Annotated in this window: 55 protein-coding genes, 1 other RNA gene, 1 pseudogene, 1 riboswitch and 3 other annotated features (2 of these 61 running past the window's edge); of the genes and pseudogenes, 3 read left to right on the top strand and 54 right to left on the bottom strand. The window is 32.0% G+C overall.

Annotation, left to right across the window (positions count from 1 at the left end):
* Nucleotides 1–294, bottom strand: partial view of a cysteine metabolism transcriptional regulator CymR gene (gene cymR, locus EL082_RS05670; RefSeq protein WP_002467514.1) — the 5' portion only. It extends 129 nt beyond the left edge of the window; the window shows 294 of its 423 coding nt (coding positions 1–294); its start codon is at nt 292–294; its stop codon lies off the left edge, out of view.
* An 83-nt stretch (nt 295–377) separates the two neighbouring features.
* Between cymR and EL082_RS05665 the strand changes: the two genes are divergently transcribed.
* Entirely contained in the window at nt 378–1649 is a 1272-nt protein-coding gene (locus EL082_RS05665; RefSeq protein WP_002467523.1) for a replication-associated recombination protein A, read from the top strand.
* Between the two features lie 68 nt (nt 1650–1717).
* Here the strand turns inward: EL082_RS05665 and EL082_RS05660 are convergent, their stop codons facing one another.
* The 24 genes and pseudogenes from EL082_RS05660 to EL082_RS05545 all read right to left on the bottom strand — a co-directional run bounded on the left by EL082_RS05660 (nt 1718) and on the right by EL082_RS05545 (nt 25322).
* A complete protein-coding gene (locus tag EL082_RS05660; RefSeq protein WP_015364938.1) occupies nt 1718–2491 on the bottom strand; it encodes a tRNA threonylcarbamoyladenosine dehydratase in 774 nt (257 codons plus the stop codon).
* Nucleotides 2492–2589: 98 nt separating this feature from the next.
* A non-coding RNA gene (ssrS, locus tag EL082_RS05655) (6S RNA) lies at nt 2590–2780 on the bottom strand.
* A gap of 124 nt (nt 2781–2904) precedes the next feature.
* A pseudogene (aspS, locus tag EL082_RS05650) lies at nt 2905–4670 on the bottom strand (aspartate--tRNA ligase).
* Nucleotides 4671–4685: 15 nt separating this feature from the next.
* The gene (gene hisS / locus EL082_RS05645; protein WP_002467521.1) at nt 4686–5948 is read right to left on the bottom strand and encodes a histidine--tRNA ligase; all 1263 of its coding nucleotides are present in this window, start codon (nt 5946–5948) and stop codon (nt 4686–4688) included.
* 381 nt (nt 5949–6329) lie between these two features.
* Nucleotides 6330–7205, bottom strand: coding sequence for an N-acetylmuramoyl-L-alanine amidase family protein (locus EL082_RS05640; protein ID WP_103286289.1), 876 nt, complete (start codon nt 7203–7205; stop codon nt 6330–6332).
* Entirely contained in the window at nt 7202–7654 is a 453-nt protein-coding gene (gene dtd / locus EL082_RS05635) for a D-aminoacyl-tRNA deacylase (RefSeq protein ID WP_002467513.1), read from the bottom strand. Before dtd ends, EL082_RS05640 begins: the two co-directional genes overlap by 4 nt.
* A 22-nt stretch (nt 7655–7676) precedes the next feature.
* Nucleotides 7677–9866 carry a RelA/SpoT family protein gene (locus EL082_RS05630; protein WP_103286288.1) on the bottom strand — a complete coding sequence of 730 codons (2190 nt, stop codon included), beginning with the start codon at nt 9864–9866 and terminating at the stop codon, nt 7677–7679.
* A 427-nt stretch (nt 9867–10293) separates the two neighbouring features.
* Complete coding sequence (locus tag EL082_RS05625) at nt 10294–10812, bottom strand: adenine phosphoribosyltransferase (RefSeq protein WP_002467522.1); 519 nt, start codon at nt 10810–10812, stop codon at nt 10294–10296.
* A 14-nt stretch (nt 10813–10826) separates the two neighbouring features.
* Entirely contained in the window at nt 10827–13109 is a 2283-nt protein-coding gene (gene recJ / locus EL082_RS05620) for a single-stranded-DNA-specific exonuclease RecJ (protein ID WP_015364936.1), read from the bottom strand.
* 121 nt (nt 13110–13230) lie between these two features.
* The gene (secDF, locus tag EL082_RS05615) at nt 13231–15510 is read right to left on the bottom strand and encodes a protein translocase subunit SecDF (protein ID WP_019235939.1); all 2280 of its coding nucleotides are present in this window, start codon (nt 15508–15510) and stop codon (nt 13231–13233) included.
* 338 nt (nt 15511–15848) lie between these two features.
* Nucleotides 15849–16109 carry a preprotein translocase subunit YajC gene (gene yajC, locus EL082_RS05610; RefSeq protein WP_002451803.1) on the bottom strand — a complete coding sequence of 87 codons (261 nt, stop codon included), beginning with the start codon at nt 16107–16109 and terminating at the stop codon, nt 15849–15851.
* Nucleotides 16110–16124: 15 nt separating this feature from the next.
* Nucleotides 16125–17264, bottom strand: a complete 1140-nt coding sequence (gene tgt, locus EL082_RS05605; protein WP_002451802.1) for a tRNA guanosine(34) transglycosylase Tgt — start codon at nt 17262–17264, stop codon at nt 16125–16127.
* Between the two features lie 21 nt (nt 17265–17285).
* A complete protein-coding gene (gene queA, locus EL082_RS05600; protein WP_015364934.1) occupies nt 17286–18311 on the bottom strand; it encodes a tRNA preQ1(34) S-adenosylmethionine ribosyltransferase-isomerase QueA in 1026 nt (341 codons plus the stop codon).
* 1 nt (nt 18312) lies between these two features.
* On the bottom strand, nt 18313–19317 hold the full coding sequence (ruvB, locus tag EL082_RS05595) for a Holliday junction branch migration DNA helicase RuvB (RefSeq protein WP_002467511.1): 1005 nt from the start codon (nt 19315–19317) through the stop codon (nt 18313–18315).
* A 33-nt stretch (nt 19318–19350) separates the two neighbouring features.
* On the bottom strand, nt 19351–19953 hold the full coding sequence (ruvA, locus tag EL082_RS05590; protein ID WP_002467509.1) for a Holliday junction branch migration protein RuvA: 603 nt from the start codon (nt 19951–19953) through the stop codon (nt 19351–19353).
* 16 nt (nt 19954–19969) lie between these two features.
* Complete coding sequence (locus tag EL082_RS05585) at nt 19970–20425, bottom strand: ACT domain-containing protein (protein WP_002467506.1); 456 nt, start codon at nt 20423–20425, stop codon at nt 19970–19972.
* 11 nt (nt 20426–20436) lie between these two features.
* Entirely contained in the window at nt 20437–21729 is a 1293-nt protein-coding gene (obgE, locus tag EL082_RS05580) for a GTPase ObgE (RefSeq protein WP_015364933.1), read from the bottom strand.
* Between the two features lie 201 nt (nt 21730–21930).
* Nucleotides 21931–22215 carry a 50S ribosomal protein L27 gene (gene rpmA, locus EL082_RS05575; protein WP_002451796.1) on the bottom strand — a complete coding sequence of 95 codons (285 nt, stop codon included), beginning with the start codon at nt 22213–22215 and terminating at the stop codon, nt 21931–21933.
* Nucleotides 22216–22226: 11 nt separating this feature from the next.
* A complete protein-coding gene (locus EL082_RS05570; protein WP_002466559.1) occupies nt 22227–22547 on the bottom strand; it encodes a ribosomal-processing cysteine protease Prp in 321 nt (106 codons plus the stop codon).
* Between the two features lie 2 nt (nt 22548–22549).
* Nucleotides 22550–22858 (bottom strand): 50S ribosomal protein L21, encoded by a 309-nt coding sequence (gene rplU / locus EL082_RS05565; RefSeq protein WP_015364931.1) that lies wholly within the window; start codon nt 22856–22858, stop codon nt 22550–22552.
* 12 nt (nt 22859–22870) lie between these two features.
* Nucleotides 22871–22983, bottom strand: a sequence feature (ribosomal protein L21 leader region).
* A gap of 33 nt (nt 22984–23016) precedes the next feature.
* Complete coding sequence (mreD, locus tag EL082_RS05560; RefSeq protein WP_002466557.1) at nt 23017–23538, bottom strand: rod shape-determining protein MreD; 522 nt, start codon at nt 23536–23538, stop codon at nt 23017–23019.
* Entirely contained in the window at nt 23538–24380 is an 843-nt protein-coding gene (gene mreC, locus EL082_RS05555; protein ID WP_103286287.1) for a rod shape-determining protein MreC, read from the bottom strand. The genes mreD and mreC overlap by 1 nt, the downstream gene beginning before the upstream one ends.
* A 235-nt stretch (nt 24381–24615) precedes the next feature.
* A complete protein-coding gene (locus tag EL082_RS05550) occupies nt 24616–24765 on the bottom strand; it encodes a hypothetical protein (protein WP_002467422.1) in 150 nt (49 codons plus the stop codon).
* 77 nt (nt 24766–24842) lie between these two features.
* On the bottom strand, nt 24843–25322 hold the full coding sequence (locus EL082_RS05545; RefSeq protein WP_103286286.1) for a DUF4930 family protein: 480 nt from the start codon (nt 25320–25322) through the stop codon (nt 24843–24845).
* A gap of 161 nt (nt 25323–25483) precedes the next feature.
* Here EL082_RS05545 and EL082_RS05540 point away from each other — a divergent pair, with 161 nt between their 5' ends.
* The gene (locus tag EL082_RS05540) at nt 25484–25663 is read left to right on the top strand and encodes a hypothetical protein (protein ID WP_002467420.1); all 180 of its coding nucleotides are present in this window, start codon (nt 25484–25486) and stop codon (nt 25661–25663) included.
* A 64-nt stretch (nt 25664–25727) separates the two neighbouring features.
* Here the strand turns inward: EL082_RS05540 and EL082_RS05535 are convergent, their stop codons facing one another.
* The 5 genes from EL082_RS05535 to EL082_RS05515 all read right to left on the bottom strand — a co-directional run bounded on the left by EL082_RS05535 (nt 25728) and on the right by EL082_RS05515 (nt 31533).
* The gene (locus EL082_RS05535; RefSeq protein ID WP_002467418.1) at nt 25728–26009 is read right to left on the bottom strand and encodes a hypothetical protein; all 282 of its coding nucleotides are present in this window, start codon (nt 26007–26009) and stop codon (nt 25728–25730) included.
* A gap of 68 nt (nt 26010–26077) precedes the next feature.
* A complete protein-coding gene (gene radC, locus EL082_RS05530) occupies nt 26078–26761 on the bottom strand; it encodes a RadC family protein (protein ID WP_002467425.1) in 684 nt (227 codons plus the stop codon).
* Nucleotides 26758–27468: a prepilin peptidase gene (locus EL082_RS05525; RefSeq protein WP_002467423.1), complete on the bottom strand. Its 711-nt coding sequence runs from the start codon at nt 27466–27468 to the stop codon at nt 26758–26760. Before EL082_RS05525 ends, radC begins: the two co-directional genes overlap by 4 nt.
* 157 nt (nt 27469–27625) lie before the next feature.
* Nucleotides 27626–28891 carry a bifunctional folylpolyglutamate synthase/dihydrofolate synthase gene (locus EL082_RS05520; RefSeq protein ID WP_015364928.1) on the bottom strand — a complete coding sequence of 422 codons (1266 nt, stop codon included), beginning with the start codon at nt 28889–28891 and terminating at the stop codon, nt 27626–27628.
* Nucleotides 28892–28902: 11 nt separating this feature from the next.
* Nucleotides 28903–31533: a valine--tRNA ligase gene (locus EL082_RS05515; RefSeq protein WP_015364927.1), complete on the bottom strand. Its 2631-nt coding sequence runs from the start codon at nt 31531–31533 to the stop codon at nt 28903–28905.
* Nucleotides 31534–31577: 44 nt separating this feature from the next.
* Nucleotides 31578–31828 (bottom strand) — a binding site (T-box leader).
* Between the two features lie 57 nt (nt 31829–31885).
* Here EL082_RS05515 and EL082_RS05510 point away from each other — a divergent pair.
* A complete protein-coding gene (locus EL082_RS05510) occupies nt 31886–32446 on the top strand; it encodes a DNA-3-methyladenine glycosylase I (RefSeq protein WP_002467137.1) in 561 nt (186 codons plus the stop codon).
* Nucleotides 32447–32522: 76 nt separating this feature from the next.
* On the opposite strand, the gene EL082_RS05505 is transcribed toward EL082_RS05510, so the two are convergent.
* The 24 genes from EL082_RS05505 to polA all read right to left on the bottom strand — a co-directional run.
* Entirely contained in the window at nt 32523–33587 is a 1065-nt protein-coding gene (locus EL082_RS05505; RefSeq protein WP_002467135.1) for an AbrB family transcriptional regulator, read from the bottom strand.
* 134 nt (nt 33588–33721) lie between these two features.
* Nucleotides 33722–35008 (bottom strand): glutamate-1-semialdehyde 2,1-aminomutase, encoded by a 1287-nt coding sequence (hemL, locus tag EL082_RS05500; protein ID WP_002467134.1) that lies wholly within the window; start codon nt 35006–35008, stop codon nt 33722–33724.
* A gap of 31 nt (nt 35009–35039) precedes the next feature.
* Complete coding sequence (gene hemB / locus EL082_RS05495; RefSeq protein WP_002467140.1) at nt 35040–36014, bottom strand: porphobilinogen synthase; 975 nt, start codon at nt 36012–36014, stop codon at nt 35040–35042.
* 1 nt (nt 36015) lies between these two features.
* Nucleotides 36016–36684 carry a uroporphyrinogen-III synthase gene (locus tag EL082_RS05490; protein ID WP_015364926.1) on the bottom strand — a complete coding sequence of 223 codons (669 nt, stop codon included), beginning with the start codon at nt 36682–36684 and terminating at the stop codon, nt 36016–36018.
* Nucleotides 36685–36705: 21 nt separating this feature from the next.
* Entirely contained in the window at nt 36706–37632 is a 927-nt protein-coding gene (gene hemC, locus EL082_RS05485) for a hydroxymethylbilane synthase (RefSeq protein ID WP_015364925.1), read from the bottom strand.
* Between the two features lie 66 nt (nt 37633–37698).
* Nucleotides 37699–38511, bottom strand: coding sequence for a cytochrome C assembly family protein (locus EL082_RS05480; RefSeq protein WP_019235944.1), 813 nt, complete (start codon nt 38509–38511; stop codon nt 37699–37701).
* Nucleotides 38512–38532: 21 nt separating this feature from the next.
* Nucleotides 38533–39879 carry a glutamyl-tRNA reductase gene (gene hemA / locus EL082_RS05475; RefSeq protein WP_019235945.1) on the bottom strand — a complete coding sequence of 449 codons (1347 nt, stop codon included), beginning with the start codon at nt 39877–39879 and terminating at the stop codon, nt 38533–38535.
* 190 nt (nt 39880–40069) lie between these two features.
* Nucleotides 40070–40657 (bottom strand): ribosome biogenesis GTP-binding protein YihA/YsxC, encoded by a 588-nt coding sequence (yihA, locus tag EL082_RS05470; RefSeq protein ID WP_002467202.1) that lies wholly within the window; start codon nt 40655–40657, stop codon nt 40070–40072.
* A gap of 152 nt (nt 40658–40809) precedes the next feature.
* Nucleotides 40810–42072: an ATP-dependent Clp protease ATP-binding subunit ClpX gene (gene clpX / locus EL082_RS05465; protein ID WP_002451774.1), complete on the bottom strand. Its 1263-nt coding sequence runs from the start codon at nt 42070–42072 to the stop codon at nt 40810–40812.
* A gap of 231 nt (nt 42073–42303) precedes the next feature.
* Nucleotides 42304–43608, bottom strand: coding sequence for a trigger factor (tig, locus tag EL082_RS05460; RefSeq protein ID WP_015364922.1), 1305 nt, complete (start codon nt 43606–43608; stop codon nt 42304–42306).
* A 172-nt stretch (nt 43609–43780) separates the two neighbouring features.
* Nucleotides 43781–44701 carry a hypothetical protein gene (locus EL082_RS05455; protein WP_049415037.1) on the bottom strand — a complete coding sequence of 307 codons (921 nt, stop codon included), beginning with the start codon at nt 44699–44701 and terminating at the stop codon, nt 43781–43783.
* A gap of 19 nt (nt 44702–44720) precedes the next feature.
* Complete coding sequence (locus EL082_RS05450) at nt 44721–45329, bottom strand: NUDIX domain-containing protein (RefSeq protein ID WP_002467531.1); 609 nt, start codon at nt 45327–45329, stop codon at nt 44721–44723.
* A gap of 178 nt (nt 45330–45507) precedes the next feature.
* A complete protein-coding gene (gene rplT / locus EL082_RS05445; RefSeq protein ID WP_002451770.1) occupies nt 45508–45864 on the bottom strand; it encodes a 50S ribosomal protein L20 in 357 nt (118 codons plus the stop codon).
* 55 nt (nt 45865–45919) lie between these two features.
* The gene (gene rpmI, locus EL082_RS05440) at nt 45920–46120 is read right to left on the bottom strand and encodes a 50S ribosomal protein L35 (protein WP_002451769.1); all 201 of its coding nucleotides are present in this window, start codon (nt 46118–46120) and stop codon (nt 45920–45922) included.
* A gap of 30 nt (nt 46121–46150) precedes the next feature.
* Nucleotides 46151–46678 (bottom strand): translation initiation factor IF-3, encoded by a 528-nt coding sequence (gene infC, locus EL082_RS05435; RefSeq protein WP_002466019.1) that lies wholly within the window; start codon nt 46676–46678, stop codon nt 46151–46153.
* Nucleotides 46679–46705: 27 nt separating this feature from the next.
* Nucleotides 46706–46829: a sequence feature (ribosomal protein L20 leader region), on the bottom strand.
* A 61-nt stretch (nt 46830–46890) separates the two neighbouring features.
* The gene (locus EL082_RS05430; RefSeq protein WP_002466018.1) at nt 46891–48387 is read right to left on the bottom strand and encodes an amino acid permease; all 1497 of its coding nucleotides are present in this window, start codon (nt 48385–48387) and stop codon (nt 46891–46893) included.
* A gap of 197 nt (nt 48388–48584) precedes the next feature.
* Nucleotides 48585–48758, bottom strand: a riboswitch (Lysine riboswitch).
* A gap of 50 nt (nt 48759–48808) precedes the next feature.
* Nucleotides 48809–50746, bottom strand: a complete 1938-nt coding sequence (gene thrS / locus EL082_RS05425; RefSeq protein ID WP_103286285.1) for a threonine--tRNA ligase — start codon at nt 50744–50746, stop codon at nt 48809–48811.
* Nucleotides 50747–51113: 367 nt separating this feature from the next.
* Nucleotides 51114–52034 (bottom strand): primosomal protein DnaI, encoded by a 921-nt coding sequence (gene dnaI / locus EL082_RS05420; protein ID WP_049415042.1) that lies wholly within the window; start codon nt 52032–52034, stop codon nt 51114–51116.
* Nucleotides 52035–53417, bottom strand: coding sequence for a replicative helicase loading/DNA remodeling protein DnaB (locus tag EL082_RS05415; protein ID WP_002466027.1), 1383 nt, complete (start codon nt 53415–53417; stop codon nt 52035–52037).
* On the bottom strand, nt 53418–53888 hold the full coding sequence (nrdR, locus tag EL082_RS05410; RefSeq protein WP_002451763.1) for a transcriptional regulator NrdR: 471 nt from the start codon (nt 53886–53888) through the stop codon (nt 53418–53420). It lies immediately after the preceding gene.
* A gap of 285 nt (nt 53889–54173) precedes the next feature.
* Nucleotides 54174–55199, bottom strand: a complete 1026-nt coding sequence (gene gap, locus EL082_RS05405) for a type I glyceraldehyde-3-phosphate dehydrogenase (protein WP_002466024.1) — start codon at nt 55197–55199, stop codon at nt 54174–54176.
* 259 nt (nt 55200–55458) lie between these two features.
* Nucleotides 55459–56061 carry a dephospho-CoA kinase gene (gene coaE, locus EL082_RS05400; RefSeq protein WP_002466017.1) on the bottom strand — a complete coding sequence of 201 codons (603 nt, stop codon included), beginning with the start codon at nt 56059–56061 and terminating at the stop codon, nt 55459–55461.
* A gap of 15 nt (nt 56062–56076) precedes the next feature.
* A complete protein-coding gene (gene mutM, locus EL082_RS05395; protein ID WP_002466023.1) occupies nt 56077–56949 on the bottom strand; it encodes a bifunctional DNA-formamidopyrimidine glycosylase/DNA-(apurinic or apyrimidinic site) lyase in 873 nt (290 codons plus the stop codon).
* A gap of 14 nt (nt 56950–56963) precedes the next feature.
* Nucleotides 56964–57671, bottom strand: partial view of a DNA polymerase I gene (gene polA / locus EL082_RS05390; RefSeq protein WP_049415047.1) — the final stretch only. 1923 nt of this gene lie beyond the right edge of the window; only the last 708 of its 2631 coding nucleotides appear in the window; its start codon lies beyond the right edge, outside the window; its stop codon occupies nt 56964–56966.

Genomic DNA, 57671 nt, shown 5'->3' with positions numbered 1-57671 from the left:
AGGTGGTTCTGACTCGATACTTTCTACGAAGGTAATGGGTCCTTCTAATAATCTGATAATATCACCAGCTGTAATTTCTTCAGCAGGTAATCTTAATTGGTACCCACCTTTTGCGCCTCGAACGCTTCGAATTAATCCAGCATTTCTTAAGGGTCCAACAAGTTGTTCTAAATATAAATCACTTAAATTATTTTCTTCAGCTATTGTTTTTAATGATACGCAACCCTGGCCTTCTCTTTTAGCAAGAGAAATCATTAAAGTTAAGCCATATCTCCCTTTTGTTGATATTTTCATTGTATAACCTCACTTAATTCGAATTATATATTCCCATTCTATCATTTTTTACGTTAAGATAATATAAGAAAGGTGTGACAAATGTGAATACTGAACCTTTAGCGTCTAGGATGAGACCAATAAATATAGATGAAATCATTTCACAACAACATTTGGTTGGTCCAAAAGGTATTATTAGAAGAATGGTAGAAACTAAAAGACTTTCTTCTATGATATTTTATGGGCCACCTGGTATAGGTAAAACAAGTATTGCTAAAGCCATTGCAGGTAGTACTCAATATAAATTTAGACAACTCAATGCTGTAACGAATACAAAAAAAGATATGCAAATGGTAGTCGATGAAGCAAAAATGTCTGGACAAGTGATTTTGTTATTAGATGAAATTCACCGATTAGATAAAGCGAAACAAGACTTTTTATTGCCCCATTTAGAAAATGGAAAAATTGTCTTAATTGGTGCAACAACTTCTAATCCTTATCATGCAATTAACCCAGCTATTCGGTCAAGAGCTCAAATTTTTGAATTGTTTCCTTTGGATAATGACGATATTAGATTAGCACTTAATCGTGCTTTAGAAGACGAAGATCGAGGTCTTAATGCATATTCACCTAAAGTTGATGATGATGCTATGACTTATTTCTCAACTCAGAGTCAAGGTGATGTTAGAAGTGCTTTAAATGCTTTAGAACTTGCAGTTTTAAGTGCATCTGAAGAAGATGGGCAACGTCACATTACATTGCAAGATGCTAAAGATTGCTTGCAAAAAGGGGCATTCGTTAGTGATAAAGATGGAGATATGCATTATGATGTCATGAGTGCTTTTCAAAAGTCTATTCGAGGCAGTGATGTCAATGCAGCACTGCATTATCTAGCCAGATTGATAGAAGCTGGTGATTTACCAACAATAGTCAGACGATTACTCGTAATTAGTTATGAGGATGTAGGTTTAGCTTCACCAAATGCAGGACAACGTACTTTAGCTGCAATTCAATCTGCTGAAAGATTAGGTTTTCCTGAAGCACGAATTCCATTAAGCCAAGCAGTTATTGAATTATGCTTATCACCTAAATCGAATTCAGGCATTTCAGCTATTGATAAAGCATTAAGTGACATAAGACAAGGCAAAGTAGGACAAATACCGGACTATTTAAAAGATGGCCACTATGCTGGTGCTAAAGAATTAGGCCGTGCTATTGGTTATAAATATCCACACAATTATGACAATGGTCATGTAGTTCAACAATATTTACCTGATATACTTAAAAATCGAATATATTATGAACCTAAAACGACATCTAAAAGTGAACAACAATTTAAAACCATTTATGAGAATCTATTGAATAAGTCTAAATAAATTAAAAGATAGCTTGCCTATATGTAGCAATTACATTATAGACAAGCTATCTTTTTTTTAAAACTTAATTATTGGCCTTTATCTTTAATACGACGAATCGGAATGTCTTTTAGAATATCATTGATGACATAACTTGAACAAATTAATCCAACTACACTTGGTACATATGCATTGGAAGATGGTGGCATTTGTCCTTTTCTATTAATAGCATTTTTGTCGCCTACTGTTTCTTTTACATCTTCTCTAATTACAATTGGACTTTCATCTGAAAATACAACTTTAACCCCTTTTCGAATACCTACACGTTTTAATCTATTACGAATGACCTTAGCCATTGGATCAGTATGCGTTTTTGAGATATCAGCAATTTGGAATCGAGTAGGATCTATTTTATTAGCTGCCCCCATACTGGAAATCATATCGATACCACGTTCTAAGCATTCTTTCATTAAATGTACTTTATAAATAATGGTATCACTCGCATCGATAAAATAATCAATATCATAGTTATTAAATATCTCTTCGTATGTCTCTTCAGTATAAAACATATGTAATGGCGTTACTTTACAGTCTGGATTAATTTGTTTTATTCTTTCTTCCATTAACGTCACTTTACTTTGTCCGATAGTAGAAGTTAAGGCATGGATTTGACGGTTAACATTTGTAATATCAACATCGTCTTTATCTATTAAAATGATATGACCTATATTCGTTCTAGCTAATGCTTCAGCAGCAAAAGATCCAACGCCACCGACACCTAACACAGCTACAGTTTTATTTTTTAATAAATCAAGTCCCTCTTGTCCGATTGCTAACTCATTTCTAGAAAATTGATGTTTCATTTTAATCTCCTTTAACTAAACAATCCAAATCAATATGTATTTTAAGTATTATTTTAATTTAAAAATAAAAATACGCAAGACCTAAGTCTTGCGTACCGATAGAGTCCGTAGATGCCGTAGTTATAAATAGCTTGATCATTCGGCCTGCTATATACAGGTGGGTGCCCTGTTTCATGTTTTGCAAGTCCTCCTATTGAGGCGTGTGCGCTGCATGAAAACCTATTGGGCTCCCTGATCAAAGAGTGTTAGGCCCAAATAAAAAGCAAACATACGAACATCACAGATGACTATCTTATGTCATTATAATACCATAAACTTCGAAAGAAAGGAATTAAACAACTTTGTATATTTTAATTCCTTTTTATTCAGACAACATTTAGACATAATCGCAAGAAATTAAAGTTACGAGTTAATTAATGTCTAATTCTTAACGATAATTCTTCTAATTGTTTTTCAGAAACTTCACCTGGCGCATCAGTTAACAAACAAGTAGCTGATGCAGTTTTAGGGAATGCAATTGTATCTCTTAAGTTTGTACGATTAGTTAATAACATAACTAATCTATCTAATCCTAATGCGATACCGCCATGTGGTGGTGCACCATATTTGAACGCATCTAATAAGAAACCAAATTGTTCTTGTGCTTGTTCTTTAGTAAATCCTAGTACTTCAAACATTTTTTCTTGTAATTCACCATTATGCATTCTGATTGAGCCCCACCTAATTCATAACCATTTAATACGATATCATAGGCATTCGCTTGTGCATTTTCAGGCTCTGAATCTAATTTATCAATATCTTCTTTTTTAGGTGATGTGAATGGATGATGTGCAGCTACATAGCGTTTACTTTCATCATCATATTCTAATAATGGCCAATCTGTTACCCATAAGAAGTTTAATTTAGATTCATCAATTAAGCCTAATTCTTTAGCTAGTTTAATACGTAATGCGCCTAAACTTTGTGCTACGACTTCTGGTTTATCAGCAACAAACATTACTAAATCCCCAGCTGATGCCTCTGTTAATGATTTTAATTGTTCTGCATCTTTATCTTCAAAGAAGCGAGCAATTGGACCAGTTAAACCTTCATCAGTAACCTTAACCCATGCTAAACCTTTAGCTCCATATATATTTACAAATTCAGTTAACGCATCCATGTCTTTACGTGTATATTGATCTGCAGCACCTTTAGCTACGATTGCTTTAATTTCTCCATTATTTTCAACTGTATCTTTGAATACTTTAAAGTCCATTTCATGACCTAATTGAGATACGTTAATCAATTCCATGTCAAAACGTGTATCAGGTTTGTCAGAACCATAACGACTCATTGCTTCAGCATAAGTCATTCGTGGGAATGGACCAGGTACATCGATACCTTTTACATCTTTAACGACTTTGCGTAACATTTCTTCACCCATTGCCATAACATCTTCTTGGTCTACAAAGCTCATTTCAATATCGACTTGAGTAAATTCTGGTTGACGATCAGCACGTAAGTCTTCATCACGGAAACATTTAACGATTTGATAGTATTTATCAAATCCACTAATCATTAGCAATTGTTTAAATAATTGTGGTGATTGTGGCAATGCATAAAATTCACCATCATGAACACGTGAAGGTACTAAATAGTCTCTTGCACCTTCTGGCGTTGATTTAGTTAATACTGGCGTTTCAATATCATAAAATCCATTGTCATCTAAATATTGTCGAATTGAACGTGTTGTTTGATGTCTCATTTTGAATGTTTGTGCTAGTTCTTGGCGACGTAAATCTAAATATCTATATTTTAATCTTATATTTTCATCTACATTTGTATTTTCTTCATTTATTGAAAATGGTGGTGTTTCTGATTTATTGATAATTTCAATATTTGAAACTTGCACTTCTACTTGCCCTGTTTTAATTTTAGGATTAACTGTTTCAGCATCACGTTTAGTTACTACACCTTGAACTTCAACAATATATTCAGATCTTACAGTTTCAGCAATATTTAATGCTTCTTGTGAAAAATCAGGATTAAAAACAATTTGTACAATACCTTCTCTATCTCTTAAATCGATGAAAATTAATCCGCCTAAGTCACGTCTGTTGTGTACCCAACCTTTTAACGTTACTTTTTCATTTAATAAATCTTCTGTGACTAAACCACAGTATGTCGTTCTTTTACTCATTTCAAAACTTCCTCTCTATTTGTGAAAATAATCAACTATTTGATCTAATTGAATTGATTCAGATTCACCAGTTTCCATATTTTTAATATCAATTTGATTGTTTTCTAATTCTTGATCACCAATTACGATTGTATAGTTTGCATTTAGACGATCTGCTTGTTTCATTTGACCTTTAATTTTTCTATTAAGATAATCTTTATCAGCTTTTACGCCATTTTTACGTAATTCGTTAAGTAATTTAACTGCATAACGATCCGCTTTTTCTCCCATAGTAACGATAAATAGGTCAAAGTCATTTTTAATATCTAATTCAATACCTTCTTCTTCTAAAGCTAACAATAATCTTTCGATACTTAATGCAAAACCGATACCTGTTTGGCTAGGTCCATCTAACAGTTCAAGTAGACCATTATAACGACCACCACCACACAAGGTTGTTATTGCACCATCGTAATTTGGATTATCCATCATTAATTCAAATGCAGTATGTGTGTAATAATCTAATCCACGAACAAGATTAGGATCTTCTACATATGGAATTTCTAAATCATCTAAATGTTGTTTTACTTGTTCGTAGTATGCTTTAGAATCTTCGTTTAAGAAGTCCGTAATACGTGGTGCATTTTTGACAGCTTCTTTGTCTCTATCGACTTTACAATCTAAAATTCTCATCGGATTAGTGTGTAGTCTAGACTGACAATCTTGGCAGAAATTATCAATCACTGGTTCAAAGTGTTTAACCAATGCTTTATTGTATTCTTTACGAGAATCACTATCTCCAATACTATTAATCACTAATTTTAAGTGTTTTAGCCCAAATGATTGATAGATATGCATTACCATCGCTAATATTTCAGCATCAATGCTTGGGTTTTCAGAACCAATAGCTTCAACACCAAATTGATTAAATTGACGATATCTACCTTTTTGTTTACGTTCATATCTAAACATTGGCCCATTATAATATAACTTTACTGGTTGATTTGGATTTCCCTGCATTTTATGTTCGATATAAGATCGAACTACACTAGCAGTACCCTCTGGTCTTAATGTCAGACTACGATCGCCTTTATCCTTAAATGTATACATTTCCTTTTGAACTACATCTGTAGAATCACCAACACCTCTAGCAAAAAGTTCAGTACTCTCAAAGATAGGTGTTCGTATTTCTTGATAATTGTAAATTTCCATTAATTGATCTAATTTATTTTCAATGTAACGCCACTTGATTGAATCTTCTGGTAATATATCTTGCGTTCCTCTTGGAATTTTTATCATATTTTATCTCCTTTACTAATACTCAAGGCTTTTCATCTCTTTTTCATTTTAAAAATGTGAATAAAAAAGCCCTTGCATAGCATTAAATACTATACAAGGGACGAAAATCCGTGTTGCCACCCTAATTGATTTGGACATAATTAACGTCACAAATCCACTCAAAACGTTTAACGTACGTTAGCCGGCTTTACTTTTGAATAAAGCACCTCTTCTTGTGTTCAAAGTAATAAACTACTCAGCGTAATCTTTCAGCCTCATGGATTACATTTCTACGTATATTAAAATATACTACCTCTTTCATTTATTCTTTCAAGAATACAATCGGTTTACTATTTATAATTCAATTATAATGATAACGAGTTTTCATTTGATTTGCAAGTTCTATGATGAGAAATATTGTTTTAAGCCATCAACGATAGCTTCCTCCACAACTTGTCTATGTAGTTGGTCTCGTACCATTCCTTCATCTGTTGGATTACTAATATAACCAAGTTCTAATAATACTGCTGGTATATTCGTTTGTCTCAAGACTTGATAATTTTGTTGTCTGGCTTCTTTATTTGTTAGGAGGGATTTCTTTTGGATGCTACTGCTAAGCGTTTGTGCTAATGCTTCTTGATTATCTTGTAACCAATACACAGTTACACCATTCGCATTTGGGGAATCTAGTGAGTCATTATGTATGCTTATAAAAGCGTCTCCTTTGATATTCCTATCATCCAAAGACACATATGTATCATTAGAACGCGTCATTTTAACATGAGCACCTTCTTTTTCAAGTAAAGTCTTTAACTCTTTAGCAGTTTTTAATGTATATACTTTTTCTAAACTCTTTGAGGACGTATTACTTGAAGCACCCTGATCACGTCCACCGTGACCAGGATCAAGTACAATTGCTTTACCTTTTAAAGGAGCGGATTTCTTAGAATTCTCAGCATGGATATTTAAGTTTGTGTGCCAACCAGCAACCCAACCTTTTTCATCTCCAGCTTTATTCTTTACTTCGATCCACTTACCAGATTTATCAATCTTCTCGAAAGTATCTCCCTTTTCAATCTTATAAATAACAGGATAAGCTGCATTAGGTCCAGTTCTCAACTCTGCGTTTTCTGTTATCGTGATTGTACCATTATCTTCATCATTATAATTTAAAAACATAAATAATAATATGAGAAATAGTACGAAACAAATAACTACGATCAATGTAAGTCGATTCATAAGACCATGTTTGGTTAACCATGTATTTACTTTATTCATATCATTTTGCCATCCTGACTCTCATAAATGATTGTTACAGGACCATCATTATGAATGTCTACATTCATATGTGTACCAAATTCACCTGTTTTAACATTCAAACCATATGATCGAAGTGCTTCGTTAAACGATTCATATAATTCATCTGCTGCCTCAGGTGGCATTGAATCAGAAAAACCAGGGCGATTACCTTTTTTTACATCGGCGTACAATGTAAATTGAGAAATTGATAATATTTCTCCTTCAATTTGTTGAATATTATAGTTCAATTTGTCATTTTCGTCTTCAAATAATCTTGCATTCGCGATTTTTTTAGCTACTGCTTGTACATCAGCTTCTGTAGAATTTTTACCGACACCTACTAGTAAACAATAGCCTTTTTGAATAGCATTGTGAATGTTGTTATTTGAAACAGAAGCTTCTGAAACTCTTTGTACAACTACTCTCATTTTTCTTTGCACCTCTTAAGTTCTAGTTCCAAACTCTTGTAACAGTATATACATCACCTAACTGTTTGATTTTTTCAACTACACGGTATACATCGTTTACATTTTTTACCATGACACTAATATTAATGACAACATTTTTATCGATATCGGATCGACCTGATACTTTAATTAGACTTCCTGCTGTTGAATTTACAGCTTGTAGGACTTCATTTAATAGTCCATTACGATCATATGCAGTGACTTCTAAATCGACTTGATAACGTTGTGTTGAGTCTTTAGATTTCACCCATTCAACCGATATTAAGCGTTCTGTCTCATTTTTTATATTAGGACAATCGGTTCTATGTACTTTTATACCATGACCTTTGGTGATATAACCTACAATATCATCACCAGGTATAGGATTACAACATTTTGATAGTTTAATCAGTACATTTTCTAAACCTTCTACGTATACACCACTATCAGTAATAATATCTTCTTTGATTGGAACTGATTTTGTCACTTCCTGTGCTTCATTTAAAGCCTTTTGCTTATCCAAAATTCTTTGACGCTCTGTTAACTTATTAACGATTTGAATAGCCGTAACACCACCGAAACCAACAGCAGCATATAAATCATCTTCATTAGCAAAATGATATTTTTCATTCACTACATCGATATTTTTTTCGGTAAGAATATCGTCAACTCTAAAACCTTGCTCTTTAATTTCAGCTTCAACCATAAATTTACCTTTTTCAATATTTGAAGATCGATCTTGCTTTTTAAAGAAACTTTTAATTTTACTTTTCGCACTAGATGATTTAACGATTTTTAACCAATCTCTACTTGGTCCGTATGAATGTTTACTTGTTCTTATTTCAATGATATCACCGGTTTGTAATATATAGTCAATAGGCACTATTTTCCCGTTGACTTTAGCCCCTATCATTTTATTACCTACTTCACTATGGATAGCATATGCAAAATCAATAGGTACAGCACCATACGGTAACTCTATGACATCACTCGCTGGTGTAAATGCATATACTTTATCACTTTGTAAATCGTATTTGAGTGATTCCATAAATTCTTGTGCATCTGAGGACGTATGATCTGTTTCAGCTAAGTCTTTTAACCAATTTAATTTATTTTGGAAATCTTGTGTTTTTTCGTTTACAGTTTTGCCTTCTTTATAAGCCCAGTGCGCAGCTACACCATGTTCTGCAATTTCATGCATTTCATACGTACGTATTTGAATTTCAAGTGGATCCCCATTTGGACCTACAACTGTTGTATGGAGAGATTGATACATATTTTGTTTCGGCATTGCAATATAGTCTTTAAAACGACCTGGCATCGGTTTCCATAATGTATGTACCAAACCTAATATCGCATAACAATCATTGATTGTATTAACGATGATTCGGATAGCAAGTAAATCAAATATTTGATCAAACTGCTTTTTTTGTTTCATCATTTTTCTATAAATACTATAGATGTGTTTAGGTCGACCATTTATTTCGCCAACAATATTCATTTTATCCATTTCAGTTTCTATCTGGCCAATAGCATTGTCAATATAAGCTTCACGTTCACTTCTCTTTTTCTTCATCAAATTAACAATACGGAAATATTGCACACTATCAATATATCTTAAAGCCGTGTCTTCTAATTCCCATTTTATAGTATTGATACCAAGTCTATGTGCTAAAGGTGCATATATTTCTAACGTTTCTTTAGAAATACGTATTTGTTTCTCTCTTGGCATAGCTTTTAATGTTCTCATATTATGTAATCGGTCAGCTAATTTAACTAAAATAACACGGACATCTTTAGCAATAGCTATAAATAATTTACGATGATTTTCAGCTTGTTGTTCTTCTTTCGAACGATATTTTACTTTTTTAAGTTTAGTAACACCGTCTACGATTCTTGCTACTTCCTCGTTAAACATATTTTTAACATCATCAAATGTATATGCTGTATCTTCTATGACATCATGTAAAAAGCCTGCAACGATTGTGGGTCCGTCTAAACGCATCTCAGTTAGAATTCCAGCTACTTGAATTGGATGCATGATATATGGCAAACCATTCTTCCTAAATTGTCCTTGGTGAGCTTCATATGCAATATGATAACTCTTTAAAACATATTGATATTCACTTTCACTTAAATAGGACTTTGCTTTGTAAAGTACCTCGTCAGCACTATAAGGATACTCGTTGTTCAATATATGACACCCCACTCATTGATTATAATTACACGTTTTAATTTATTTACTTCCGTTATGTATTACACCCATTATTTTAGAAGGTTTATAGACACTTATTAGCATTTTATTAGCTTATACACCCTGTATTATTACAAAATTGATAGATGTTTCAATGTGAAATCAATTTTAATTGTATATAGTTTATCAAATTTTAATGTCTCTGATAAGCTAACATTGATGAATTAAAATTAAATATTAGTTACATGATACTACAATTTTTGGAATAAATAAATGAATCACAATTAGATTGTAACTCTATCAATACTATTTTTTTGTAAATAAAAACTAGTTCTCTATTTAAACTGTATTAACAACATTATTGTTAATTAGTTTTGAGAACTAGCTCATCATGACTTATTTTTATTAGTTAATTTGGTTTTGAAAATTATTCATCATAAGAAATTAAACTCATCACATCATAGTCTTTTATCTTTTCAATTCCATTTAAATATTTCAATTCAATAATAAAAGCAATGCCTACAACGATACCGCCTAACTTTTCAACGAGTTTAATTGCCGCTTCAATTGTCCCACCTGTCGCTAATAAATCGTCCGTAATTAAAACACGTTGACCAGGTTTAATAGCATCTTTATGCATTGTTAAAACATTAGTGCCATATTCTAAATTATATTCGTATCTAATAACTTCACGAGGTAATTTACCTTCTTTACGTACAGGTGCGAACCCTATGCCCATAGAATAAGCTACTGGGCAACCAATAATAAATCCTCGTGCTTCTGGTCCTACAACTACGTCAACATCTTTTTCTCTTGCATATTCAACAATTTGGTCTGTAGCATAGCCGTATGCTTCACCATTGTCCATAATTGTAGTGATATCTTTAAAGCTAACCCCTGGTTTTGGCCAGTCTTGTACCTCAGAAACATATTGTTTTAAATCCATCTTATTATTTCCTCCTAATTACTATATCCCAATTGAGTTTTAATCCATAATTTTAAATGATTGAAATCATCATATAATAAAAGCTTTTCGACCTCTATTCTAGACAATCTAGCCTGATACAATTGACTTGTTTCAATATCTTGTTTACTTGGTTGACTCGCAATCGTTATTATACCATCATCTTCGTTAATAAATCCTAATTCTAAAAATACTTTTAGCATAAATTTTAATGAATTCGCTTTAATATTGAGAAAGTCACACAACATCATACCTTCAGTTGCTAAATTCGTTTCCTTTTTATTAATTAATGCTTTATAACATTGTTTAAATAAACTGATACTTGGCATACCTTCAAAATAAATAGACATTTTATGTTGAAATACAAGATAAATTTGAGATATTTGTGTTTGTTGTAATGTACTTTTTAATTCATCAAGTGTATTCGGTAAATCTCTAAATACTATTTTATCATATTCAACAGGTATAACTTCTCCATAGTAGAACTCATTGTCATTTGATTTATGAACTTTTGAATGAATGACAAAAGCTGTTGATTGATCATTATTTAAGAAATTTGTGTTCTTACTTTTACTTCGATAATCTAATATTTGCATTGTATCCATAGCTATATCTTGAACAATGAACTGCGGCGTTTGATTACCATTCCATTCATTGATTTGCAAGTTACCTATTAAGTTTACCGTTTGACCGTTATCTAATTGTGTTGCATATGCACCATTTTGCCAAAATAAAGCTGGTAAAGTAGAATCACCTAACGTCATCTTCAAATGATTTTGTTCTTTACCTATGGCCTTTAATGAATTAATAGTCATATTTTGAATTTCAAATAATGGTGAATTAAAATCTGTGCCAAATGGTCTTAATTTCTGAATGTCTTTAATATTTTTGATCGTAATATCGGATTCATCCAATAACACATCTATTTTTTTACTAGGTTCAAGTGAGGTCGTTTCACTTAGTCTTGCCATCCATTCATTTAATCCATCTCGTAATGCCTCTACATTATCAATATCCATAGTCATTCCAGCTGCCATATGGTGTCCACCGAATTTACTAATTAAATCTTGATGTGCATTTAAAATTTCAAACATAGAAACTTGTTCAATTGATCTAGCAGAACCTTTGGCATGATTCTGTTCATAATCAATATTTAAAATTAATGTTGGTAAACTATATGTCTCTACTATTTTCGAAGCTACAATCCCTAATACGCCTTCATGCCAATCTTCTTTGGCTAATAGTAGAAATTGATGTCCTTGAGAAACATAATTCTCAGCCATTGCCAATGCTTCTTCAGTAATTTGAGCTACGATATCTTTACGCTCTTGGTTGAAATGCTCAACCTGTTCTGCTAAAAATTCAGCTTCATCTTCGCTATCAGACATTAATAATTCAGCAGCTAAAGAGGCATCTTCCAAGCGTCCAACTGCATTTAATCTAGGGCCTATAATAAAACCTATTGTTTCTTCGGTAATTTCATCGTTATAACTAGCTTGATTTAGTAAAGCTTTAACGGGTACTGGACAACTATCATTCATAACTTTTAAACCATGTTGTACAATCGAACGATTTTCATCAGTTAAAGATACTAAATCTGCAATCGTTCCTATAGCTGCATATGCTTTAAAATAATTAGGCACATTTTCTAATAATGCTTGTGCTAATTTATAGGCTACACCAGCACCACACAAATATTTAAAAGGATAATCAAATTCTGGATGCATTGGGTGTACGATTGCATACGCTTCAGGTAATGTTCTGCCTATTTCGTGGTGATCAGTGACGATGACATCTACACCTAAATCTTGAGCCATTTTAATTTCAGCATGCCCTTGTATGCCATTATCCACAGTAATGATTAATGAAACCCCTTCATCATATGCATTTTGAAAGGCCAATTCGTTTGGTCCATAACCTTCTGTAAAACGGTTCGGGATATACCATCCAACTTGGGCTCCTAATTTTTGTAATGTATGTACTAATATTGTCGTTGATGTCACACCATCAGCATCATAATCGCCATAAACTAATATACGCTCGTTTTTATCAATTGCCTGATTTATACGTTCTATTGCTTTATCAATGTCGCTAAGTAAAGAACTATCATGATTAATATCTACGCCATTTAAAGTACGTTGTATATCTTCTTCTTCAATAATATTTTTACTTTCTAATATCTTTTTGATAATAGGAGATAATTTTAAACGTTGTGCAATACTATCAGATATATATTCAGTTGGGTTATTCAAATTCCAATTATATTTAGATTTAATCATAAGTAACCTTCCTCATTTCCAAATGCCATTATATCGAAAATCGAAAAAAATAAAAAGGTTGAGCACTTTGCTGCAAAATCTTTTAAAGACATTACAACATCAATGCTCAACCTTTAGGTTATTAAACTACGATTTTTTCGTCATTTGATTTTTTCTCTTTAAATACAACTAATTTGTGATTAGATGATTTTTTCAATTGACGTTTCTTCATAATTCCCCATAATGGGACGGCTATAAAGATTGAAGAGAACACGCCTGAAATTAAACCGATTAATAAAGCTAATGAGAAGTTGAAGATTGTTGGTGCCCCAAATAATAGAATTGCAACAACAACGACAACAACTGTTAAAACTGTATTAATAGAACGTGTCATTGTTTGTCTAATTGATCTGTTAACGATGTCATCAATTTGTTCAGTTGATGTAATCACTTTTATCTTATGCAAGTTTTCCCGAACTCGGTCAAATGTAACGATGGTATCGTTAATAGAATAACCAACAATAGTTAAGATAGCAGCGATAAACGTTAAATCAACTTCTAATCGAAGTAAACTGAACACAGCGACTATAATGAATACGTCGTGTAATAAAGCTAAGACAGAGGATAATCCCATTCTCCATTCGAAACGTAATGATACATAGATAATAATACCCAGCGCTGCATATACTAACGCAAGCATTGCGTTTTTAGCTAATTCTTGTCCAATTAATGGTGAAACTGTATTAATTTGTGGTGAGTTACCAAATTCAGATTTCATTTTATCACTTAATTGATTATCTTTAGCTTGTGATAAATCTTGTTTAAACTGAACAGTAGCATTTTTATTACCTGAACCATTTATTTGAATTTGATCTGGTTCTAATCCAACATCTTTCACTACTTTTTCAACTTTAGATTGAGAAAGTGATTCTTTAGATTGTAAGTCTACTCGCGTACCAGCAGAGAAATCTATACCTAAATTCAATTTGAAAATGTAAAGAATAACTAGTCCTACTACTACAATCAAAATACTTAATGAAATTAACGGCTTAGCTAGTTTAACGAAATTCCATTTTTCAAATGATGTTTTTAAGTCATGGACATCTTTACCTTCACTAATATCATGTCTATCTGATTTTTTAACACCAAATAACCAATATTTTTTCTTAAATAAATTGGAATAAACTAATAATGATAATAGTAATCTAGATAAGAACACTGCAGTTACAAATATCATTAAAATACCTAATAACAACATTGTTGCGAAACCTTTTACTGAACTTTCACCAAAGAAGAACAGTACTGCAGCAGCAATCACGGTTGTTAAGTTAGAGTCAAAGATAGTTAAGAAAGAACTTTTATTGGCTTTAGAATATGCCTGTTTAAGTGTCCTACCAATTCTCAACTCATCTTTAATCCGTTCATACATAATAATATTGGCATCTACTGCCATACCTACACCTAACACTAAGGCAGCTAAACCAGGTAGTGTAAGTACACCTGAAATAAAGTTAAAGGCTACAAGTGTTAGATATATATATGTTGTTAATGCAATGATGGCTACAAGTCCTGGTAATCTGTAGAAACCTAACATAAATAGATAGATTACTGCTACACCTAAAACTGATGCAAAGATTGTTTTATCAAGTGCATCTTGACCAAATTCAGCACCAACTGAGTTTGAATAAATTTCTTTAAGATCTACTGGTAAAGAACCTGCGTTTAATAATTCAGCAATTTGTTTTGCTTTTTTAACGCCTTCTTGACCATGGAATCCACCAGAAATTTCTACGCTATCTGAATTGATTGGTTGATCAACATTTGCCGCAGATACAAACTTAGGATCTTTCTTGTCGGCTTCTTTCTTATAGCTGTCGCCTTTTTTGAAATCTAACCAAACGACCATAACATTATTTTGCTTTTTAGATATTTCTTCAGTTACTTTTTTAAATTTATTTTTATCTTTTACTTTAAATGTAACTGTAGGATCATTCGTATTCTGTTTAAATTCTTGTTTCGCTGATCCTTGTTTAATATCAGCACCACTTAATTTAACTTTGTCATCCGCATCACGAATGGTTAAATTAGCTTGTGATGATAAAATCTTTCTTGCCTCTTTCTGATCTTTCACACCAGCAAGTTGAACCCTAATTCTATTTGGATCTTCAACTTGGATTTTAGGTTCAGAAACACCTAAAACGTTAACACGATTTTCTAGTGTTTGCGCTGTAGATTGCAACGCATTTTTATCAATTTTGTCACCTTTATGTAACGGATCAACTTGATAAAGCACTTCGAATCCACCCTGTAAATCAAGGCCTAAGTTAACATTCTTAATCACATTCTTATATGTAAGACCCATACCTGCGAACAGAAGGATCACCAGTAGTAAGAATGCAATCAATCTACTACTTTTCTTCACATGAACACCTCATTATTTACTTATGATACTAGAATACTCGATTAATCCTTATATTTGCAAGTCGGAGTCAAATGAATAACTCCTATGACCTATCTATATTAACATACTACACTTTATAGTGAAATTATTGATAACTTTTTCAATTAAATTAATACAAAACTATAACAAAAATACTGATACTAAGTCATCACTAGCATTATTTAATTACTGGAAACAATTCTCAATTTGATAAAGAAGAATATATTTTAACTTAAAGTTATCTAGTCACGTTTATTTAGCTACAGGTAAATATAATTGAAGCCTGAGACAATAATGCCTCAGGCTTCAATAACATACTACTATGAAGGGTCTACTTGTTTAATAGCTGGTTTTTCAAAAGTCATTTCTGTGCCGTGACCATTAACAGTAACAACTACTGTTGTTTCATCAACTGCTTTAACTGTACCTTTAATACCACCAATTGTAGTGATTTTTTGACCAGCTTCTACACGACTAATCATTTCACGATGCTCTTTGGCACGTTTTTGTTGTGGTCTAATTAAGAAGAAATACATTAGAACCAACAATAAGATCGGTAATATCAATGATGTAAATTGCATGTTACATTCTCCTCTTTAAAAGTTTTTAGGGTTATCTACATTTAATCCATACTGTTCGAAGAATTCAGCTTTAAAGTCTAAAAGTCTATCTTCTCGAATGGCTTGTCTAATATCTTCCATTAATTTTAGCAGAAAATGTAAATTATGAATAGTAGTAAGACGGATACCAAAGGTTTCTTCTGCTTTGATCAAGTGTCTAATGTATGCTCTAGAATAATTTTTACATGTATAGCAATCACAATTTTCATCTAATGGTCTTAAATCATCCGCAAACTTGGCATTTTTGATTACTAAACGTCCATTAGAAGTCATACATGTACCATTTCTAGCAATACGAGTAGGTAATACACAATCAAACATATCCATGCCTCGGATACTACATTCGATTAATGCATCGGGAGATCCGACACCCATTAAATATCTAGGTTTATCTTTCGGCATAAATTGTTCAGTATGTTCAACCATTTCGTACATTACAGGTTTAGGCTCTCCTACTGAAAGTCCACCAATTGCATATCCAGGAAAATCTAACTCAACAAGCTCTTTCGCACTTTGTTCACGTAAATCTTTATATTCGCCACCTTGAATAATGCCAAACAACGCTTGATCTTCAGGACGGGCATGCGCTTTTAAACATCTTTCTGCCCAACGAGTTGTTCTCTCAATTGAATCTTTGACATACTTATATTCAGATGGCATAGGTGGACATTCATCAAATGCCATCATAATGTCTGAACCTAAATCATTTTGTATTTCCATTGATTTCTCTGGACTTAAAAATAATTTTGAACCATTCGTATGATGTCTAAATTCGACACCTTCTTCTGAGATTTTACGTAGATTACTTAAACTAAATACTTGAAATCCTCCAGAATCGGTTAGAATGGGTCCGTTCCAATTCATGAATTTATGCAGTCCCCCAGCGTGTTTGATAATATCATTTCCAGGTTGCAACCACAAATGATATGTATTTCCCAAAATGATCTTAGCCTCAATCTGACGCAATTCTTCAGGACTCATTGTTTTAACAGTTGCTTTAGTTCCAACCGGCATAAACATTGGTGTTTCAAACGAACCATGTGGTGTATGTACAATTCCTAAACGTGCACCTGATTGTTTACAAGTTTTAATATGTTCATATGTTACTGCAGGCATATTTATAATCCTCACATTCTTTTATATAATTAACATTGCATCTCCAAAACTAAAGAATCTATACTCCATTTCAACAGCTTTTTGATATGCATTTAAAATATATTCTCTGCTACTAAACGCTGACACTAACATTACTAACGTTGACTTAGGAAGATGGAAGTTAGTAATCAAGCCATCGATAGCTTTATATTCAAAACCTGGATAGATAAAGATATCTGTCCAACCACTTTTTTCAACAAATTCCGAATGATCTCTGCGTATTGTCTCTAGTGTTCTGGTTGATGTCGTACCTACTGAAATAATTCGATGACCATTTTTTCTTGTCTTATTTAATAAATCTGCAGTTTCTTGCGTCATTTGATAATATTCACTATGCATCTCATGATCATCAATATTATCTACACTTACTGGTCTAAATGTACCAAGACCAACATGTAATGTAATAAAAGCGATATTCACGCCTTTAGCTTTAATTGACTCTAGAAGTTCATCTGTAAAATGTAGTCCTGCAGTTGGTGCTGCAGCAGATCCACTTTCTTTAGCATAAACAGTTTGATAACGATCAGGATCGTCTAATCTTTCTTTAATATATGGTGGTAATGGCATCTCACCTAGTTCATCAAGTCGTTCTTGGAGTATACCCTCATAGTGCAAGCGCATAATTCTACCGCCTTGATCTAACTCCTCAATACATTCAGCGATTATTTTTCCATCACCGAAGTTCAATTGATTTCCAACTTTAATACGTTTAGCCGGCTTTAACAATACTTCCCAGTCATTACCTTCAATTTGAGTTAACATAAGCATCTCAACTTTAGCGCCAGTTTCTTCTTTTAATCCAAAAAGTCTTGCTGGCATTACTCTAGTATCGTTTAAAACTAACGTATCACCAGGATTAAAATAATTAATAACATCTTTAAAATGTAGATGTTCCATATTTCCATTTTTTCTATTTAATACTAACAATCTACTTTGGTCTCTATTTTTTAAAGGTGTTTGCGCGATTAGAGATTCAGGTAAATCATAGTCAAAATCTTCAATATTCAACTTACTCCCTCATTTCATTAGAATTGCCAAAATGTTCATGCGCTAACGGTGTCGCTTTTCTTCCTCGAGGTGTACGTTCTAAGAAACCTTTTTGAATCAAGAAAGGTTCATAAACGTCTTCAATAGTTACACGTTCTTCACCAATTGACACGGCAATGGTATCAAGTCCAACAGGACCACCTTTATATTGATTCAATATACAATTCATCATCTTATGATCAATATAATCTAAACCATAATCGTCTACTTGTAATAGTTTTAATGCGCGCTTCGTAGTTTCAATATAAATTTGATCATCTTCATTAACTTGTTGAAAGTCTCTCACTCTTTTTAATAAACGATTCGCTACACGTGGCGTTCCTCTAGAACGTTTTGCTAATTCTATAGCACTTTCTTCATCTATACCAGTTCCTAGTACTTCCGCAGTTCTTATAATAATTTCTTTTAAATCTGCTTCATTATAATATTCCAATCGTAAGTGGACGCCAAATCGATCTCTTAAAGGGCCAGTTAAACTGCCTGCTCGTGTTGTAGCACCAACAAGTGTAAAAGGTGGTAAATCAATACGAATACTTCGTGCTTCATCACCTTTACCTATAATAATATCTAAGAAAAAATCTTCCATCGCAGGATATAATACTTCTTCAACAACACTACTTAAACGATGTATTTCATCAATGAACAATACATCTCCTGGTTGTAATCCAGATAAAATTGCTGCTAAATCTCCAGGACGTTCTAATGAAGGTCCAGATACTGTTCTAATATTAACGTCCATTTCATTGGCTATAATATTAGATAATGTTGTTTTACCTAACCCTGGGGGACCATATAAGAGAACGTGATCTAAAGGTTCTTCTCTCAGTTTAGCTGCTTTAATGAATACTTCTAAATTACTTTTAATAGAAGATTGACCGATATACTGCTTTAATTTAGTAGGTCGTAAAGATAATTCGAAGTCAGATTCTTCATTATGTGCAGATTGATCGACCATTCTTTCATCCATAATATCTCCCCCTTTCATTTTGATGTTAGGTTATTATGACACTAATGTTTGTAATCCGATTTTAACAGCTTCATCCACTGATTCCATATTGGATTGTTTTAGAACCTTTTCAACTTTAGATAACTCACGTTTTGAATAACCTAATGCTTCTAAAGCTAACATCGCTTCCTTAATCATAGATTCATTGGCATTTGATTCATTCATAACATTTAAAAGTGTGTCAGTATTTTCTTCCGTAATTTGAACTTTGCCTTTTAAATCTAGTACTATTTGTCGTGCAGTTTTCTTACCGATACCTGGGAATTTAGTTAGATATGCATCGTTTTCATTCTCAATGGCTTGTTTTACTTCATTTGGTGTACTTGTTGCAAGTATAGCCAATGCTGACTTTGGTCCTATTCCCGTAACTTTAATTAAACTTAAAAACATATCTTTTTCTTCTTCATTAATAAAACCATAAAGTAGTTGTGCATCTTCTCTAACAATTAATGATGTAAATATTTGAACTTCTTTATCCAAATATTTTTGAAAACGATATGAATTAGGTGTCTGAATTTCGTATCCAACACCATTAACGTCTACCACGACGTGTGTAGGAAACAATTGTGTTAGCTTACCTTTAATATACGCGTACATTTTAGCACATCCTCATTTACATACTCATGCTTATTAACTCTACTTTAGACACATGTTCAATTTCTCTTAAGGCAATTACTACATCATCTATCATTAAATCAGAAGATGAAGCATTTAACGATAAGGTAATCGTTGCTTTATCATTCATCGGTACACTTTGATGTATTGTAAGTACAGATAAATGTAATTGAGAAATTGTATTTAATACTTGAGCCAACATACCTACAATATCATTGACATATAGAATTAAAGTGAATTCACGATGGTCTAATAATTTTTCATCTACAGGAAATATAGTTTCTCTATATTTATAAAAAGCGCTTCTTGACAAGCCGTATTGTTTTACGGCCTCATAGATGGACAACTCAGAATTATTTTTTAATGCATCTTTTATTTTTAATGTTTTAATTACAGATTCAGGTAAAACATCTTCACGTATAAGATAAAACTTCTTATATTCTTTATTGTCCATCTTTCACACTCCTATTCTATAAATTCGAATTCTCCACCAAGAATTCTTACGATATCTCCGTTGCTACAGCCTCTAGCTCTTAAGGCATCATCAATACCCATTGAACGCATTTGTCTTGCGAAACGACGTACCGCTGGATCACTATTAAAGTCTGTCATCTTGAATGTTCTTTCGATTGCATTACCACTCACAACATATGCACCATCATCATCTCTTGTAATTGTGAATGTATCTTGAGATGGTGTGTGTTTGTATACAACACGGTTAACACCAACATTTTCATCTTCTTCAACAGAGAAATCAATGTCTTTTACTTTTTCAAGTTGATCAGCAATTGTATATAATAATTGATCAATATTATCTCTTGACACTGCAGATAACGGAATAATAATATGGTCGTCACCGATTTCTTCCTTGAATAATTCTAAATTCTCTTCTGCATCTGGCATATCCATTTTATTTGCTACTATAATTTGTGGTCGATCTTCTAAACGTTGCTTATATGCCACTAATTCTTTATTAATGACGTGATAATCATCGATAGGATCACGCCCTTCTGAACCACTCATATCAATCATATGTACAATTACTTTTGTACGTTCAACATGTCGTAAAAATTGATGGCCTAAACCTACGCCGTCTGATGCACCTTCAATTAAACCTGGTAAGTCAGCCATAACAAAACTTCTATTATCGGGTGTAGAAACTACTCCTAAATTTGGTTTGATTGTTGTAAAATGATACGCTCCAATTTTAGGTTTAGCTTTAGAAACGATTGATAATAAAGTTGATTTACCTACACTAGGAAAACCTACTAAACCTACATCCGCTAATAATTTTAATTCAAGTGTGACATCGATTTCTTCACCTGGCTCACCATTTTCACTGAAGTCTGGTGCAGGGTTTCTAGGTGTCGCAAAACGTGAGTTACCACGACCTCCACGACCACCTTTTGCTACTATAGCGCGTTGACCATCTTCAACTAAGTCTGCAAGGACTTCTTCAGTTTCAACACTTTTAACAATTGTGCCGGGTGGTACTTTTAATACTAAGTCTTCTGCATTTCTTCCATGCATGTTACTACTTTGCCCATTTTCTCCTTTTTTAGCTTTAAAGTGCGTTTGATATCTAAAATCTAATAATGTACGTAGACCTTCATCTACTTCAAATATTACTGATGCACCTTTACCACCATCGCCACCAGCTGGTCCACCGAATGGTACATATTTTTCTCTTCTGTATGCGGTAATACCATTACCACCATCTCCTGCTTTAAGAGATATTTTCACTTGATCGACAAACATATATCTCACCTCTTTTACTCATTTTTGTATTCATGATCTGTTTAATTATATCATTAAGTCCATTTGTAGAAAAATTTTAATTCTTAAATTGAATCTTAAGGTATCTACTTGATTCAATCTGATAATTTGTTTCCTTTAGAATAAGATTTTAAACAAAAGAAAACACCAGAAGCCTTCACTTCTGGTGTTAACTAGACAAAATTATTCAGCTACTGCATATACAGAAACTTGTTTTTTGTCGCGACCTTTGCGTTCAAATTTAACAACGCCGTCGATTTTAGCGAATAATGTATCATCGCCACCACGACCTACATTTTCACCAGGGTAAATTTTAGTACCACGTTGGCGATAAAGAATTGAACCACCTGTTACGTATTGACCGTCAGCACGTTTAGCACCTAAACGTTTAGATTCAGAGTCACGTCCGTTTTTTGTAGAACTTACCCCTTTTTTAGATGCGAAGAACTGTAAGTTTAATTTTAACATCGGGATACACCTCACTTATAATTTAATCTGATATTTTCATTATATTCTTCTTCAATAGTTTGTAAAGATACAAGCATTGCTTTAAGAATTAATTGAGCTTCATCGTTATTTGTATCAACACTTCTTATATGAAAATGACCGCCGTCATCACTATAATCGATATCCGGTTTTTCTGACGTCAATCCCATAATTGCATTAACACTACCAAATAATACGGCTGAGGCACCAGCACAGACTATGTCATGACCATATTCACCGTGATTAGCATGACCATCCATAACGACATCTGTTACTTTGCCTTCATCATTAACTGTAATATCAACAGTAATCATTATTACACGTTAATTTTATCGATAGTTAATTTTGTATATGGTTGACGATGGCCTTTTTTACGTTTAGAGTCCTTACGACGTTTGTATGTGAATACAGTGATTTTTTTACCACGACCGTTTTTATTAACAGTTGCAGTAACAGTAGCACCTTCAACTGTTGGCGCACCAACTTTAACTGAATCTCCACCTACAAATAATACTTTATCAAATGTGAAAGAATCACCTTCGTTTACGTCTAATTTTTCAACGTAAATTTCTTGTCCTTCTTCTACTTTGATTTGTTTTCCACCTGTTTCAATAATAGCAAACATACTTTGCACCTCCTATATTATAAGTCACGCCATATATAGGTGACATATCGGCATTTTAATTAAAATTATCATTAATTAAAATACAATTTGTACTTTGACCTATATTTGAGCGGTTGTATGTAGCCTGAAACTACTCAACTACTGCATCTTACCATTACTTATATCCTACTGTCAATCTTGATTTGTATTTTCCTCAAAAATTTTAACATGATAGGATATAGAATTGTTAATAGGATTATATTGAGGATAAACGTTGGTAATAATCTAAGTAATAAGAACTCTAACAGATTAAATTGTATAAATCCAATTAATCCATAAATTAATGCCACGTATATTTCTATTAAGAGAGTACTTACCAAAATAATAATAAATATCATGACTTTATCCTTATAGAATATTTTAAAAAATCTATCCATAACCACTACAGCTAATATATAACCAAACATGTACAGACCATAAATACTTCCAAAATATAAATCAGTTATTAAACCAAAAAATATTGCTAATATTAAAGCCACACCAAAACTGCGATAAATGGTTAAAATTAATAAATACATTAAAGTTAAGTGTGGTACAAAAATGACATCAATTTTACCGAAGTGCATAGGAATGACTAAACCAATAATAGTATCAATATAAAAAAGTAGAATACCAATCAAGAAATAATATATTCCTCGCATTAGTTATCCCCGCTTTCATCTTTAGGAAGTGAAGCAGCGTCTCGCTTAGCAACATATACATGATTTAAATCTGATAAATCTGCACCTGTTTTCACTCTTACTTCCTTAGCTAAACCATATTGATCATTCTCTACACTTGTCACTTCACCTATGTATAAACTGCTTGGAAGTTGATCTGCTAAACCACTCGTTACAACTTTATCGCCTTTGGAAACACTATCTTTATTATTGATATCGCTAATAACTAATTCTTCATTTTTCGCATCATAATGATCTATTAATCCAAATACATTTTTAGATTTATGCTGTATATTAACTGATAATTTACCTGCTCTTGTATTCGTAGAAATTAAATCCACTTGTGAAGAAAATTGATTTACTTTAGTAGTTCTTCCAATTAATCCTTCAGATGTCATGACAGCCATATTATTTTTGATACCAGCTTTAGAACCTTTATCAATGACTATAGTATTCATCCATTGGTCTGGATTTCTTGCTATAACAGTAGTAGAAATCGGATCATATTTAGATATATCTTTCATATCTAATTCCTTTTTATACTTCTTGTTTTCAGCCTCTAATCGTTGATTTTTAGCTTCTAATTGTTTGACTTTGTTTTTAGTTTCTTTCGATTCACCCATATTAAAAATATTACCAATTGCTCCAGTAACAAAATTTACAGGATAACTCATCACTCGTTGACCAAATGAAACAGAATCTCCTACATATTGCTCGGGAGGTGATTGAGATTGAGAGCGAATAGACAAACCAATTAATGCAATAAAAACAATAATTGCACATAAAACAACAATGAGTTTGTTATTTTTGAAAAATTTAAGCACCCAGAACACCTCTTATAAAACTTTAAAATTTATTCTTCCTCACTATTCTATATTACTGCTGAAATGAAATAAAGCACTAACGCTTAATAAAATCATTTTATATTATAATCACTCACTATTGAAGAAAACTACCTGCATTTTAACAATTTTAATGTGTGAATCATCCACTAATATTTTGAAGAATAATTAAAAAACTACCAACTTGTCATAAGTTAGTAGTCTTAAATGTATCACGTTATTTATTCTCTTTTTGTTGTTTTTCTTGTTTTTTTCTTTCTTTTTTCTCATCTTCGCTATAAAGCGTCTCTTCTTTTCTCCAACGTGCAAATAGGTTTTGAGCTTTAGCTTGTTCGTTGGCACGCTTTTCTTTTGATTTTTCAACCATTGTCCACACCAACCTTTATCTTTTTACTCTCTATATAAAGGCTAACTTATTTGAAAAAGGATTTCAAACATGAGAAACTAATTATTTTCAAATGCCTGTTCATTTTTTAATTCAATATTTTGTCCCAACTCATGTAAATCTTGTTGCATTTCAAACTCATTATTATATACTCGAATTGAATCAGAACCGAATTTATAAATAATAAATTCATCGCCTCTTTGACCAGCTAAATATTCATCATTATATCCCATTCTTCCGATTCCTGATACTGACATAAATTCTTTTTTATTGATCATATTAAATACATTTTTGATTTGACTTGTAGGTACGTTCTTGATTATATCATTGTCTTCTATTGAATATCTTTTACCATGTTGCGGTTGTTTTGTATTATCATTTGGGTTATCCATATTTTGCTCAGTCTGATTTGGAGGATTACTAATTGGATTCCACTCTTGGTCCCTTAAAAAAGGCGCATACTTTAACGCGATATAGATAATGATTAAAATAGCTATAACTGCTATAATATTTTTTATTATACTGAATATGAACGTCATAATATATCCTCCTTTACCATTTAAGTCATTATATTAAATTATTAGTAAAAAATATATAGGTCTAAGGAAGTATCCTAGATGTACCTATAGACGGATGTATTTAACTATCAATTTGAGTATAATATTAATATGAGTTTCGTGTCGTTAGGAGGTTTTCCATAATGAGTTTATTATCGATTATATTAATTGTATTACTTGTTATTTTATTGTTTAGAGTAGGTATATCAATCATCCGCTTTTTAATATCTGCAGGTATAATACTATTATGTATTTATCTTGCTTATCAAGGCATTATTTGGTTAATGGATAACTATGATAAATTAATCGCATATATTCAATAATTTAAAAGCTATGAGAATCAATGCACAACATTGCATTAATTCCTCATAGCTTTTTTAAGTAAAATCACTTTTTAAATGTAGTAGATAAAAATCTAAAGCAAATGTAACTTAAACCTAATAAAATACCCCAAATAGCACCTACAATAATTGAACCTATTACAACTAAACCAATTGATGAATGTGAATGAGCTACTATCGTTCCGATGACAGTTGTCACTACAATACCTAATATAGACAATCCTATTGTGTATAAAAATAGTTTTATTGTCATTTTTTGATTTTTAGCATTTAATCGCATGATAAAAACAATTGGAATAAGTACCCCAATAATAAGAAATATAGTCAATTTAATGACCTCCTGGTGTCTCTTTTTATCTATTATACTATTCCATTTCTATTTATTCTAGATTTAAACTATTCATTATCAAAGTAACCACATTCTACTAAACTCGTAAACTGATTATCTCCAATAATAATATGGTCCAATACATTAATACCTAAAATCATTCCACAATCTCTTAATCTAATAGTTGTATTAATATCTTCTTCAGAAGGTGTAACATCACCAGACGGGTGATTATGAACCACTATCATTGAATTACATGATTCTTTAATTGCAACATTAAAAATTTCTCTAGGGTGAATAATAGAACTATTTAGTGTTCCTACAAAAATACATTTTTGTTTAATAACAATATTTTTGGAATTCAATAAAAGAACATAAAAATGTTCTTGTTGTAAATCTTTAAGCTTCGACATCATTAAATCTGCAACATCTGCAGGACAAGTAATTTTAATTACTTCGTGTTGAGATACACTATTTATTCGCTCCCCTATCTCAAATGCAGCTTTTAAGGTTATAGCTTTATGATAACCAATACCTTTGACTTTGATTAAATCGTTGATTGAGAACTTTTTCAATTCTTTCAACGATTTTATACCACTTAATAATTCATTTGCAATTTCAATACTAGAGCAGCCCTTTCTACCTGTATTAATAAGTATTGCTAACAATTCTGAGTTGGATAATGATGCAGCACCATTATTTACTAATCGCTCACGCGGTTTCTCTGAATTAGCCATTTCTTTGATTCTCAAAAAGGAACACCTCCAAATAGTTCGATTAAATAAGGATAAAAACTAGAAACAAAAATAAACGATAAAAAGATAAATGGAATAAGAGGGATATATTTAATGTTGTGATTAAAAAAGGTTTTAATGATTATGGTTATCAAACCACCTATCATAAAAGTGAAAAGAATAAGGTAAAACATGAAGTTCATTGATAAGAATAAAGATAGAATATTAAATAGAAGAATATCTCCATAGCCAATATAATGATTCATAAATATATAGAATAAGTGACTAATTATAAATGTAAGGATAAAAGTATTTAGGAAAATCTGAGTCGTAAATAATAAAACAGTTGTGAAGATAATTAAAAAATATAAATTAATAGAATAATCTTCTATATCATTGATTGACATAACTAATAAAAACAGAAAGGAAATTAAATAAAGTTGAGGATTAATATTGATTAGTTGGTAATAGACAAGCAAGATTGGTAGTAATGCAAGTAACTCACCTATCAAGTAACTATAGTTTAATGATTGCTTACAACATCTCGACTTACCTTTTAAAATAAGGAAGCTTATAATTGGAATTAAATCATAATATTTTAATTTACTTTGACAAAAATCACATTGGGACCTTAATATTAGGTATCTTTTATTAAAATTATCATTAGTTGAAAGCTGATATAAGAAGCTAAATAGTACTGAGGATACATATGTGTAAATCAACATGACTACTCCTTTCAAAAAGATTATATCACAATAATAAAACAAAAACATATTATCAATTTTATATAAAAATGGTTGTACCTCGATCCAAAATTAATAAAGAAGCCAAGATTTCTATAAAATTTAGAAACCTTGGCTTTATTTATATAAAAATTATATTCTAATCAAATTTTGTTTTAGATTTAACTTCGCTTATAAAATATAAGCTACCTGTAATAATTAAACCTTTTCCATCATAATTCTCTAAAAATTCTACATAATCATCTATTAGCTCAACATTATTTCTATTGATATTTTCAGCAATTTCTTCTTTTGATAAAGCTTTGGGAAAATCAAAATCGGTGATATAAAAGTGAGATGCAATGTCTTCTAATTTGTTTAACATATCACAAATTGGTTTTCCTTTAATCGCTGAGAATAAAATATCAATTTGATCACGACCATAATATTGTTTAATAGTATCAATCAAAGCATCTACACTTTCATTATTATGCGCACCATCAATAATCATTAATGGATGTTCTTTAACTTGTTCAATTCTACCGATCCAATTGACTGATTCAATACCATCAATCATTTTATTAAAATCAAGTTCTATGATTCCTGATTCATTTAATTCAATTAATGCCGTTATAGCTAATGATGCATTTTCTTTTTGATGTTCACCCAACATATTTAAAATAATTGTTTCAAGTTCGTAATCTTTATATCTATAAGTAAATTCATCATCTTGAGAAACTACAATAATTTCTCTATCAAGCTCAATAGGTGTTGCATTTTGTTCAACTGCATAGTCTCTAATATATTTTAATGCATCTTCATTTTTCACAGAATAAATTACTGGTGTATTAGGTTTAATGATATCTCCCTTGTCTTTGGCTATATCTAAATAAGTGTTGCCTAAGATGTCAGTATGATCTAAACCTATGCTCGTTAAAATAGACATAATTGGATTAAATACATTGGTTGAATCGTTTTTAATACCTAAACCCGCTTCAACAATAACAAAATCAACTGGGTGTACTTCACCAAAGTATAAAAACATCATTGTAGTAATAATTTCAAATTCAGTTGCATTGCCTAACTCTGTTTCAACTTCTAACGCTTCACTTATTGGTTTAACACGAGTAACTAACTCAACAATTTCATCATTTGAAATAGGATATCCATTTAAACTAATACGTTCATTAAAAGTTTCAATAAATGGAGATGTAAAAGTACCAACTTCATAGTTATTTTCAACCAAAGCTGCTCTTAAATATGCCACTGTCGATCCTTTTCCATTTGTACCGCCTACGTGTATGCCTTTAATACGTTGTTGTGGGTTATTTAGTTTTTCAAGCATCCATTCCACACGTTTAACGCCTGGTTTGATGCCAAACTTAGTTCTTTCATGTATCCAATACAAGCTATCTAGGTAATTCATGATACATACTCCTATGCTTTTAATTGTTCAATTCTTGCTTTTACACCATCATATTTTTCTTGGTAATGCTTTTGCTTTTCTTTTTCTTCATTAATAATTTTTTCAGGTGCTTTATTGACAAAGTTTTCATTGGCCAATTTTTTATCGACGCGATCTAATTCACTTTGTAGTTTATCTAATTCTTTTTCTAAACGTGCAATCTCTTTATCCATATCAATTAAACCTTCTAAAGGTAAGATGACTTTACCCGCTAATACAACAGACGTCATTGCTTTCTCTGGGATGTCGATATCAACATTGATTGTCAATTCACTTGGATGACAGAATCTTTCTATATAGTCAGCATTTTCTGTTAGTGTAGATTGAATATTATTATCTTTAGCCTGAATCATAATTGGAATAGCTTTAGATAGTGGTGTATTTACTTCTAATCGAGATTGTCTTATTGATTTTATAATTTCAACTAATTGTTGCATCGTTTGCTTACTATCATCAAACATGAGTTCCTCATTTACAGTTGGCCAAGATGCTTGAACAATTGTTTCTCCATCATGAGGTAAGCTTTGCCAAATTTTTTCTGTAACAAATGGCATAAATGGATGTAGCATTCTCATAATGCGATCTAACACATAACTTAATACAGAACGTGTCGTTTGTTTTTGATCTTCATCTTCGCCATTCATAGGTATCTTACTCATTTCAATATACCAATCGCAGAATTCATCCCAAATGAAATTATATAACGCTCGACCTACTTCACCAAACTCATATTTATCACTTAAATCTGTAACTGTAGCGATTGTTTCATTTAGACGCGTTAATATCCATTTATCTGCTAAAGATAAATTTCCTGATAAATCAATATCTTCAACTTTAAAGTCTTCACCAATATTCATTAAACTAAATCTTGCGGCATTCCATATTTTATTAATGAAATTCCATACTGATTCAACCTTTTCAGTTGAATAACGTAAATCTTGACCTGGTGCAGAACCTGTGGCAAGGAAGTATCTTAAACTATCTGCACCATATTCATCAATAACATCCATAGGATCTACACCATTGCCTAATGATTTACTCATTTTTCTACCGTCTTCTGCTCTAACTAAGCCATGTAACAATACATCATTAAATGGTCTACGGTCTGTGAACTCTAACCCTTGGAAAATCATACGTGCAACCCAGAAGAAAATAATGTCATAACCTGTCACTAATGCATTAGTTGGGAAATAACGTTTAAAATCTTCTGCTTCAACGTCTGGCCAACCTAAAGTTGAGAATGGCCATAATGCACTAGAAAACCAAGTATCTAAAACATCTTCATCTTGAGTCCAATTTTCAATATCTTCTGGTGCATTTTCTCCTACATAAACTTCTCCAGTTTCATTGTGATACCATGCAGGAATTTGATGGCCCCACCAAAGCTGTCTTGAAATAGTCCAATCTCTAATTTCTTCCATCCAACGATTAAATGTATTTTCAAATCGAGGTGGATAAAAATCAATACGATCATCTGTTTTTTGATTATCTAAAGCACGTTTGGCTAAAGGTTTCATTTTAACAAACCATTGTGTAGATAAATATGGTTCTACTACTGCACCAGAACGTTCAGAGTGACCAACAGAATGCATATGTTCCTCAATCTTAATGACTAAATCTTGTTCTTTTAAGTCTTCAACTAACTGTTTACGACATTCAAAACGCTCAAGGCCTTCATATTTACCAGCATGATGATTCATGTGTCCTTTTTCATCCATTACTATAATATTTTCTAATTGATGACGTTGACCAATTTCAAAGTCATTAGGGTCATGAGCTGGCGTTACTTTCATAGCACCAGAACCAAATTCGATATCTACGTATTCATCAGCTAATATTGGTAATTCTCTACCAACTATTGGTAATATAACCTTTTTGCCAATTACGTCTTTATATCTCTCGTCATTCGGGTTAACAACAATAGCTGTATCACCTAACATCGTTTCTGGACGTGTTGTAGCGATTTCAATATATCCATCCCCATCAGCATATGGGTATTTAAAGTGATAAAATGCACCTTGTACATCTTCATGAATCACTTCTATATCAGATAAAGCGGTACGAGCTTGAGGATCCCAGTTGATGATACGTTCGCCTCTATAAATAATGCCTTTGTTATAAAGGTCAACAAACACTTTTTTAACAGCTTTACTTAAACCGTCATCCAAAGTAAAACGTTCTCTACTATAATCTAATCCTAATCCTAATTTAGCCCATTGTTTACGGATGAAGCTTGCATATTCTTCTTTCCAATCCCAAGCTTGTTCTAAGAATTTTTCACGACCAATATCATGACGTGAAATACCTTGTTCATTTAGTTTAGCTTCTACTTTAGCTTGTGTAGCAATACCAGCATGATCCATACCAGGTAGATATAAAGTATCATAACCTTGCATACGCTTCATACGAGTAATAATATCTTGTAATGTTGTATCCCAAGCATGGCCTAAATGTAATTTACCTGTTACATTTGGTGGTGGAATAACGATTGTATATGTTTCTTTATTACTATCTTCTGATGGTTTGAAATAACCATTTTTTACCCATTCATCATATCTTCCCGCTTCTACTTCGCGTGGATTATATTTCGGTTTCATTTCCATAAAGTAAATCCTCCTCAAAAAAATAAAAAACACCCATCCTATATACATAGGACGGATGTTCCGTGGTACCACCTATATTCAAGAAAGTAGTTAGATTGTAAATAAATCAACCTTCTACTTTCGAGCACTCTAGAATTTGATTAACGCTCAAACACGCTTCTGCCTACTCTTTACTTCGTTCATTCAGCAAAAGGACTAAGTGGGCTACCTTCAGTAGTAATTACTATGTATTTTCACCAACCATACACTCTCTAAAAAGTAATTAAAACATACTCTTCCCAAATATTATATTCATTTACTTAATTATAGTATAATGGAAATTCACATAAGTCAATCTATTAGGAGGAATTTTATGAACCCTTGTGCCTTCGGTACCAAAGATCCAATTTATATAGAATATCATGATCAAGTTTGGGGTCAACCTATGTATGATAGTAAAGATTTATTTAAACTATTGGCATTAGAATCTCAACATGCTGGTCTATCTTGGCTTACGATACTAAAGAAGAAATCCGCTTATGAAGAGGCATTTTATCAATTCGATCCTAAAAAGGTAGCGGCAATGACCGATCAAGATGTCGACAACTTAATGACATTTCCCAATATTGTTCATCATAGAAAGAAATTAGAAGCTATTATTGCACAAGCGAAAGGTTATTTAGAAATTGAGAAGGATTACGGTAGCTTTAGTACGTTTTTATGGTCTTATGTGAATGGTAAACCCATCGACATGGGATATGTAAAGCCTGAAGATCGTATTACGGTTGATGATCGTGCTAAAGCATTGTCCAAAGATTTAAAAAAGTATGGTTTTAAATTCCTAGGTCCAGTAACAGTATTTTCATTTTTAGAGGCAGCTGGATTATATGATTCACATTTGCAAGATTGTCCTCAAAAACCTAAACATGATTAAACTTTAAAGACGTATATCTTAGCTTACAAAATAAGCTTTTGATATACGCCTTTTTTATTAATTCTATTAAACTTTTTTACGATCGCTTTGATCTATATTTCAAGAAATAATTAATTAATGGAGCGATTAAAAATAATATAAAGAAGATTCTAAATATATGATAACTAGATATCATAGCCACATCTGCTCCTGTTTCAATTGCAACTAATACAATTTGGCTCATGCCTCCTGGCGCTGCACCTAAAAACAACTCATTGATTGAATCATGTGTAAAGAAATGTAAGATACAAACCATTATGAAAGCACTTAATATAAGCATAATATTTTGAAACGCAATCGCTACGGCTATTCTACCTTTCAAGTCTGAAAGCAAACGAGCTATTTGTAGGCCTATTCGAATCATATACACCACTTGTGCTGTTGCTAGTAACCAATTATCTAATGCAAATGTCACATCAGTCGTAATATTCCAGATGATTAGAACCACAATTGGTGCCAATAATTGTTTGGTTGGAAAATTTATCTTAGCCATTATCCAATAAACTACAACGATTGCCAATACAATAAATATAAATTGCCAAATATTTAAAACATCAGTTAAAGGTTTTGCTTTAACTATAGTTTCTCCACTACTTTGATTATTTTGGAAAAAATATGAAATTAATGGCACTAAAATCACAACGAATATAATTCTAGATGTTTGTGTTAAACTCACAACTAAAATATTAGCATTTTTATCTTCCTCTGCCATAACTAACATTTGGCTTAAAGCACCAGGTATTACACTTAGAATGGCTGTTTCGGTATTTACGTCTGCTATTTTCTTAAATAATAATGCGATTAAAAGTGCTAACACGAGCAAAAGAACTGAAACGAGAATAATTGTTAACCAACTTGCTTGAATATCTTTTATAACAGTTCTAGTAAATGTAGTTCCTATTTGAACACCTAAACAAATCAGACCAATTTGGCTAATCCAAAACGGCCATTTAATATCTAATTTAAGTACTTTTATACATAAAATAGCTGCTATAATGGGGCCAAACATAAAAGGTAATAATATATGTGATATCTTTAATAGCAAACTTATGATAATGGATAATGCTAATATAATTAGGTTATTTCTATTTATTATCTTCATACGCACACTACCTTTTATAAATGTGTGAAATGGTAAAAACTCAGTTATTTCAAACATACTCATTCAAATAATTTCATTATATATTAATAGCCTGGGTATAATATCCCAGGCTAAAAATGTAATTAATTTTCCTTTTATTTTACAATACGACTTAATGAATTATCAAATGCTTGTATTGTTTTTTCAATATCTTCTTTAGTATGTGCTGTTGATAAGAAAGTCCCTTCAAATTGAGATGGTGGCAGGAATACACCTTCTTTTGCCATTTCTCTATACATCTCACTAAATAATTTCAAATCACTTTTATTGGCTTGTTCAAAATTAGTCACAGGACCTTCATTTAAGAAATAACCTATCATTGATCCAGCTCTATTTACTGTTATAGGTACCTGATGCTTAGCAAAGACTTCTTTAAGCCCTTTTTCAAGTAAATCTCCTAGTTCATTAAAATAGTCATATGATTCAGGTGTTAATTGACTTAGTGTTTCATAACCACTTGTCATTGCTAATGGATTACCTGATAAAGTACCTGCTTGATAAATATTTCCTACTGGTGCGATGTGATCCATGATCTCTTTTTTACCACCAAACGCTCCGACAGGTAAACCTCCACCTATAACTTTACCTAAACAAGTTAAATCTGGTGTCACTCCAAAATAGCCCTGCGCACAGTTATAACCAACTCTAAAACCAGTCATAACTTCATCAAATATTAGCAATGAACCATATTCATTAGTAATATCTCTTAATCCTTGTAAAAAGCCTTCTACGGGAGGAACTACACCCATATTACCAGCAACTGGTTCAACTATAACTCCAGCAATATCATCCCCATATTTTTCAAATGCTAGACGTAATGAATCTAAATCATTATATGGTACAGTAATGGTATTTTTTGCAATACCTTCTGGTACACCTGGTGAATCGGGTAAACCTAATGTTGCTACTCCAGATCCAGCCTTAATTAATAATGAGTCACTATGACCGTGATAACAACCTTCAAATTTAACAATTTTATTGCGTCCAGTATAACCGCGCGCTAATCTTAATGTATCTAATGTAGCTTCCGTACCTGAAGATACCATCCTAACTTTCTCAATAGAAGGTACTCTATCAATAACCAATTGAGCTAGTTTATTTTCTTGTAGTGTAGAAGCACCAAAACTAGTGCCGTTATCTACTGCTTTGTGAAGATTTTCGATAACTTGTTTATTTTTATGACCTAAAATAAGCGGTCCCCAACTTAAAACATAATCAATGTATTCATTACCGTCAATATCATATATTTTCGAACCTTCTGCATGATCCATAAAAATTGCAGGTGTATCCACAGATTTAAAAGCACGCACTGGACTATTTACACCGCCAGGCATTAAATCTTCAGCAATTTCCATTGCTTTTATTGATTTTTCATATCCCATAAATGTTGCCTCCTCATAATTAATCTCTTTGTTATTTATCTAGATATTGACAAATATCTTTAGCAAAATAAGTAATAATCATATCTGCTCCAGCACGTTTCATTGAAACCATTTGTTCCATAACAATCTTTTCTTCATCGATCCATCCATTTAAGGCAGCGGCTTTAGTCATACTATATTCGCCACTTACATTGTATGCAACAACAGGCACATTAGTATGATTTTTAACATCTCTAACTATATCTAAATAACTTAAAGCAGGTTTAACAATCATCATGTCACATCCCTCTTTTAAGTCACTTTCAAGTTCTCTCAATGCCTCTAAACGATTAGCAGGATCCATTTGATATGTTTTACGGTCGCCAAATGAAGGGGCTGAATCAGCAGCGTCTCTGAATGGTCCAAAGAAACTTGATGCATATTTAATACCATAACTCATAATTGGTACATTTTGATAACCAGCATCATCTAGTCCTTGTCTAATTTCAGCAACAAATCCATCCATCATATTACTTGGTGCAATAATATCTGCACCCGCCTCAACTTGAGAAATTGCAGTTTTAACAAGTAATGGTAATGATTTATCATTGTCTACATCATGTGTGTGATCGTCAATGACACCGCAATGCCCGTGATCTGTATATTCACATAGACATGTATCAGCAACAATTAATAAGTCACTATACATTTTTTTAGCAATACGTGTTGCTTCTTGTACAACGCCATTATGATCATATGCACCAGAACCAACATCATCTTTATCGTTTGGCACACCAAAGAACATAATTGCTCTAATACCTAGGTCATACGCTTCTTTTATTTCTTCGTGTAATAAATTTAAACTGATTTGATATACACCTGGTAATGACTTAATTTCAGTTTTAATATCATCTTTTTCAACTACAAAAATTGGGTAAATTAAATCTTCTTTTCTTACATGTGTTTCGCGAACCATATCTCTCATTGTTTGAGAAGAACGTAGTCTTCTATGTCTATCAAATTTCATTTTAGTCCCTACTTTCTACTACTTTATCTATCAATGCCTCTAAAGTTTGTTTATCTGCAACAATGACTGGTTGATTATATGAATGTATCGTATTTGCCGTTTGCTTGCCAATTGCAAAATAGTGATCAAACTTAGGTATTGGGTCTTCATTAAAATAATAACGTACTGAAGATGAACTTGAAAATGTTAAAGCATCAATTTCTTGATTAAAAATTAATGATTTAACTTCATTTATATGTTGATAATGTGGTACTGGCTCGTACAAATCAATTTTAACAACATCATTATTTCGAGCTAATGTTTCTTTTAATAATGGACGTGCTTGTTTACTAGAAGGTATGAGGATATTTTGATTATATTTTTGAAATTCACTAATTAATCCTTCTTGTGAGTAATCCTGTGGAATTAAATCTACAGGGATTTTTAATTCACGACAATATTGAGCAGTTTTTACACCAACAACTGCGATTTTTTTGTAATTTACCAAATATAGATAAGGCAAAAAATATTTAACTGCATTTTTAGACGAAAAAATAAGCCAGTCATAGTTATCTTTTAACAAACGCAAATCAAATTCAAGTGGTTTTATATCTATAAATGGTTTGTGAATAATTGTAACCAAATCACTTTGAATTTCACTTGTTTGTGTCATAACTACAACTGGTTTCATTTTAAAAAGTCACCTCGAAGATTATTGTTCTTCATTTAATTTTCTAATAATTTCATAAGCGCCTTGTTCTTTTAGAACACGACTCACTTCTTTACCTAATTCTGTTGGAGATTCGCCAATAGCTGTATGTTCATATCGTTCTGTACCGTCAGGTGTCATAATTAGCCCAGTAAATTCAATTTGTTGTTGGCTATTAATAGTTGCATATCCACCAATTGGTACTTGGCAACTTCCATCCATTTCGGCTAAAAATGTTCTTTCTGCAGTAACGCATTTTTCAACATCTTTATTATGAACTTCTTGCAATAGGTCTAATAATTCTTTATCATCACTTCTGCACTCAATGCCAAGTGCACCTTGACCAATAGCTGGAAGTAAAACATCTTTATCTAAATAGGTTGTTACAATATCGTCAGACCAACCCATTCGTCTTAAACCAGCTGCTGCTAAAATAATGGCATCATAGTCTTCTGTTTCAAGCTTTTGTAATCTCGTATCAATATTACCTCGTATCCATTTGATTTCTAAATGAGGATACTTAGATAAAATTTGAGCCCCTCTTCTTAAAGAGCTTGTTCCAATAATACTGCCTTCAGGTAATTCTCTTAAAGGTGTATGATTTTTGGAAATATAAGCATCAAAAGGAACCTCTCTATCAGGAATACAACCCAATGTTAGTCCTTCAGGTATCACACTAGGTACATCTTTTAAAGAATGAATAGCCATATCAATTTGTTTTTCAAACAATTCGTTTTGAATTTCTTTAACAAATAAACCTTTTCCGCCGACTTTAGATAATTGCTTATCTACTATTCGATCGCCTTTCGTAACTATTTCTTTAATCTCAATATCCAATTCTGGACGTACCTGTTTCAATTTATCAATAAATTGTTGGCTCTGAGTTAAAGCTAGTTTACTTCTTCTTGATCCAACTACTAACTTGCGCATGTTCTGCTGCCTCCTAGAAAAACACTCGTTCTCTTATCCAACCTATAAATAATTTTACAAGCCATTTTACGAAAAATGGGTAGTGAAAAATAGGTTGAACATACATAAACAGAATAAAATAATATTAAAATATATTAGGTTCTTTTGATTGATAATCTTTTTCACTCTAAATATTAAATAAATACCATACAATAACGTAATGACGGTAGAAAAAATAACCTTAGGATCAATAAATATGCGCTGACCTACTGAAAATACACCCCATTGTGCACCTAGAATAATACTAAAAATTAGTATAATCCATCCTGCCAAAGTGGTAAAAAAAACAATAGCTTCTAAAGTAGCTACGCTACCTATTCTAAAATATTTCTGATCAAAATTCTTCTCTTTTAAATTACGATATTGAATGATATAAAGTAAACAATTTACGAATGCTAAAGCAAAGAATGCATAGCTCAAAATTGCTAAACCAATATGGACAAGTAACAATTCATTAATAACTGCCACTTGTTGTACTTGGCTATGATAACGGTCAGGTTGAAATGTGTTCATTGCCATTAATACAAAACCAATTAAATTTAAAAAGAACACAGAAAAATTCAAAGTTTTTATCACATTCAAAATGAGTGATAAAGATATAATAATCCATGTCAGTGAGAAAAATACATCAAATAGCGATCCTAATGGTGCGTGTTTCGTTTGTATAATAAAAACAGATAAAGAGATTGTTTGTAAAACCCAAACAATCCCCAATGTATATATACCCAAAACTCTAATTTGATGACTTTTACGCACAAAATCTAGAAAATAGCAAACAATGCTAATTAGATAAATGATTAATATTATTTCATGAAATCGAATAAACAGGTTTTCTTGCATATCATCACCATATTAATATGCTTATTCAAAACTAAAAATTCGACGTGCTGAAATTTCCTTAGCTTTATTTTCTTTGTGTTGTCTCGCTTGTTCATAAGGGTTATCAGCTTCTATGTCAAAAATGCTTTGAAAGAGCTCTAATTTTTCGTTACTTTTCTTATCACTACTTAATTCTTTAGCCTGCTTAATAGGGTCTTTTAACATTTGATTGATTATACTTTTAGTATGTTTAGAAATAATCTTTCTTTCTCTCTCTGATAAATCTGGTAATTTTCTATCAATACTATCCATTGTTTCAGATTGAATATTCATTGCTTTTTCACGTAAAGCTCTAATGACTGGTACAACACCTAACATATTTACCCAATCATTATGAGTATCTATTTCACTAGGTATTTGATCAGCAATTGTTTGTGCTGCTAATTGACGCTCTCTTAAATTCGCATCAACCAAACCTTTCAAGTCATCAACATCGTAATTAAATATATTGTTGATTGCATCAATACCAGGCTCAATATCTCTTGGAACTGCAATATCAACTAATAATAAAGCGTCTAATTTTCGTTGATTAGCTATAGATTCAACTAAATCATTAGTAATAATATACGACTCTGAACTTGTAGAACTAATTACAATATCAGCTTGTTGTAATAAAACTGGTAATGCATCTAGTGAATCAAATTTAACTTGATGTTTTTCAGCTAATACTTTAGCTTTACCTACTGTTCTATTAACAATTGTTATATTTGTAATACCTGACCCTAACAGATTTAAGAGTGATAATTCACTCATTTCCCCTGCACCAATAATGACAGCTTGTTTATATTTTAGTTTTCCGAATACCTTTTTAGCTAATTCAACTGCAGCATATGAAACACTAACTGCATTATCTGCAATATCTGTTTCACTATGTGCTCTTTTAGCAAAAGTAATTGCCTGTTTAAATAAATGATTAAAGATAGTACCAGTTGTACCCGTTTCTTGAGCTAAGAAAAATGCGTCGCGCATTTGCCCAAGTATTTGTGTTTCTCCAAGTACAATGGAATCTAAACCAGAAGTGACGCGCAATAGATGTTCTACAGCTTCGTCCCCCACTTTGACTTCTGACATGTCTTTAATGTCATCTACTTCAAATCCAAATTTACGTGCTAAAAATCTTTGAACGTAATAACGTCCGGTATGAATTTGATCAACAACGGCGTATACTTCGGTACGATTACATGTAGATAAGATGACGTTTTCTAAGATGGCTTTAGTTTCATATAAATCTTCATGGGCTAATCGTAAGGCATCATCTCTAAAAGCAACTTGCTCTCTTAGTGCTACATTAGCAGTTCGATGATTTATGCTTATTGCAATAAAATGCATTTATAACGCCCTCCATATACTTACAATAACCTTAGTATAACACATTTGCATTGATTATTAAGTTCATTGCTCAAATAAATTAGAAAGATTCTAATCTAACTTCAATTTTTGTCAAATTTGTTAAATTTGAATTTATATATGAAGATTTAGTCTAGAATATCAGAAAAATTATTATGAATAATTAAAATGATTATAAATAAGACTCTATCAAATCCCATATTTGTTGTTGTTTATTATTTTTTATAGAAGAATAGCTAACTATAGTATCTCCTTCTTCTAAATCTAATTTGTTTTTGATATTATTTAAATGCTTTTGTACTTTCCCTTTTGGTATTTTATCTTCTTTGGTACAAATGATTAAAGTTGGAATATCAAAATGTTTTAAATAATTATACATAAGTACATCATCTTCAGTTGGATTATGTCTCAAATCAACGAGTTGAATGACCAATTGTAATTTTTGACGTGTTGTTAAATACTCTTCGATCATTTTTCCAAACTTTTCTCGTTGAACTTTACTTACTTTAGCATAACCATAACCTGGTACATCTACAAATACTAATTGGTCATCAATATTAAAGAAATTCAACGTCTGTGTTTTACCCGGTTGTTGTGAAGTACGAGCCATGTTTTTTCGCCCAATCATACTATTGATAAATGATGATTTACCAACATTTGAACGACCACTTAATGCTACTTCAGGTACATCTGTTTCTGGATATTGTGCTTCTTGTACAGCACTTATAATTAAATCTATATTATTAGGATTAATTTTCATTGGTGATCCTCACTTTTCTTATTTCTCACATTAACACTTTACCATTACTTTTATCTCTATGTCATCCTAGTTTTAAGAAATACAAATGTTGAATGATAAATACATAAAAAAAGAGCCACAATAACATGTGGCTCTGTACCATAAATATTAAATTATGCAGATGTTTTACTATCATTGATTAAATTACCTTCTGAATCATATAATTCAGGTTCGACTTCATCATTGATCGTTTGTTCTGTAATCACTACCTTAGTTACATCTTCTGATGAAGGTACATCATACATTATATCAATTAGCGCTTCTTCAATAATAGAACGAAGTCCTCTAGCACCTGTCTTACGTGCAATAGCTTTTTCACTAATAGCAGACAATGCTTCCTCACTAAATACTAACTCGACGTTATCGAGTTCTAACATTTTAGTATATTGTTTAACTAGCGCATTTTTAGGTTGCGTTAAAATATTTTTAAGCGCATCTACATCTAAAGTTTCTAAATTAGCAACAATTGGTACACGTCCAATAAACTCAGGAATCAATCCGTAAGATTGTAAATCTTCTGGTCTAATTTGCTCTAATAACGCTTCTTCATCATATTTATCAGCTTCATTACTAGCGAAACCAATGACTTTCTCACCTAAACGACGTTTGATAACTTCATCAATTCCATCAAAGGCACCACCAAGGATGAATAAAATATTTGTTGTATCAATTTGTATCAATTCTTGGTTTGGATGTTTACGTCCACCTTGAGGAGGCACACTTGCAGTAGTACCTTCTAATATTTTAAGTAATGCTTGTTGCACACCTTCACCTGAAACATCACGTGTTATAGATGTATTTTCAGATTTTCTTGCAATCTTATCAATTTCATCTACATAAATAATACCTTTTTCAGCTTTATCAATATCAAAATCTGCCGCTTGAATTAAACGTAATAAGATATTTTCTACGTCATCACCAACATAGCCAGCTTCTGTTAAACTTGTAGCATCTGCGATTGCAAATGGTACATTTAATGTTTTAGCTAATGTTTGTGCTAATAATGTCTTACCACTACCTGTTGGTCCGATTAATGCAATGTTACTTTTTTGTAATTCTACATCATCTTCATTAGGACCTAATTGTTGAATACGTTTATAGTGATTATATACAGCTACAGATAAAGCTTTTTTAGCTTTTTCTTGACCGATAACATATTCATTCAAATGATCCATAATTTCTTTAGGAGTTGGTAATTCAGTTAATTCCTCTGAAGAATTTTGTGCTAACTCTTCTTCAACGATTTCTGAGCATAATTCAATACACTCATTACAAATATATACGCCACTTCCTGCAACTAATTTCTTAACTTGATCTTGATCTTTACCACAGAAAGAGCATTTTAAATTTTCTTCATCTTCATTGAATTTGAACATTCTTTTTTACACCCCTATTCCATAAAGACTATACTAGATAGCATTCTATAATGCAACATAATAACATTTCAATTGATTTGCTTGAAAATAGGAAGGAGTGGGACTGAATTCAAACTATAACAGATTGAACTCATGGCCCCACCCCACAAGATAATATATCTTATTCATCCTACCTATCAATGTTATTAAAACAATACAATATCAAATTGAATATCGCTTAATAGAATAGTATTAGTCTTCTTTGCTACCTTCTACTAATTTAGCATTGTCTTTTAATAAATCGATAACTTTTTGGATGCGAACATCATTTTTAACGATATCAGTATTACCTAATGTGTTTTTGATATCTTCAACTGAAATGTTGAATTGTTCACTCATTTTTTCAAGTTCTTTATCAATATCTTCGTCTGAAACTTCGATATTTTCAGCATCAGCAATAGCAGTTAATGTTAAGTTTGTTTTAACACGTTGTTCTGCATCGTCTTTCATTTGTTCTCTTAATTGAGACTCATCTTGTCCAGAAATTTGGAAATATGTTTGTAAATCTAACCCTTGTTGTTGGATTCTTTGACCAAATTCTTGAACCATACGATCTAATTCAGTATCGATCATTGCTTGAGGAATGTCGATTGTAGCATTGTCTGTTGCTTTTTTAATTGCTTCTTCTTTTTCAGTGTTTTCAGCTTCAGTCGCTTTTTGTTCAGCAAGACGTTTACGTAAGTTTTCTTTATATTCATCAACTGAATTAGCTTCTGCATCTAACTCATTAGCAATTTCATCATTTAATTCTGGAACATCTTTATATTTGATTTCATTTACTTTTGTTTTGAAAGTAGCTTCTTTTCCAGCTAATTCTTCAGCATGATACTCTTCTGGGAATGTAACAACAACGTCTTTTTCTTCTCCAGTTTTCATGCCTTCTAATTGTTCTTCAAAACCTGGGATGAATGAACCTGAACCAACTTCTAAGTCGTAACCTTCAGCTTGTCCACCTTCGAATTCTTCACCATCAACTGAACCACTGAAATCAATATTAACTGTGTCGCCATTTTCAACAGCGCCGTCTTCTTTTTTGACTACCATTTCAGCCATGTGGCCTAAACTATGGTTAATTGATTCTTCTAATTCTTCATCTGTTAGTTCAGAATCTTGTTTTTCAATTTCTAAACCTTTGTAGTCACCTAATTTAACTTCTGGTTCAACAGTTACAGTAGCTTCAAAAATGAAATCTTTACCTTTTTCAATTTGAGTTACGTTAACTTCTGGTTGAGCAACTGGATTAATACCAGTTTCATCAATAGCTTCACCGTAAGCTTCTGGTAATAAAATGTCTACTGCATCTTGATATAATGCTTCAACGCCAAAGCGTTGTTCAAAAATTGGACGAGGCACTTTACCTTTACGGAATCCAGGTACATTAATTTGTTTAACTACTTTTTTAAATGCTTGATCTAATGCTTTATCTACTTTTTCTGATGGAACAGTAACAGTTAATAATCCTTCGTTACCTTCCTTTTTTTCCCAAGTTGCTGTCATGTATAAATACCTCCATGAATAACTATTTTATTTTTTCAACTTCCCTATTATAGCATAGGTCATTTGTGTACACAAACATTGAAATTGCAACGTTTGCGAAATAATTTATTACTAATTTCAATTAAAATTTACGTTAAACGATTTATGCATTATTTGCAAGAAATTGGGGTTATCATTGCTTATCTAATTTATAGATATATGATAAAATTTCTTGTTTCGCAATACTATCATCTATACCTAACATTGATTTAAAATAAACATCATACGCGACAATCCAATCTTCTATTGGAAATAGCGTTTCAATATTAAGGGGATATAGCAATATAGAATGATTATTCATGATATGGCTTGCTTCATCAACAATATGTATGGCGCCATTTTCAAGATTCTCAATCACTTTTGGCAATACAATCGATTTTAAAGTCGTGTGTTCTAGCCCACTTAAATCTTTAGGAATAATGTCAACTGTTGTACCATATTTGGTAATTGTGACGCTAGTTTCAGACTGTGCAAATCTTAAGTATTCTAACATCAAACTTATAATGTTATTTTCTACATTAGCATGACTTAATAAATAATGAATTGTTTCTTTGAAATCATAATGCCCATTATCGATGAGTTGAAGTAGAACATGCGTTTGTTCTCTTGTATTTAATTGATTGAATTGAGCTAATGAATGAGTCAATTGTTCTCGATTTGAATCTAGTTTAGATTGTGCGTATTCTTTTAACGGGAATAATTCCATTCTGGTTTTATGATCTCGTACTTCATCAATAATTTGATTAATCACTTCTACTGATTCATAGTACTGTTCTAAGCCATTTAAACTTTTAACATAAAATATCATTAACTCATCGTACTTGTTTAAACCTTGTTTAAGCAAAATGATAGCTTCTTCTCTCAATTCCAAAAATGCTCCCATTTGATATAGCATATCGCACTTTTTAATTGAGAGTGCTTCATCTAACTCAAACTGGCTTTCATATTGTTCAAATAATTCATACATTTTGTCAAAGTCTTGTTTTAATTCAGCTTTTCTAATATCTTCTTTTAGCTTTTTCTCAGATAATGGGAATGGGATGATATCTGACATTTAATTTGCACCTCAATTATTATAAATCTTGAAGAATTAATGCACTCCATGTCTCAAAGTCATCGTATGATTCTATTTTCCCTTTTTCAATCCATTTGATTCTTAGCGTATCCGTTTCTTTAGCTTCTACATCATTTGAATTGACTGTTATTTTAAATACTACACCCATATGAACTTTACCTACTTCATTATTGTCATCATTGATAAAACCTAGGTATTCCATATTTTGAGAATCTTCAGTAGGCAAACCTACTTCTTCTTCTAATTCTCTTTGGGCATTTACTCTCAGTACTTCATTAATTGAATCTGCCCCTACTACATCATTCATGTGTCCACCGACGCCAATCGAAGATTGTCCGTGCAATCTTTCTTCACCGCCGCCAGAAAGACGTTCATAAACAAGAATTTCACCATTTTGATTTTCTAATAAACAATATGAAATAAGTTGTTTAAAACCTGGATCCTCTTCCATGTCTCCTCTACGTTTCACATCATACTGTCTTAATGAATTAAAAATATTATTACCTTTTTCATCATTTTTTGATAAAAATCCATTGAATGCATTCTTTTCATTATCGAAAAGCGTTGTTCTTGGCACTACTATAATTTGCTCATCAAATTTAGACATATTAAACTCCTTTATATTTTCTTTATGATATTATTCTATCAAACTTATTTTTGATTCGCGATGATTAACGTATCTTCTTAATTTATATCAATGCTTAAACAATTTTATATTTAAATAGAAAGATATATAAATAAAAGCTGAGACATCATATAAATGTCTCAGCTTTTATGAGTTAAGCTTATTTTAAAGCGTCTTTAGCTTTTGATACTAATTCACCGAATGCTTTATCGTCTGAAATAGCTATTTCAGATAACATTTTACGGTTGATATCGATGTCAGCTTTTTTCAATCCGTTCATTAAACGTGAATAGCTGATATCATGTTTACGTGCTGCTGCATTAATACGTGTAATCCATAATTTACGGAAATCACGTTTACGTTGACGACGGTCACGGAATGCGTATTGACCTGATTTCATTACTTGTTGTTTTGCTACTTTATATAATGTATGTTTTGAACCGAAGTAACCTTTAGCTAATTTAATCGTTTTTTTACGACGTGCTCTTGTTACTGTTCCACCTTTTACTCGTGGCATATTAAATTCCTCCTTAGATACTATCTACGTAATTATTCTTTATTCGTTAGTCGTATTATTTTTTATAAGATAATAATTGTTTTACACGTTTCATATCGCTTTTAGAAACTAATCTACTTTTACGTAATTGACGTTTTTGTTTAGTGTTTTTGTTTGCAAATAAGTGAGATGTGAAAGCTCTTGAACGTTTTAATTGACCTGAACCAGTTCTTTTAACACGTTTCGCTGCTCCACGGTGAGTTTTCATTTTAGGCATGATTCATTTCCTCCTAGAAATTATTATTAATTATTTTTCATTAATTGGTGATAACATAAGGAACATTTGACGGCCTTCCATTTTAGGCTTTTGTTCGATTGTTGCAAGGTCTTTACATTCTTCAGCAAATTTTTCTAACTGGCGTTGACCAATTTCTTTGTGAGTAATGGCACGACCTCTGAAACGAATTGAAACTTTACATTTATCGCCTTTAGAAAGGAATTTACGTCCGTTTTTCAATTTTGTTTGGAAATCATGTTCCTCAATTGTTGGACTTAAACGAATTTCTTTAACGTTAATTGTTTTTTGTTTCTTCTTCATTTCTTTTTCTTTTTTCTGTTGTTCGAATTTGAATTTACCGTAATCCATAATTCTTGCAACAGGTGGTTTAGCATTTGGTGCTACGATTACTAAATCTAAATCAACACGTTCAGCCATTTCTAACGCTTCTTGTTTTGATTTAACACCTATTTGTTCACCATCTTGACCTACTAAACGAAGTTCTTTTGCACGAATTTTCTCATTAATTTGAGTCTGATCTTTTGCTATGGTTGACACCTCCCAGAATTTTACGAAATTGTCCCAAGCAAAAAAGAAGAGCGAGTATCACTACCCGCTCTTCTTCACACATTAATTGTGTAACATGATTAACCTGCCAACTGCTTGTTGCGTCGCTACAGGTGAGAAGCGGGAGCTTCTACTTGGTTCGTTTCGTATTCAACGTTATTAATCATATCAACAATAAATGTATTCGTCAACTACTTTTTTTATTAATCGTGATGTCTTACTTCTTCCATTGACACATCTTGACGTAAATCTACCTGTTCTAATGGGATTTTCTTTGTTTTATATCTTACTTTATGATAAATAAAGAATGCTAAGAATACTGGAATACCCATATAAGTAATAATAAATCTATTTAAATCAAAGTCTCCTGTTTTAATAAAATCGACATCTTGACCTAATATTACGATAATACATAAAAATCCAGCAAATATCGGGCCAAATGGGAATAATTTAGCCGTATATTTTAGTTTAGATTTATCATAATTTTGTTTATCAAATGCACGTCTAAATCTATAATGACTTACAGCTATACCGACCCAAGCAATGAATCCTGTCATACCACTAGCAGCTACGATATATTCATATGCATCACCACTAAAATGTTGTACTGCAAAAATCACTACAACAATAATTCCAGTTACAATTAATGATATGTGCGGCACACCATTTTTATTCGTTTTTGAAAATGAATTAAACGCTAGTTTATCTTTACTCATTGAATATAGCATTCTAGTAGATGCATACATTCCTGAATTACCTGCAGATAATACTGATGTTAAAATAACTGCATTCATAAATGATGCTGCAAATGCAAGTCCAGCATTCTTGAATACTAATGTAAATGGTGATGTAGAGATACTATTTTCTCCACCCATAAGTGCACTACTATCATAAGGTATTAACATACCAATGATGAATATAGCTAATATATAAAATAATAATATTCTCCAGAATACTTGTTTAATAGCTTTTGGAACGGCTCTTTCAGGATTTTCAGATTCCCCTGCTGTTATCCCTATCAATTCAGTACCTTGGAATGAGAAACCAGCAACTAGGAATACCCCTAATATTGAAAGTAAGCTCCCTCCTAAGTTGCCACCAAGGATTGGGCCGCTTCCTTTAGTAAACGTTTCAAAACCAACGAATTTACCGCCCATAATACCTACAATAGTTAATAAACCTATCACAATAAATATGATGACAGTAACAACTTTTATTAGTGCAAACCAATATTCACTCTCACCATATACTCGAACTGACAATGAGTTAAGTGCAAAGATAATTACTAAAAATATACAACTCCAGACCCAAGCAGGCACACTTTGCATTGGGGACCAATATTGTATGACTTGCGCGGCAATTGTTACATCTGCAGCTACAGTAATAACCCAGTTAAACCAATAATTCCATCCTAATGCAAATCCAAGTGATGGATCTACAAATCGTGTGGCGTAAGTACTAAATGATCCTGAAACTGGTAAATATGTGGCCATCTCGCCAAGTGATGTCATTAAGAAGAATACCATTGCTCCAATAATCGCATATGCAATCAAAGCACCTAATGCTCCAGCACTGTGAATGGCTCCACCCGAAGTCATAAATAGACCTGTACCAATACAACCACCAATGGCTATCATAGATATATGACGGTCTTTTAAACCTCTTTGTATACCTTCGTTTTGACTTTTGTTTTTACTCATAGAAGATTCCTTTCTTTGTATTTAGAGGCAGTTATGATTTTGTTTTATTATTTATTAAAGAAACAACACGTTAAGTTCTATATCTTCATTTATATGACTACACGATACCTCACTTAATCATGTTACTTTTATTTATAAATTTAAAACAAAAAAGTGGCTACATACCTTTAAGATATGCAACCACTTTGCTTTTATCTATATAAGGTAGCTCATCACATTCTGTGACAGTACAGTTTCTTTCGAGAACTGTCCCAACAAATCATAATTATGGTTATCACTTGTTTCGGCAATATTACCTTTAACTTGTTCAACATACGTCCCATAAGACTTCTGACAAGCGACTCTTTAATATTGCAACCTCTAACTCAACTTTTTATTTAACTAACTTGTAATATACATGAACTGCGCTTAAATTTCAAGTTTATCTATGCTTTTTCAAACGGATTTCGTCTACTAAATTCCAGATGAATTCATCTTTTTCTAATGTCTCTTGGTCTTGTGAACCATACTTACGAACATTTACTTCATTGTTTTCTGCTTCTTTATCTCCTACCACGATTTGGTATGGAATTTTTTGCATTTGAGCTTCACGGATTTTATAACCCATTTTTTCATTACGGTCATCGATTTCAACACGTACGCCTTGAGATTTCAATTCATCTTGTATTGATTTTGCATAGTCGTAATGTAAATCTAAATTAACTGGAATAATTTCTACTTGTTTCGGTGCTAACCAAGTTGGGAATGCACCTTTAGTTTCTTCAGTTAAGAATGCAACAAATCGTTCCATTGTAGATACAACTCCACGGTGTATCACTACTGGTCTATGGTGTTCTCCATCCTGACCAATATATGTCAGTTCAAAACGTTCTGGTAATAAGAAATCTAGTTGTGCTGTAGATAATGTTTCTTCTTTACCCATAGCTGTTTTAACTTGAACATCCAATTTAGGCCCATAAAATGCCGCTTCACCAATAGCTTCTTCGTATGATAATCCTAATTCATCAGCCGCTTCTTTAATCATGTTCTCAGCCTTATTCCACATTTCATCATCATCAAAATACTTTTCTTTATCTTCTGGGTCTCTATAACTTAATCTGAAACGGTAGTCTTCGAATCCAAAGTCTTTATATACATCTTGAATCATGTTAACTACACGTTTGAATTCTTCTTTAATTTGATCTGGTCTAACAAAGATATGTGAGTCATTTAAAGTCATACCTCTTACACGTTGTAGTCCTGATACAGCCCCACTAGCTTCGTATCTGTGCATAGTACCTAATTCGGCAATACGAATAGGTAATTCTCTATAAGAATGTGGTTTATTATTATAAACCATCATATGGTGTGGACAGTTCATTGGACGTAATACCATTTCCTCTGTCTCATCTAATTTCATTGGGGGGAACATATCCTCTTGATAGTGATCCCAATGTCCTGAAGTTTTATATAAATCAACATTTGCTAAAACTGGTGTATATACGTGGTCATATCCCATACTTACTTCTTTATCCACAATATAACGTTCAATTTCACGACGAATTGTAGCACCATTAGGTAACCATAGTGGTAAACCTGCACCAACAAGTTGACTATTAGCAAATAATTCTAAATCTTTACCGATTTTACGATGATCACGTTCCTTACGTTCTTCCAACATTTCTAAATGTGCTTTTAAATCTTTTTTATCAAAGAACGCAGTACCGTAAATACGTTGTAGCATTTTATTATTACTATCTCCACGCCAGTACGCGCCAGCTGTTGATAATAATTTAAATTCTTTTATTTTAGACGTAGATGGTACATGAACCCCTCTACATAAATCAGTAAATTCCCCTTGAGAATATAATGTCACATTTTCATCTTCAGGTATTGCATCAATTAATTCTAATTTGTATGGATCATCTTTGAAGAATGCTTTAGCTTCATCCCTAGTAACTACTTTTCTTTCGATTTTATGATTCTCATCAACAATTTTTTTCATTGTTTTTTCAATTTTTTCAAAGTCATCTGATGAAATTTTTTCTTCAGTATCAAAATCATAGTAGAAACCGCCTTCGATGACAGGACCTACACCAAATTTAACATCCCCGTATAAACGTTTTAATGCTTGAGCCATCAAATGTGCAGTTGAATGACGCAATACTTCTAATGCTTCATCACTACCTGGTGTAACGATTTCAATTTCACCATCTTCTTCTAACGGTCGTGTTAAATCTACCATTTGTCCATTAAATTTACCTGCAACTGCCTTTTTACGTAGCCCTGGACTAATTGATTGCGCTATATCTTCAGTAGTAGTGCCTTTATCAAATGCCTTTGAATTACCATCTGGAAATTGAATATTAATTTGATCCATACTATTACCTCCTAAATTATAAAAATCATATCGTTGACTTATTGAATAAAAATCAATGTAAAAGTGTAGAGAAAATAAAAAAATCCCGCCCCTGAATCAGGGACGAGATTGTCGTGGTACCACCCTAGTTAAGCGTTAAAACCTTACTCATTTAAAAATAAGTTATTTAACGACTTCTCTACATAAGATAACGGTCTTGAGCCGAGTATTCATTACAAATACCATGCATTAAAGTAGTAATAATTTAATATATTAACCGTATTCTCATCAATCAACGGCTTTCTGTGTAACAGTGATTAAATTATCATGTCTTCAACAGTTTCAACGATTTAGATTTGATTCTATTATACAACATTTTATGAAAATATCAATTGTTTCTAAAGTTTTCACCTTTCAAGAAATAAGGTGTGGATAATGTTTTAATGCGTTCAATAATTCTAGCCGCTTTTGTTTTTTCTGCGCCTTCACGTGTCATTGATAAATGATGTTCTAATTCATCATAACTTAAATTTGAAGTAAAGAAAGTGGGTAATTCATGAATCATTCTGTAATGCAATAAAGGCCCAATAACTTCATCTCTAACCCACGGCGTTACTTCTTCTGCACCGATATCATCTAACATTAATATGTTGGCTTCTCTAATTCTTTGTAGTTTTCTTTCGTAACTACCATCTTTAAACCCACCTTTTAGTGTACGAATGTATTCGGGAAGATAAACTATTGTAGATGGCACTTTTTTAGCTTTAAGTTGATTTGCTATAGCACCTAAAATAAATGACTTTCCAGTACCAAAAGGTCCATACAGATAAAGCCCTTTGACATTTTCACCATTAATTAACTTTTTGCATATATCATTAACTTGCATTGCAATATCCAAACGATTTCGTCCAGTAGTATAAATATCTTTAATTTTTGCATTTAAGGTATCTCTCTGCATATGATGTGATGTAATCAATTGAGAATTAAGTCTTTCTTCATCATATTTTACTTTACATGGACATGGCAAATAGCGAATTTTAATGCGTTCGTTTTCAATATATAATTCTGGCACATGACCTTTAACAAAGTTAGGACACTCATTATAATTATGCCCATCATAGTGCTTTTGTTGGTCTTTATATTCTTGTAGGACGTTTAAGTCTTCATCAATCATAGCATTGGTTAGTTCTGATTGGTGTTCATTTAAAAATTGCTTCACATCAGGATCATTTACAACCTGTTGACGTATTTTAGCAATTCTCTTTTCGAAATCTTTATTTGAACCTACAATATTCTTAAAGCTTTCCATCTAATCCTCCTCCCAATCTTTATTTAATTGTTCTAAGAATGCTTGTCTATCCTTTTCAAATTGATCGTCTTTTTCATCTTTTGAAAGTGCTGTAGCGTTTGGATTATCTCTTTCTTCTAACCATTTAGGCGTTTTCTCCCTAGAAACCAATTTACTTTTACGATTATAGCCTTGATATGATTGTGATTTATTCTCGTTTGATGGTTTAGGTTGATTAACTTTCAAGGCATATTCATAAGCTTGCTTAGCCGTTGTTATACCTTTCTTTTTCCAATTTGAAGCAATTTCAAAAATATAAGATTTGGGTAATTTCATATCTTCTTTAAGCATAACAAATTGTAATAAGATGTTAATAACACCGAAGTTCATTTTTTCTCTATGAATTAATTCTTCAATCATATTTTTTTGAGATAATGTTGGTTCTGATTCAGACCAAGATGCTAACATATCAATCGGACTCGTCTGTTCTAACAGTTGAAGCCATTGTTCCGTGTCATTTTCAGGATCAGGAATTTCATTATTTTGGGTCGAAATGTCACTGTGTTTAATGTTTTTATTCAATTCTAACTTAGGTAATTGATTTTCATGTTCTATTAAATAATAAGAACGTGCCTGTTTACGCATCTCTTCAAAAGATAATTGCTGCGCACTTGTAATTGAATTCAATATAATATGTTTCATCGCATCAGCCGTTAAACCATATAAAGTTGCGAGTTGAACAATTAGACTTTTAGCATCCTTTGTCACTATTTCATTTGAGATGAAATGGTTATGTAACATCTGTTTCAACATATCAAAATCAAAAGATTCATTAGATAAATCCAATCCTTGATATTCACTCGCTTTAGGTATATTTTGTGTATCGATATCTAATATTCTATTGGGTACTTTAAAGACATCTGTAAACTTTCTGGTTGTTTGCTGATACTGTGATAAATCTCTAAAAGTTTGTTCAAAATGTTTCTTTAGAACCTGATATCTTTTTTTATCAACTTCACTATATAAAAATACAGATAACATAGGATCATTGAAAAATTGAGATGGTGACGGAGGTTGAATCAATTGATATATAAAATGTGTTTGTTGTTCATCATGTTTTACAAATGATTTCATCAAACCAATGGCTTCTAATAAATCCATTTGATTTCTAAAGTCGATTAAATTTTCTTTAAGTTCATTCATAATGACATAATGGGTGAGTGGTTGCTCAACATCATTTGAAAATTGATGCATAAAGTGATATAAACCAATTGCTTGAGGCCCAATTAAAGGTGTAAACAGTCGATTTAATATTTCAAGATGCTGTGAATTTAAATAAAAATCTTGAATCACTTCAAAACTATCTTGTGGTCTTAAACCTAATTCAAAGGAATTTAACCCCATTTATAAATCACTCCGTTTATTATCATTCAGAATACCTTGCATTGAAGCTAACAGTTGGTCAATATCTTTAAACTCTTTATAAACAGAGGCAAAGCGAACATAAGAAACTTGATCTACATGCATTAATAAGTTCATTACATGTTCTCCAATTTCTCTAGATGAAATCTCAGTATGCCCCTCATCTCTTAATTGCCACTCCACTTTATTAGTTATATCCTCTAGTTGTTGATATCTCACTGGACGTTTTTCACATGATCTAACTAATCCATTCAAGATTTTTTCTCTTAAAAATTGTTCTCTAGTTCCATCCTTTTTCACTACTATTAATGGACTCACTTCTATATGTTCGAATGTTGTAAACCTTGTACCACAATTTTCACATTCTCTTCTTCGACGAATCGCGTTCGCATCTTCTGCATGACGTGAATCTACTACTCTTGAATGTGTTGAATTACATTTTGGGCATTTCATGATTGTCACCCTTTTCTATTTAGATTATGCTCAATTATACTATAAATTCACACGTTACAAAAGAAAGCACCTTTTAAATTATATGTCTAAAAGTGTAAACTAATTTATATCATTAAATATAACAACCTAAATAAAAAATGTGACATTTTCAAAAATGATGTTAAAGTCAACTTTTTTCTATTTAATTTCTAGATAACTTTGGCATCTACATTTTATTTTGAACAAAAAACTGCCAATCTAACCTTCATATTAAAGATTAGACTGACAGTCTCTTAAAAATTAATTTTACACAGCTTCTACTGTTTTATGAGATTCTATCAACTTACCAATTTGCTCTGCTACTTCAACAACTCTATTTGAATATCCCCATTCATTATCATACCAAGCGATTACTTTAACTTTATTATCGCCCATAACCATTGTTGATTGTGCATCAATTACTGCAGAATTAGGATTTGTATTAAAATCTACTGAAACAAGTGGTTCACTTTCTACATCCAATACACCATCTAAATTTGCATTTTTGAAAGCGTCATTAATTTGATCAGCTGTTACATTTTGTTCTAAATCTACTACTAAGTCTACAAGAGAAACGTTTTTAGTTGGTACTCTTAATGCCATTCCATGTAATTTACCTTCTACTTCAGGTAGCACTTCTTTTAATGCTTTAGCTGCGCCTGTAGATGTCGGAATAATACTTTCATTACATGAACGTGCTCTACGCAAATCTTTATGCGGATTATCAATATTCTTTTGGTCATTAGTAATTGCGTGTACTGTAGTCATCAGACCGTTCACGATACCAAATTCATCATTTAATACTTTTGCAACTGGGCCAATACAGTTAGTTGTACATGATGCATTACTGAAAATATCGAATTTATTAACATCTAATTTATCATCATTGACACCTTTCACAATCATTTGAACATGGCCACCTTTAGATGGACCTGTTAATAATACTTTTTTTGCACCTGCGTTGATATGTGCAATAGCTTTATCACCATGATTGAATTTACCAGTTGCTTCGATGACAACATCTATATCAAGTTCTTTCCAAGGTAAGTTTTCAGGATTTCTATCAGAAACTAATTTGATATCTTGGTTTTTATAACGAATGCCATTTTCAATGGCTTCTACCTTCTCATCGTACTTACCATGAGTTGTATCATAATTGATAAGATGTGCAATTGTTTCTGGAGGGTAACTTGCATTAATTGCCTTTACGCTTAAGTTTTCATTTTTCAATGCAATTCTTAATACCATTCTACCTATTCTACCCATACCGTTAATTGCTATATTCGTTGTCATTTAAAGCACCCCTTGACCATTAATTTATATGTTATACTTTATGGCATTAGTATAACATAATAAATTACATTTGAAAGCGTTTACCAAAACTTTACAAATACAAATTTTAATCAAACTTAATAAGAATTAGTTATTAAATAACAATGAATTTAAGATTATCAAAACTAAAAAAACAGAAAATTTCTAAAGTAAGTATTCACATAATAAAACCCTAAGGCATTTATTAATGTCTCAGGGTTAATAAAAATCTCTTTTTGAATTATTTCTCGATAAAACCTTTTTCACTAAGCAACCGTTCTAAATTTTGCTTTAGTTCTAGTTTATCTCCAAGATTATCAATCACATGATCTGCCATTCTACTTTTCTTATCAATAGATATTTGGCTATATACTCTTGCTTTTGCTTCCTCTTGAGTTAAATCATTTCTTTCCATTAAACGATCGATTTGAATACTTTCTGATGTGTAAACAAGCCATACTTCATCAACAGTATCTTGCAATTCATTTTCATATAAAAGAGGAATATCCATAATAACATTATGGCCTTCTTTTAAAAATTGTTGCTTCTTTTCTTCCATTATTTCTCTAACTATAGGATGGACTATTTCATTTAACTTAATACGTTCACCTGGATAATTAAATACTAAATCACCCATATATTTTCTGTCCATCTCACCATTTTCATCAATAGCTTCATCGCCAAAAACTTCTCTTACTTTCTCTATACCTGGTGTTCCTTTAGCAACTGCTTCTCTTGCAGCTGTATCAGCATCTACTACTTTAAAACCAAATGCAGTTAACAATTCAGATACAGTTGATTTACCTGATGCGATACCACCAGTAAGTCCTATTACTTTTGACATATTTTCACGCTTCCTTTATTTCTGACAAGTCGGGCAATAGTGACTATTTCTAGATGCGATGACTTGAGTTTCAATTGAGTGCCCACATACCTTGCAATATTTTTGTTTATATACATTCAGATGTAACTGCATTTCCCCTGTTTTACCATCAGCATGACGATAATCGGAAATGCTAGTTCCTCCGTATTTAATACCCTCATTTAATACAGATCGAACATGATAAAACACCATTTCTTTTTCTTGATTTGATAATTCTTGTGTTAGTCTATTAGGTAAAATACCTGCTCTAAATAGCGCTTCACATGCATAAATGTTTCCACAGCCAGATATAACTTTATGATCTAAAATCACTTGTTTAATCGGTTTTTTAGAATAATTCTTTTTATTCGTACAATCTAAAAAATGTTGCAGTGCTTCTTCGTCAAAGGGTTCCGGAGCTATGCTCAAAAATGAAGGATATGAATCAAAACTACTCACATTTCTAATTTCCCCAAAGCGACGAATATCTGAATAGATTAATTTTTTTCCATTATCTAATTCAAAAATAACTTGCCAATGTTTACGATAATTAGGCACATTAATCTCTTCTAAATGATTAACAACGAAGAAACCACCTGCCATACCTAAATGACTAATTAAAATACGTTGCTCTGCATCACGATTAATATAAAATACAATATATTTACTTCTTCGCTCTATTTGGTTAATTGTATAGCCTTCTGTTAAGCGTCGAAAACTTTCGAGTGTCATTCCTTTGATAATCGTCTCTCGTCCATCTTCTTTACCTTTTTTTACATTTTCAGAAAAAGTTATTTTATTAATAGTAGTATTTACGGCAAATGGTTCAATTCCTCTTTTAACATGTTCTACTTCTGGTAATTCCGGCATATTCAAACCTTCCTTTATTTTGCATCATACCACGTCGCACCGTAACTTGAGTCAACTTTTAGTGGCACATCTAATTTTAATGCAGACTCCATAATTTCTTCTACAAACTTACTAAACGATGCTACTTCATCTTTTGGAACTTCAAAGATTAATTCATCGTGAACTTGTAATAATAGTTTCGCGTGATAATCAGTATGTTGTACTTCCTTATTGAATTGCACCATAGCTAATTTGATAATATCTGCCGCACTACCTTGAATTGGCGTATTCATTGCCGTTCTTTCTGCAAAACTTCTTAAATTAAAATTACGACTAGTAATATCTGGAATATATCTACGACGATGTAATAATGTTTCTACAAAACCTTGTGCTTTAGCATCTTTCACAATATCTGACATATACTGTTTGACTCCTGGAAAACTATCTAAATAATCATCAATAAATGCTTTCGCCTTTTTACGTGTAATTCCTAAACTTTGGCTTAACCCATAATCACTAATGCCATACACAATTCCAAAGTTAACTGCTTTCGCTTGTCTACGCATTAAACTATCAACTTCATCCGCTTCCACATCGAAAACCTTCATTGCAGTAGCAGTATGAATGTCATGCCCATTAATAAATGCTTCTTTCATACTTTCATCTTGAGTAATATGAGCTAAAACCCGTAATTCAATTTGAGAATAATCGGCACTTAATATAACACTATCAGATGATGTAGG

The organism is Staphylococcus warneri (genome assembly GCF_900636385.1).
Lineage (GTDB): Bacteria > Bacillota > Bacilli > Staphylococcales > Staphylococcaceae > Staphylococcus > Staphylococcus warneri.
This window is presented reverse-complemented; position numbering and strand designations above follow the sequence as displayed.

Bases quoted from the DNA above. Each gene is read 5' to 3' on its own strand.
- EL082_RS05625 (WP_002467522.1), bottom strand. From the start codon at position 10,812: ATGGATTTAAAACAATATGTTTCTGAGGTACAAGACTGGCCAAAACCA.
- hemA (WP_019235945.1), bottom strand. From the start codon at position 39,879: ATGCATTTTATTGCAATAAGCATAAATCATCGAACTGCTAATGTAGCA.
- tig (WP_015364922.1), bottom strand. From the start codon at position 43,608: ATGACAGCAACTTGGGAAAAAAAGGAAGGTAACGAAGGATTATTAACT.
- EL082_RS05540 (WP_002467420.1), top strand. From the start codon at position 25,484: ATGAGTTTATTATCGATTATATTAATTGTATTACTTGTTATTTTATTG.
- EL082_RS05415 (WP_002466027.1), bottom strand. From the start codon at position 53,417: ATGGGGTTAAATTCCTTTGAATTAGGTTTAAGACCACAAGATAGTTTT.
- tgt (WP_002451802.1), bottom strand. From the start codon at position 17,264: ATGCCTGCAGTAACATATGAACATATTAAAACTTGTAAACAATCAGGT.
- EL082_RS05660 (WP_015364938.1), bottom strand. From the start codon at position 2,491: ATGAAACATCAATTTTCTAGAAATGAGTTAGCAATCGGACAAGAGGGA.
- ruvB (WP_002467511.1), bottom strand. From the start codon at position 19,317: ATGGATGAAAGAATGGTCGATCAATCTGCACATAATGAAGAATCTGAC.
- EL082_RS05490 (WP_015364926.1), bottom strand. From the start codon at position 36,684: ATGAAACCAGTTGTAGTTATGACACAAACAAGTGAAATTCAAAGTGAT.
- dtd (WP_002467513.1), bottom strand. From the start codon at position 7,654: ATGAGAGTAGTTGTACAAAGAGTTTCAGAAGCTTCTGTTTCAAATAAC.
- EL082_RS05545 (WP_103286286.1), bottom strand. From the start codon at position 25,322: ATGACGTTCATATTCAGTATAATAAAAAATATTATAGCAGTTATAGCT.
- EL082_RS05520 (WP_015364928.1), bottom strand. From the start codon at position 28,891: ATGAATTACCTAGATAGCTTGTATTGGATACATGAAAGAACTAAGTTT.
- rplT (WP_002451770.1), bottom strand. From the start codon at position 45,864: ATGCCACGAGTAAAAGGTGGAACAGTAACAAGAGCACGTCGTAAAAAA.
- rpmI (WP_002451769.1), bottom strand. From the start codon at position 46,120: ATGCCTAAAATGAAAACTCACCGTGGAGCAGCGAAACGTGTTAAAAGA.
- EL082_RS05585 (WP_002467506.1), bottom strand. From the start codon at position 20,425: ATGGACAATAAAGAATATAAGAAGTTTTATCTTATACGTGAAGATGTT.
- coaE (WP_002466017.1), bottom strand. From the start codon at position 56,061: ATGTCAAAAGTAATAGGACTTACTGGTGGTATCGCATCAGGTAAATCA.
- EL082_RS05450 (WP_002467531.1), bottom strand. From the start codon at position 45,329: ATGTCTAAATTTGATGAGCAAATTATAGTAGTGCCAAGAACAACGCTT.
- EL082_RS05510 (WP_002467137.1), top strand. From the start codon at position 31,886: ATGAACCCTTGTGCCTTCGGTACCAAAGATCCAATTTATATAGAATAT.
- EL082_RS05570 (WP_002466559.1), bottom strand. From the start codon at position 22,547: ATGATTACTGTTGATATTACAGTTAATGATGAAGGCAAAGTAACAGAT.
- ruvA (WP_002467509.1), bottom strand. From the start codon at position 19,953: ATGTACGCGTATATTAAAGGTAAGCTAACACAATTGTTTCCTACACAC.
- rplU (WP_015364931.1), bottom strand. From the start codon at position 22,858: ATGTTTGCTATTATTGAAACAGGTGGAAAACAAATCAAAGTAGAAGAA.
- gap (WP_002466024.1), bottom strand. From the start codon at position 55,199: ATGACAACGAATATAGCAATTAACGGTATGGGTAGAATAGGTAGAATG.
- EL082_RS05455 (WP_049415037.1), bottom strand. From the start codon at position 44,701: ATGTCAGATATCATCCCATTCCCATTATCTGAGAAAAAGCTAAAAGAA.
- EL082_RS05525 (WP_002467423.1), bottom strand. From the start codon at position 27,468: ATGTTGATTTACACATATGTATCCTCAGTACTATTTAGCTTCTTATAT.
- EL082_RS05505 (WP_002467135.1), bottom strand. From the start codon at position 33,587: ATGAAGATAATAAATAGAAATAACCTAATTATATTAGCATTATCCATT.
- hemB (WP_002467140.1), bottom strand. From the start codon at position 36,014: ATGAAATTTGATAGACATAGAAGACTACGTTCTTCTCAAACAATGAGA.
- rpmA (WP_002451796.1), bottom strand. From the start codon at position 22,215: ATGTTAAAATTAAACTTACAGTTCTTCGCATCTAAAAAAGGGGTAAGT.
- yajC (WP_002451803.1), bottom strand. From the start codon at position 16,109: ATGCAATTTACATCATTGATATTACCGATCTTATTGTTGGTTCTAATG.
- nrdR (WP_002451763.1), bottom strand. From the start codon at position 53,888: ATGAAATGCCCAAAATGTAATTCAACACATTCAAGAGTAGTAGATTCA.
- hisS (WP_002467521.1), bottom strand. From the start codon at position 5,948: ATGATAAAAATTCCAAGAGGAACGCAAGATATATTACCAGAAGATTCA.
- dnaI (WP_049415042.1), bottom strand. From the start codon at position 52,034: ATGGAAAGCTTTAAGAATATTGTAGGTTCAAATAAAGATTTCGAAAAG.
- EL082_RS05640 (WP_103286289.1), bottom strand. From the start codon at position 7,205: ATGAATAAAGTAAATACATGGTTAACCAAACATGGTCTTATGAATCGA.
- mreD (WP_002466557.1), bottom strand. From the start codon at position 23,538: ATGCGAGGAATATATTATTTCTTGATTGGTATTCTACTTTTTTATATT.
- EL082_RS05430 (WP_002466018.1), bottom strand. From the start codon at position 48,387: ATGAGTAAAAACAAAAGTCAAAACGAAGGTATACAAAGAGGTTTAAAA.
- thrS (WP_103286285.1), bottom strand. From the start codon at position 50,746: ATGGATCAAATTAATATTCAATTTCCAGATGGTAATTCAAAGGCATTT.
- hemL (WP_002467134.1), bottom strand. From the start codon at position 35,008: ATGGGATATGAAAAATCAATAAAAGCAATGGAAATTGCTGAAGATTTA.
- obgE (WP_015364933.1), bottom strand. From the start codon at position 21,729: ATGTTTGTCGATCAAGTGAAAATATCTCTTAAAGCAGGAGATGGTGGT.
- EL082_RS05550 (WP_002467422.1), bottom strand. From the start codon at position 24,765: ATGGTTGAAAAATCAAAAGAAAAGCGTGCCAACGAACAAGCTAAAGCT.
- EL082_RS05480 (WP_019235944.1), bottom strand. From the start codon at position 38,511: ATGCAAGAAAACCTGTTTATTCGATTTCATGAAATAATATTAATCATT.
- EL082_RS05515 (WP_015364927.1), bottom strand. From the start codon at position 31,533: ATGGAAATGAAACCGAAATATAATCCACGCGAAGTAGAAGCGGGAAGA.
- recJ (WP_015364936.1), bottom strand. From the start codon at position 13,109: ATGATTAAATCTAAATATAATTGGAATTTGAATAACCCAACTGAATAT.
- yihA (WP_002467202.1), bottom strand. From the start codon at position 40,657: ATGAAAATTAATCCTAATAATATAGATTTAATTATAAGTGCTGTACAA.
- clpX (WP_002451774.1), bottom strand. From the start codon at position 42,072: ATGTTCAAATTCAATGAAGATGAAGAAAATTTAAAATGCTCTTTCTGT.
- mutM (WP_002466023.1), bottom strand. From the start codon at position 56,949: ATGCCGGAATTACCAGAAGTAGAACATGTTAAAAGAGGAATTGAACCA.
- hemC (WP_015364925.1), bottom strand. From the start codon at position 37,632: ATGCGCAAGTTAGTAGTTGGATCAAGAAGAAGTAAACTAGCTTTAACT.